Genomic DNA, 55,528 nt, shown 5'->3' on the forward strand with positions numbered 1-55,528 from the left:
TATTAATCGTAGTAAACACTGTGTTTGAAGTAACGTTTCTTGAAACAATAGGTGCATTGGGATCAGCAATAAATGTGTAAGAAGCAGTAGCGGAATTGGCAATAGGATTTTGAACAGGGGTAGAAGTAGCGGTAACTTGAAATGCTATAGATATTGAGCTGTTAGGAGCAATTGCTCCAATCGTTATACCTGTATTAGGATTCAATCCAATTTGCGTGATGCCATCTATTGTAACGCTATCAGTAATAAACGTTGTACCATCTGGTATAAGATCAGTGAAAGTAATATTCGTTGCATTTGTATTGCCGTTATTCGTTAAAATTGTCGTATAGGTAATGGTATCGCCTAGTGTTACAAGTGTTTGATCGACCGATTTTACCATCGTTATCATAGCATCTAATACTGGGTTTGTGACAATATTCGTTGAAGTAGAAGTAGTAGCAGGAGTTCCGTTTGGATCAACAGTATAAGAATATAAAATTGTATCGTTACCCATAATTGAACTTGAAGGAGGAACAGAAATAACATTTACTTGGAAGGTAACAGTTACTGTTTCACCAGGCGCGATATTTGGTATATTTACTCCGAGTGCTGGCTGTGCACCAAGCTGTTGGATGCCATTTATTGTGACGGAATCTGGTATAAAAGTAGTACTAGGAGGAATTGCACTTGTAAAAGTTATATTTGTAGCTGGTGTATTTCCTGTATTTGTAATAGTTGTTGTATACGTAAGTGTGTCCCCGACGGAAATAATAGATTTATCCACACTTTTTTGGGTTGTTAATATCGCACTGTTAATAGTTGTCGAAACCGTATTAGATACATTCGTTTGTGATACGGCAGGTTGGCTAGGGTCGACCACATGTGAAAATTGTACAGAACTAGAATTAGAAATTGGATTTATACTTGGAATGTTTGTAACAAGTACGTTGAGAGTAATCACGGCCGTTTCATTTGGATTTATATTTTCAATCTGAATCCCGTTAGCTGGATTTCCGATCTGCTGTGTACCAGAATCGTTTGTAAGAGTGCCAGATATGAATGTCGTTCCGTCAGGTAAAATATCTGTGAAAATTATATTTTGTGAAGTGACATTTCCAGGGTTACTTAATGTAATTGTATAAGAAATTGTATCGCCAATTGTTGCGAAAGTTTTATCTACAGATTTAACAAGTGTAATTTCTCCGGAATTTATTTGTGTCGAAACCGGATTGGAGGTCGTACTTCTTGAAACGAGTGGTAAATTAGGTCCTGTCATAAATTGATAATCAATGGAAGCGCCATTTACAACTGGTGAGTTTGGCCCCCCAGGTCCAATTGTGAAAATTGGATTTGGAATGCTAACTACTTGCACACGGAAGGTAATGTTTGTAAAATCTCCTGCAATAATATCCCCAATTGGTATCCCATTCGCTGGATTTACCCCAGGTAATAAAACCCCGCCTACTCGAACGCTATCCTCTATAAACACTGTATTATTTGGAATCGGATCTGTAAAAATGATATTCGTAGCAGTTGCGTTTCCTATATTCTCCAATAAAACAGTATACGTTAAAAATGAATTTCCAGGTGCTACGTCAGAAAATAGTCGATCCACACTTTTCGTTGCTTGAATAATTGCTTCGTTAATTTGAACTAAAGTTGGATTACTTGTAGCTGTTTCTGTCACCGGTGGCTGGGTAGGGTCAACAATGATCAAGTATGTCGTACTGGATTGGTTCAAAGTTGGATTTGTAGCTGGTATTGAGCCAACGATAGCTTGAAAGCTAATTGTTGTCGTTCCTCCAACTGGAATTGAGTCTAAAGAGATTCCGCTATCTGGTCTAAATCCAAGTTGTGGGATGGTATTAATTTGTACGCTATCAGGAACGAATGAAAGTTCAGGTGGTAATATATCGATAAAAACAGGTGTGTTTGCGGTAGTATTTCCGCTATTAGTGAGAGTAGTTGTATACGTAATTGTATCGCCAACAGCGGCAAATGCACTGCTCGCAGTTTTCGTTGCGATAACGGAAGCTGAATTTACTTGCGTAAAAGTTGTATTGGATTGAACTGTTCGTGAAACAGGCGGTTCATTTATATCAACAATAAAGCTATATTGAAGCGATGATTTGTTCGGAATTGGATTAGGGTTTGGAAGCGTTGTGATGTTTACTTGGAAACTGAGTGTAACCGATGCATTTGAATTCAAGTTACCAATATTGATACCGTTTTGTGGATTTATATTAGGAATGGTTGTTCCATTTATCGTAAAACTATTTGGAATAAACGTTGTACCATTTGGAATGACATCTGTAAAAATAACATTGCTTGCGGTAGTGTTACCGGAATTAGTAATGGTTGAGGTGAATGTAAGTGTATCCCCAATAGTAGCAAATGTTGAATTGACGGTTTTATTTATAGATAGAGTAGCATCAATAATTGGTGTAACTGTTGTATTTGTTACGGTGCTACCAACAGCAGGAGATTGGTTTGGATTCACGGTATATTCATAATTTACAAGGGCATTATTTGTTAATGTGCCACTAGGTGGTATTGCTAAAATTTGTGCTTCAAAGGTAATAAATACGCTATTTCCTGGCGAGATATCTGCCAAATAAATACCAAGTGATGGATCTAATCCTGGCTGTGGAACATCATTGATTGTTACGGAGTTTTGGATAAATGAAGCTCCTGCACCAAGTCCATCTATTAAAACAGTTGCACTAGCAGGGATATTACCTGTATTTGTTACTGCAATCGTATAAGTAACGATATCTCCAATTGCAGCTGTTGGCGTATTTACCGACTTCGTAGCGACAATCGTAGCGTTATTAATTTGAGTTGTTATTACGTTACTCAGCGCATTAGCGGATGCTGGAGGTAAGTTAGGATCTACGACGTACTGGTACGTTGTATTGCTTTGGTTCGGGATTGGATTTGGATTCGGGATAGAATTTACTTGTACTTGGAACGAGATGATCGTATTTGCATTCGGATTTATTGGATCAATGGCAATTCCACTTGCTGGATTTACATTAGGCAGTGTATTCCCGTTTACAGTAACACTATTAGGAATAAATGATGTCCCGTTTGGAATTACATCTGTAAATATTACATTTGATGCAAGTGTGTTCCCGTTATTCGTTAAAGTAGTCGTGTACGTAATAATATCATTTACGTTAGCAAACTGTTTATCTACCGATTTAGTAGCGGCAATTGAGGCGTTATTAATAGTTGTCTGTACAGTGTTAGAAGCAACCATCTGCATTACAGCTGGTTTGGATGGATCATACGTATATTGGAATGTTGTGCCTGATTGATTTGTAATTGGGTTTACAGCAGGGATAGTTGGTACAAAAACTTGGAATGCAACGGTGCGTGATGAATTCGCTCCTATCGTACCAATCGAAATGCCGGTAGCAGGATTTGCATTAGCTATAGGGACATTATTAATCGTTACAGTATTAGGAATGAAGAGGGTACCCGCTGGAATGATATCTGTAAATGTTACATTAGCAGCAGGGATATTCCCGTTATTCGTTAAAATAGTCGCATATAGTATGACATCACCAATATCAGCGAAGTTTGTACTCGTTAGTTTTGTAGCAACGATATTAGCAGTATTAATTTGTGTAGTTACTATATTGCTAGCGGCGTTTCTAACAAGAGCAGGTAAGTTTGGATCAGCGATAAAGCTATATTGAAGTGCAGCGCTGTTTTGAATTGGGTTTGGTGAAGGTAGCCCATTTGCACTTATTTGAAACACAATCGTTGTAAAACCACCCGAAGGAATGGAGCCCACTTGAAGACCGGCACTAGGGTCTGCACCTAGTTGTAAAGCACCACCTATAAAAATACTATTTGGAACGATAGTGGTGCCATTAGGGATTATATCGGTAACGATAACATTATTGGCTGTAGTATTGCCAAGATTAGCTAAAGAAATTGTATATGTGATTGGTTGCCCGACGTCGGCGATAGTTAAATCTACTTCTTTGACAATAACGACATTTGCTAAATTAATTTGTGTACTTACAGTATTACTTACAGATGTTTCTATCGCTGGTGGATCGCCTGGATTTAGAATAAAGCTATACTGTGTACTAGATGAATTTATTGTTGGGTTTTGTGTTGGGAAAGAGGTGACAGTTACTTGATAAGAAACGGTAAGTGAGCCGTTCGCAGGAATGGAAGGTAAGGGAACACCGATATTTGGATCTGCGTTATTTTGGAGTACACCATTAATAAGAAACGTGTTTGGAATAAAGGTAGTACCGTCTGGATTCGTATCTACGAAAGTAGGGCTATCAGCAGAAACACTTCCTGCATTCGTCAAAGTAACAGTATAAGTTAATACATCCCCTACGGTAGCGAACGCTCGATCCACTGTTTTGGCTGAAATGACATTCGCATCGTTTACTTGAGTAAATGTAGTGGTTGAAGTAGTGTTCTTACTTACAGGGGAAGCATTTGGATCCACGATAAAGTTATAGGAAATAGAAGCGCTATTTGAAATAGGGTTTGGATTTGGAATACTAGTTATTACTACTTGGAATGAAGCTGTAATTGTAGTATTCCCATTGATGCTACCAATATTGATGCTAGCTGGTGTAACGCCTGGCTGAGTAACACCGTTAACTATAACGCTGTTTGGGACAAAGGCGGTTCCATTCGCAATTGAATCAGATAGTACTGCATTGTTCGCTGTAACATTTCCATCGTTAGTAAGAGAAAAGGTGTAAGTTAATACATCACCAACTTCTGCAAACGTTTTATCTACAGATTTTATAACGGAAAGGTTTGCATTTCTAATTGCTGTTGCAACAGAATTAGAGTTTGCTGTTTTTGAAGTCGGTGGCAGACTTGGATTTACAGTATATAGATAAGAAGCAAAGGCATTATTAATGATAGGGTTTTGGGCGGTAATATTGATGACTGTTACTTGGAAAGAGAGGGTAAAAGTAGCCCCGCCAGGAATTGTGCCGATAGGTAATGCAACGAGAGAATCTACATTTTGCAAAACTCCGTTTAGTGTTACAGTACCAGGATTTAATATCGTTCCATTTGGAAGTGGATCTGTTAGTTGTACGTTATTAGCGGCTGTATTTCCGCTGTTTGTAATAAGGATTGTATAACTTATCGTTTCGCCAATTGTGGCAAATTGTTTGTTAGTTGATTTTGCTAATGTTACATTTGCATTGTTAATTTGAGTGGAAACGAGATTAGAAGAAATGTTTTTTGTAACGGGTGATTGGCTAGGGTTGACGGTATATTGATAAGAAGCACTTGATCCGTTAGATACGACATTTGACGCGGGTATTGTATTTACTACTACTTGAAATGCAACATTTTTTGTTGTGCCGCTTGGGATGGATCCAATATTCACGCCGTTAGCGGGATTTGCGCCCACTTGTGTCGTGCCATCTATTGTTAAACTGTTTAGAACGAAAGTTGTTCCAGTAGGGATGACATCTGTAAAAATAACATTGTTCGCATTTGTATTACCTGTACCTGTAAAGGAAACGGTGTACGTTAGTGTGTCACCAATATCTGCAAAATTTTTATCTACTGCTTTCGTCATTGTTACAGTAGCATTATTCACTTGAGTGGAGACAATATTTGTCGTATCAGTCCCACTTACTGCGGGTTGATTTGGCACAGGAATATATTGATAAGTTGTTGTACCACTATTTAATATTGGATTTGTTTGCGGGATAGAAGGAACGAGCACTTGGAATGAAACAGTAGTAGTGGAATTTGCTGCAATCGAACCAATTGGTATACCATTAGCGGGATTTGCTCCAGCTTGAGTAACTCCGTTAACAGTTACACTCCCTGGAATGAAAGTAGTTCCGCTAGGAATCGGATCCGTATATATAACGTTCGTTGCAGCGATATTTCCTATATTAGCTAAGGCAATACTGTAAGTTAATGTTTCACCAATATCGGTAAAAAGTTTGTTAACTGATTTTGTTCCATTAATATCTGCCAGATTAATTTGTGTTCCAGCAGAATTGCTTGTTGCAAGACCGTTAAAAGTAGTTCCTCCGGCAATTGGTGTATATTGAAATGTAATATTTGCGGTGTTAGAAATTGGATTTTGACTTGGAAGAGAAACGACAGTTGCTTGGAAAGTTACTGTACGATAAGCACCATTATTAATTGTTCCAAGAGATATACCAGCAGCTGGGTTTGCATTTGTTTGTGGTACGTTATCTACCGTTACAGTGCCAGGTATAAAGGAAGTGCCGTTAGGAAGACTGTCCATAAAAATAACGTTATTGGCGGGAAGCAGCCCGGTATTAGGGATCATAACGGTGTAAGTGAGAACATCTCCAATTGCCGCGACGCTTTTATTCACGCTTTTCGTTGCTTGTATATTTGGTGAGTTTATATTAATTTGTAACCCGACTGTATTTAACATATATGCATCTCCGTTAGTTGTTAAACGGATTGCAGCTGAGACTTGGGAATTTGTTAAATAAGGAGAAATATCAATAGAAGTAATGTCCCAGCCTTGTCTTCCTGCAGAGATGTTTGTACCTGTAGAAGCACTTTGATTTCGGGTTCCAAATGTCCCAGTTGTATCTAAGTTTCCAGCGGCATTATTAATTTGAGAACCGAAGAAATTATTTACAGCATTATTTGGCCCAGATAAAGCATTTAATGAACTGAAATTTGGTCCGAATAGAGCCTGATCCCCAATTAAATCAGCATCTCCTTCAGTAGAACTTAAAAATAATCTCCCGCTTACAGGCCCTCCTGAAGGTGTTAAAAATCCTGAAACAGCTACATCTGCACTACCAGTATCAGCAGAAACACGATTACCAGCTACATAAATGGTTAAGTTTCTTGCAGGTAATGTCCCGTTTTGATAAGCGACGATAAGCGTCCATCCAGAAGAATTGATAGCTCCGTTAGAAGCATCTAAAGGATCAACGAGTCCAGGGACGGAACCGGTTGTATAAGAGCCAGATCCAGCAGCTTGAACGAGGGAAGTTACATCTGCGGATCGTGTATAGAATCCAAATGTGACAGAACCAGAAACGAATGTTTGATTAGAAGCTGTAATTGCTGAAGGGGTAATTGAGTATGTTGACACAGGTGTTGTAAAAGAAACAGGGTTGCCTAATACACCCGTAATATTTTGATCACGAGATAAGTAGTTTCCGCCCCAAACGAGTTCTGCGTAAAGAATCGTACTACCAGCAGGGATATTTAAAATAGCAGTAGAACTATTTTGTGTATAGTTTAATGTTGTACCAGCAGGAAAAGAAGTTACTTGTAAAGCGGTATTTGTAGTTGTAAATGCACCAATTGCTCCAATTGTACCAGCGCGGTTTTGATTACTAATTTTACTTAAACCTAGTGTGTTCCCTGTAATCGCAAGTGCACCGTTAGTAGTTGTAGAAAATCGATTTGTAATGGGCATGTTTTCACCTCATATGCATATAGTTTTGGTCAAAATACGATATGCATATAAACAATCAAAAGGAACATGTATAATTGAACTATAAATTCCTTCCTTAATCTTTGGAAGGAATTTAATAGTAAAAAGGAAGATTTTTAAGCTGCTTAATATTAACAATAAAAAAATTCCAAGGAAACAAGCGTTGATTTATAAAATTGCATTTATTTCTCTATTTTGACTTTGGGATAGCACCACATGCTCATCAAATTAAGAGTGTAAACAAATTGAACTCTTGTTCAGTCGGGTTAAAATATTGTTAAAATAAAAATATATTCTTAAAAATGTACATACCAAATAAACCCTAACGGGTCTCACTTTTTTAATTATACAATTTTCTTTTGTTTCCTCAATTCACTATACTCATACACAACACCCATAATATCAAAGACAGTTTTCTTCTCATATTTGTGAGATTTCCGTCCGTTCTTCTGTAGAAGATCGAACAGGCGGATTAAATTTTTTTATTTCTCGGGTGTTTTGCTTTATAGCTTGATAAAGAATGTATAGATGGTCTTGAATCATTCCAGGGGTACCGCCAACATTTCGGAAAAAAACACGCTAAGCAGAAAAACAGCCTCCCACAAGAGAGGCTAGTTGACGTGAAATTCGTTATTGGAAGTTGTATGGATTGCTCTTCATTTACAGGCTTTGATACTATTTGTTAAAACAGGTAATCCTAATTTCTCGGTCTTGGAATTTGATGGGCGTACTTGAATCTGTACCCCTTTCATTTCTGCTGTAATAATATCAATTCTCCCCGCCCAAGTAGGACCATCTTCTTCTTCAGAAGGGTAGAGTTTGAGTCGCCAACTAATTTCTTCTGGAATGAAGGCAAAACCTTCGTATGTATCATAATTACCCAAAGTGCTTGGGTCAGGTAGGTGTACACCCAAAATACTTATGTTTGTTCGTGGAAAACTTGCTGTTAACTTTACCTTATAGACCAAGGCAACCCCTTTGGCATTCTTGTCTGCTTTGTTGAGTGGATTTAGTATAACACTACATGGTAGGGATGCTGACGCACCTGCATGTGCTTGATGTGGGCTTAAAACAATGGTCATGCACATTACTAATATCACGATAAATTGTCTCATAAGTTCCTCCAAAGGCTTTTTAGGTTAGTTTGCCTTTGCCGGATATTAATTATGAATGCAGCAAACATGACAAGTAGGCTGTATATCATATTCACGCTAGGTTAACATAACTTCCTATTATTAGTAGCAAAGAGAAAGACGTCCCCTTACTCTCACAAGGGATTTGTCTTTTTCTTTTTATATGACTCTATGCATCTTTATATACATTCCTATTCTGGGGCGCCTTTTGACTTCCCTATAGTTCCCGATGTCTCCCTATTTTTCGCGTAAATTCTTGCATACTCTTAGCGTGGGTTTTTTCCGAAATGCTGGCGGGACACCTTAAATAAAAAACAGTACTAATCGCTATAATGATGAAAAGAACGAGGTTTATCATATCTGACAATTTAATCACTCCTAATTTTAAATTAAATTCATAATATAACAATTTTTTAATTTTTAGTTAATTACCGGTGAGAATTAAGCAAAATTTAAACAAAAACACCTATATTAGGCTTTAGTTACAGGTTTCCCCCCTATAAAATCAACTATTTGCGCCACCAACTATGGGGTACGCGAATTACTTTGATATTATCTTTGAACGAACAAAATAACTCCTTTCGAAAAACAAATGAACTGATATTAATCAACTTCCAATAACGAATTTTATATAAATAAGCTGTCCATTTGGACAGCTTATTATATTTTTGCTTAACGTATATTTTCGTTAAAATGTTGGTGGTACGCCTAGTGGAGCAAAATTAATACAGATATTTTTATATTGATGAAATTCATTTTTATTTTGAGCTCAACCGGTATTGTTAGCTTAATAGGGTTACGTGAGTACTATAAATAATAAGCTTCGTTAAAGTGCAGGGAAAAAGGAAGTGAAAAATATGGCTAAATACACTGAAGAGCAATTTATATATTTTACAACAAAATCAATTTATTTAGAGTCAATTAAAGGGAACCAGGAAACATATTGGGTTGAAAAGAGGATGAAGAAAAGTTCTTAATTTATCCTTTAGAAGTATTCCTTTATATCATCATGATGAAAATGTATTTAATAAATAGGGTAAGGTAAGCATCCAGAGGGATGCTTGTTCTTTTGGCATAGAAATCCCCTTGGTGACTATATTTTAAATATAATTAATAAATACGGTACGTGAAATTTAATAATGTGTGTAGATGTGAGATTACATTTAACACAATTAGGGAAGAATGGCATATAAGATGATGGATTAAATACATATACTTTTATAAAAATGGAGGAGTGTTATGAACGCAGTTTGTAAAGAGTTTAAGCAGACCATAAACGCATTAAGTGCTGCCAACACATATTTAGATTGCTTAGTACAAACCAAAACATATCTGCACATTCTAATACTTATCATATTTTGTATTATTACTGTTTACATACCTTTTCCATCATTCATGCTTAATTATATAAATGAATTAGATATACTGATGCAATACATAATTAAATCTGTTTATTTTTCTTTTCCTATTTCATTAGTTTTCCTATTTATAATGAGGGATCAATGGTTTTTGTTTTCTAAAAAAATCACTTTCCAGCAACTAAAAATTTCTTTTTTCTTTGCTTTCATTATTTATGCTATTATGTTGTTATTTTTAGCCGTACTAATATCTTTTACAACATTCAGAGGAGCATCTAATCCCATTGAGAATGAAGTGATTACTAATATGCTTCACAAAACACCTGGGATTACAATTCAATTAATCGGAGAGAACATTATGTTTGTATCTATATTGTTCTTTTGGCATAAGATCATACGCTCCTTCATAATAAGCCCCATATCTTCAATTACAGCCTCTTTAATATTGTCTGGAAGCTCATTTGGGGTACGGAAACGATTCTCGGTATGAGGGGCCACTCTGGGATTTAATTACAAATCAAAAAAGAACTTTATTCAAGTTCTTTTAATCTACGATACAGAGCGGCCTGACTCACACCAGTAATTTGGCATATTTCTTTAACAGTTTTATTGGTATGCTTGCGCAATTCAATCGCATGATTCATACCTGGGTGCTTATCCGTATATTTCTTCAATCTTCCTCTATACACTCCTTTTTGTTTCGCTAACTTTATTCCCGTACGTTGCTTTTCTTTAATCATTTCTCGATCAAGTTCACTAAAGGCAGCCATGACAGTTAAAAAGAATTTTCCTGTTGGCGTTCTCGTATCTATTCCTAAATTTAAAATCGCAAAGTGAACATCCTTTTCCCGAAGTTGTTCTACTAATTGTAAAAGCTGAATGGTATTTCGACCTAAACGATCCATTCTAGTTACGACTAAAGTATCCTCAGTAGTTAGTTTTGAAAGTATAGAGTCTAACTCTGGCTTTTGTTTGGTTACTCCACTTATTTTTTCTTTAATAATTTCATCTACTCCATATTTCATGAGCTGTTCAATCTGTGTATCTAGATTTTGATCTTGTGCACTGACACGAGCGTACCCATAAACCATTTTTCTCCTCATTTCAATTGTATTTTTGATAAGTGTTATTGAGAGTCTCTGAGACTAATAATATCAAGGAAAGGATTTCTTCTCAATAGGGTACACTCTATTGAGAAGGTGAATATGCAATTATGCATATTTATATTTTTTTATTTTAATAGAAATTAAACCTAATATATAATTAAAAGGTTTTTTACGAATTGATAAGGAGATGCAAGTATGAAGAAAATCATAGGACGTATATTATCATTATTTTAATTATTTTCTACCTATGCACCAATGTTTACAGAGGAAGACGAAGTTTTAAATCAAATAGGCCGCGTCAAAGAGAAAGGAGATTGGTATTATTATGGATATTGTCAACATAATGCGAATTTTACACTAAGGGATTTTCAAATTGAAAAACTTGGTTTTACTGTATATTAAGAAGGTTCTATAAACGGACTACTACATTTAAAAAATGAAACATCTTATGAATTAATTATTGTTTAGACAGAATGACTTAGGTTGTCCTTATGCGAAATATCAGTATGAATAGAAATTTGATAATTATATAAAATGCCGTAAATGAAGGATAAAATAAGTGCTGATTTTGCAATTATATTTTTAACAATTGAATAGGAGCTATTATGAATACAATTAAGAAATTATTTTTAAGTTTTATGGTATGTATTTTGTTATTCAGTACAGTAGGAACAGCGTATGCAGAACAAAATGGTCAAGTGAATTCATCATCTTTTATTGATGTTCCTAAAACTCACTGGGCGTATAAAGAAATGATGTATATGGTGGAGAATAAGATTATAACAGGATACGGAAATGGGTATTTCGGTGCAGCCGATCCTATTACTCGCGAACATCTCGCTGCTTTCTTGTATCGATACTTAAAACCGCAAGATAGTACAAATAATCCATTTGTTGATATTGGCGACAGCAATTTCAAAAAGGAAATTTTGGCACTAACAGCACGTGGCATTTTCAGTGTAAATGCTGAAAAAAAATTCAATCCAAAAAATAATATGACACGTGCCGAAATGGCAACTGTGCTTGTCAAAACATTTGATTTAAAGCCGCAAGGAAATGTTGAATTTACGGATATGAAAGGTCACTGGGCCAACGAATATGTCAAAATATTAGCCGGTAACAACATAACAAGTGGTACAGGTGACGGCAATTTTAATCCAAATGGCATTGTTACTAGAGAGCAATTTTCTATGTTCTTATATAGGACGATTATGAAAGTAACAGATATGCAAAATGATGAATCAGTTGGCTGGGTGAAGGAAAAGGAGAATTGGTACTATTACAACAAAGATGGGAGTAAGCAAAGAGATAACATTACGTTAGATGGAATAGAGTACTCCTTTTTTAAAGATGGAAGGCTATTTCAAGGAAGAAAGCAGGTAGGGAAAGATACTTTATATTATAGTGAACCTGGTAAACTAAAGACTGGATGGAGTTTTTCTGCAACTTCATGGAGCTATTTAAAAGATGGGAAGTATGTGACAGGAACATTTACCTATCAAGGAAAACCATTTGAAATTAATAAGTACGGGGATATGGAAAAGGGATGGATTACTCTACGTTCTGCTGTTAAAAGAATCTATCCAAAGCCAGAAACAAAATTTCTATTTAAATCTAAGACTGTAAAGGATGGAGATGTTTTAGAGGTCATATCCAAGCAAGGTTTATGGTATCAGGTAAAATACCAAGGAGAAATTGGATATGTTCGAGTACTGGAGTCTGTTGTAATTGGTGAATCACCAGTTCGTTCATGGGATGTAGCAAAAGAAGCAACGAATTTGTCTCATTTTATGATAACGGAGTATCATAAAGATCCTGAAAAGTACTTTCCTCCTAATATTCACAAGAAATTTGATAAACAATTAGATAGTGATTTAACTCTTCTTGCGAATGGATTACAATGGATTGATCAATTAAAAGAAGCACTCTATTTAGATAATAAACAAGGATGGGTACAAGAAGAAGGAAAATGGACGTATTATAAAAAAGATGGGCAAAGAATAACAGGTTTTCAATCAATTGATGGAAAACGTTATTATTTTGGTACCGATGGTTTTATGCAAACTGGATGGGTACATACAAATGGATACGATTATTATTTGGGAACCGATGGCGTGGTACAAACTGGAATCCAACATATTGATGGAAAAATCTATTACTTTGGTCCGTTAGGTCCTGTACAATCAGGATTTACACATGTTGATGGGAAACCGTATTATTTTGATGCTTCTCATGAATCCAGAAATGGTTGGATGAAACAAGAGTTTAATTGGTATTTACTACAGCCTTCAGGTGCATTACAAACAGGAGATTTTACATATAAAGACAAGAAATTCTCTTTTAATCAAGACGGAGAAATGATTAAAGGGTGGGTTACATTAGAATCCCTTGTTAAAAAAGTATATCCTGAGCCAGACTTGAAAAAAGCATTACGTGCAAAAAGTGTGAATAAGGGTGAAGTGATAGAAGTAGTGGGGAAAGTCGGTTCTTGGTATGAGGTTAATTACCAAGGTGAAAAAGGATATGTGCGTATTCATGATGCTATTATCTTTGATCAGGAGGCTAAAAGTCCACTTACTTTGCTTGATGGAAAAATAAAAATATTTGAAGGTGTTTTAGATTATTTAAAAAGTGACGAACCATTCATAAATAACACGATTAAAATTTTAGAAGAAGAAGAACAGCGTTTGTTAGATGATGCAGAGACCTGGGAAAGTATTTCTAGTAACATAAACAATGCAAAGCAAGATGCACAGTATAAAATGCAATTGATGAAAGAATCACATGATAAAATGCAAGAATTAGTGAATGCAATGAAAGGTGACATTAAAAATTTAACGGTCACTCAAAGAAAAGAGCTATTTAAACTGCTTGGAAATACGAGAGATGATGTTCTAGCGTATGGAAAAGAGTGGATGGGATTTAGTGCTGATGTATATACTACTATACTCCAAAACTATGGAGAGCTTTATCAAGCCTATGCGGATTACTACAAAGCATTAGATGTAGTTTCTGGTAAATGGTCAGACTTTTTAAAAGATGTCGCTGATGCAACAGTTGAAATCGAAAAAAATCATCGTAAGTTAGCTGAAGGGCTTTCGGGTGTAGTTAAAGACTTAGGGCCAGTCGTAAATAGTTCCATTCGCTGGAAACATTCCATAGATGAGGCGAAACCTGGGATGGAGGAACTTGTACAAGTAACTAGAAAAAACGCTCCAGTCATTGCAAAAGACTTACAAGCATTAGATGCGAAAGTCCCAGGATTCTTCACTGATTTCAATATGGGAATAGATCTTGCAAATACATTTATGGACTCAGCTAATAAAATAGCAAGTCATAAAGTTGATGTATCTGCTGCAGCTAGAAATATTGGTAATATTGATTTAAGTAGTGCATTGTATGATTTGGGTGGAGATCCATCTCGTATTTATAATCGTGCGAATGATGGGGATTTATCATTCGTATTGGGTATTACACCAATAATTGGTACAGGAAAAGAAATTGGACAACTTATCAAAGGTGAAGACTTAGTAACAGGTCAAAAATACGGTCCAGATGATTATGCATGGGGTACATTGGCCGTCGTATCTGGTGGTACAACACGAGTTGTTGGTAAAGTTGTAGGGAAGATTGGCGATCTTGAAAAGAAAGGAAAAGCACTAGAAGCAGCTGCTAAAGGTGGTCGTTCTGGAGAGATTGTTCTGGATAAGGTTCAAACATATGAACAAGCAAGAAATAAAGCAATGAGTTTATTGGGAGATTTAGGGGCTGATTCACAACCATTTATAGGAACAATGGAAAAAAGCGCTGGTTATGGTAAAATTGTTGGTAGAAAAACAGCCGATAATAAAGCTAGATGGCGTTTAGACTATGATCCTAATAAAGGAATGCATATCAATGTAGAAGATTTTAGAAATGGAAAAAAAGAGCAAGCAATAAAATATGCAATTCCTTTTGAAGGAAATGAAGAAACTTTTAAAGCATTATTAAAACATTTAAATAATTAATCAGGTGATAAAATGGCAACATTATTAGAAGAATGTATAGAGGCATTAGGAGTAAATATTGAGATTTTAGAAGAAAAACAAGGAAGAACAATAATAAGAAAATTTGAAAATACATTTCCTATCACATTTTGGGGAAGAATTGATTGGGAAAATATTCAAAAATATGTTGAGTTATATAATGAGGATGAAATAAAAGCATATTTACAGAATTGTTTTGGAACATATTCTCATAGGGTATATCTTATTTGGGATGACGCGACATTACCAGTAATCAAGACAGAATTGCATCAAGTTTTGGAAGTAATATATGATGTTACAGCTGTTAGTTTTGATACATGGATATACTCACCAGATATAGGGTTTGTTATTGAGTATCATCATGATGGTGATATACGTATTGGAGACGTAAAAAATATTATTAAATAAATAGTTTTTTATAAACAAACGTAGGATTATTGATTCCTACGTTTGTTTAGTGTTAAGTAAGAATTTAATCACCTGAAAGTATTAGGAAATACGGGTAACTATGACAGATCCTAGATGGCCTAAGGAAGACGGATGGGTCAAAATGGCCCATAATGTAAATGGTGTGGAAATACATTATGTTAAAAATACAAAAACTGGTGAATTTAATGATTTTAAATTTAAAGATAAAAAATAAATAAGGGGCGTTTATTATGAAAGTAACTTGTTTGTACAACACTGGAGATTATCTAACAAAGGCAACAGAGGAAATATTCAATTTAGTTATTAAAAAGGAGTATATTGTTTATGGCATATGCAAGTTACAAAGTGGTGAGTTGACATATTTAATTTTAGGAGAACGTGAAAATATGCCATCATGGTATCCAGCAGAATTATTTAAAATATCCGATGCCCTACAACCTTTAGAATGGTACTGTGCAGATCACAGACATGTTAAAAATACATATATAGATTATATATGGGGATATAAAGAGTTAGCTTTGGATGATACACATGCTCTTGGATTAATAGAAAGAGAAAATAAAGATATGGAACTATTTTTAAAGCATAAAGCTGAAATTGATGAATTTGAGGAATTGTAATAGTAAATGAATGAATTCATTTACTTATAAAAAACTTAGGAATTAAATATTTCTACGTTTTTTTGTACGTAACATTTAAATAAACACCTTGTTTTATTGTTACCGAGAAATTGAAAAACGCATTATTATCTAGCGAATTGAAAGAATTTAAATTGTAAGAATGCTTAATTAGTCTTTCTGAGGAGTTTCTAGAATTATATCCCGATAAAGAATTGTCGAATTTCTGGAGGCTTATTCCTTTAGGTACAGTAAACCATGAAAATGGAAATTATAGCGAGTGGTCAGGGCATCAATTTTGTTTAACAACTAGAGGAGATTTTATTGTAACGGAAGAAGTACTTTCTTTTCTAAATTCATTTACTCTAAAATATTGTGATATTTCGTTGTTAAAAAATATTAATTAATACTAGATAGGGTTGTTGAAGATATTTCTTTCCAGAAGAAGCATCTTTATTGGGCTCTCAAATTAATATATCTAGTTTTGTTCAGGTTTAACTTGATTATTTAATACTTTTAATTTTAAAACCGTAGGAACAATTTATTCCTACGGTTTTTTATTATACCCTTTTTAAGGAAATACCATGTCTTTGGAAGATACAGAAAGATCAAACGGTAGTTTGTCAGGTTCACGATTTGAATCAATATGATACTTTCCAAAGCGATTTACGTGCGCTGTCGTGTAAGGACTTAAATAACAAATCAACTCTTTATTAAATCCCTCTTGTTGTTTCTCGTACTCGTGAAGTAGTTTAGACATGGAAAATACGTTATAAAAAATAAGGCAGTTAGCAACTAAGTGGTTATATTTAATAATTTTTTTCTGTTTCTCACGATCATTTTCAGAAATAATTCCTTCTCCCCCAAAAAAGAGCCACTTTGTAAATCCATTAAAGGCTTCAGATTTATTTGTTGCAGATTGAATGGTACGTCGTAATTCTTCATTAGACATGAATTGTAACAAAAACATCGTCCTAATAGCTCTGCCTAATTCACAAAATGCCTGATATAATTTATTTCTCTTACTATATGTGCCTAGTGTATTCAATATAGTAGATGGAGTAATTTTACCAGCTTTGATGGACATCGCAATCCTAAGCATATCTGGGTAGTGATTTTCAATCATACTCCAATTGATTTCCCCTGAAAATAGTTCATCAATATGTTCATAATTGTCTTGTGTATTGGGACGAAATAATTTTAATTGTTTCCAATTGCGAATGCGAGGCATTAACTGAATACCTAATAAAGTAGCTAAACCAAAGACCGTGGTGCTTTGTCCTTGGGTATCCGAATGTAGAATTTCCGGTTGAATATCTACCTTTTCATTCATCAAAATATCTAATATATGTATTCCTTCCCAAACGCCACAAGGAATAAAATTACTAAATAAAGCAATATATGTGTCGGAAACATGATAATATCCAATACCTCCATAACCTCCATATCTAATATGATTTTCAGATAAAAGATTTTGTTCATAGACATCCCATATCGTTCCGTCTGCTGATGCACTTTTTCCATCTCCCCAATATTTTGGAAGCTCAAAACGATTATAAGCATTAATAATATATCGAATTGCTTTGTCTAAATCTTCAACTGTTACATGTCTTTGATTAATCCAAGCAATTTGCTTTCGATCTATTTCTTGTATTGAACGAGCTGTTTGAGTAGGACCTAAGTTACATCCGTAGCAGAATGTATTTGTTACATAACGTTCAACATGATTTTCTAATTTGCCCTCATATCCTGAAATAGGTCCAAAGAAACGTGTCCAATTGAGCCAATATTCAGTGTCTGCTAACATATCTAGAACGTTAATCGGTTCTAAATTATACATAATATAATTTTCAAGCTCTTTTAATTCAGGAGGAACCCTCTTCTTTTTTAGTTTTCCAATTACTACTTCCCCTTTTTCAATTCGAATTTGTTGATTATGCGGGAAAGATTTGTTGGTATTATGACAAACTTGTTGAAGGTCATCATGTATCTTTTTTGTGAAATCTGAACCTAAACTAGGTAAGTTTAATTGATTACAAAATTCTTCAAGGTTCTCTTCATATTCTTCCCATGAAATCAGTTGTTTTCGATAATCTGCATATTTTTCACTTCCTTCAATATATAAGTCTCCAGATTTCAAACCCAACATAATTTGTGAAAATATACATACTTCAAAATGCCGACGATTCAGTTCCTCCGGAACAACTTCTCTTTTCTTTTTAGGGCTTAACCATCTCCACCAACCATCAGGTATCCAAGACAAGTTCAGAAGAGGTGTCACTTCTCTTTTCCACAGTCCAATCTTTTTTATATGAGCAACCGATATCCATTCTTTTCTAGTATGTTGATGAGATAATAGAAACTGAATGGCTTCTACTATAGATGAATCCTGATTTGTTGATCGTAAAGGAAATACCTCTAAAATTTTAAATAGTGTAGAGCGATGACTTTTAAAGAATTTATGTAAAAATAAATAGTAATTATCCCCACTAAGTGCTAGATGATCTTCGCAATCTTGTAATACTTGATCTTCTTTATCTCCAAGTACTTGTTGGATAGCTTGTAAACGTTCTTCAGGTATTCCTTCCGTTTGGTAGGCCATAAGTACATGCTGTAAAGTGGCTACTAAAGAATCCGTTCGTTTTTGTGTCTGTTTTTTATAATTCTGTAAAAATTCACGTCCTTTTTTATGGATACTCATCATACGTTTTATCAGCATTTCACCAATATTATCTAGTATTCTTGATGTTTGTACAGAAATCAAAGAGATGGCTAACGTATATCTTTTCTTCTTTTCTATTTCTGACATACGATAAGCATCTAATGTTTTAGCTTCAGTAGCCATTTGTTGTATTTTGGTTGAAGAAAAGCTTTCAAGAAGGTAAATAGGTATTTTTTGATGTATTAACCAATCGTAATGCAGGATTAACTCTTTTAAATGAAATAAGGAGGCACGTTTGGCGTCTTCTTTGAGACGATTCCAAGGGCTATAAAAGGTGTCAGGTTCTGTTTGGAATAAACAATCTATTTGTCGTATTTGTTGCTCATGTAAGGATTCATATACTTGCTCATAAATTAAACGATACGATTTGCGTCTTATTTCATTAGCCGCTTCTTTAAAAGTGTTATAAACAGGTAATTCATATCTTTGATGTATTAACTCTTCAATAGCTGCATTAATTAAATCGGCTGGATCATCTTTGCTTCCGGCTACATGTTTCATTGTATCAAGCATGATTTGACGAGCATTATGATCGAATTGTTGAATTTTTAGATATTGTCTTATAAAATGATAATGCCTTTTTATAGTACGTGTTTTACTGTATGCTTCCCATTCGGTTTCAATAGGGATAGGTAATTGAGCGGACTGAGCAATGTGTTTAATTATAATTGGTGGTATATCTGAAATACGTGTAAAAAAGCCAAGATTTTGTACAGTCTTTAGCAAAATTAGTAATGCTAGTTGCTGTAATGTTCCTTTTGTTTTCATACTTGTCCATTCTATTTCACTTCTGGTTGGTGTATATACACTCCTTAAATCTTCTGTACTTAGATTATGTTTGATTCTTGGATATATCGTATCTTGAATACTAGGCATAACTAATCCCCCTAGAATCTATATATGTTTCAATATTCAACCATCTTAATTGTAAAATAAAAACCTATCCGCAGATAGGTTTCTTGTTTATATTTATCATATCAATTTGAATATTTCTCCAGAGTGGCCCCTCATACCTTGAATCGTTTCCGTACCCCATTTGGGTTACTCCATCTCTCTACGTATAACTATAATTGGGTACAATGTTTAATTATCATTGGGATACCAGCTATCGCTCAAATGATTTTCTTTCTAATATTTAAAAATATTCATATGGGATACATGCTTCACTTCAATTATAATTTAATCATTATACTTTTTAGCTATATAACTTCTATTTAAAATAATTTACCAGTGAAAATAAAAGAAAAGGTACCCCTGCTGCAAGGTACCTTTTCTAAGGGGTATAACTCATTAGCTAAGCGGCCGTTGGTCAAGTATACCGCCTAGACTATTACATGAGTTATGTTTTTATTATACATTGATCATATCAAAAATATTATCATTAGTGAAATTAACTTTCATTATTTTTTAATTTTAAAGCTGCCACCATAATAATTATGTTTATCAATTTTCATAACATCTACAAATATTCCTGGCTTATAAACTGATGTAATAGGTGTTACAAAGCTCCCATAAATATGCGCAGTACCAGAATCATAATTTGTTTTTTAACTTTGTGAGATAGTTTTAGAGACAAAAATAATAGAAATGGAAAAAGAAAGAATAAATGCAATCTATATAAAACTTTATGTAAAATATATATTGCATTTATTTTATTTATAATTTAATATATAGAATATAAGATAAGAAATATAAGGATTTCCTTTACAAACGGGGTGTATTTAATGTCAGTAAGCAAAATAAAAATAGCAAGAACAGAAAAGGGGCTAACTCAACAAGAATTAGCTGGACTTGTAAATGTTACCCGACAAACCATTGGCCTTATTGAACTTAATAAATACAATCCATCTTTAAAGCTTTGTATTGATATAGCTAAATCACTGGATAAAACTTTAGATGAATTATTTTGGGAGGAAAAATAGAATGGAAAAATTTAAAAATTTGTTTTCACTCAGTACACATTCGGATGAAAGAATTCAACAAATCGAAATGAAAATTTGGGCTCAATCTGGAATTGTGGTTTTATTGCTAGCCTTCTTAGATTTAATAATAAGGGGCGTATACTTACAAAGACCGTTTCTAGAATGGGCTACAGCTCTTTGTATCATTATCTGTTATATGGTATTCTTCTTTATTAGATCCATTTTAGCTGGTGTTTACGAACCAGAAATCGATAACAAGGAAAAATTAAAACAAAAATTAAAAGCTAAATTATCTTATACTCTTATTTTATCTTTTTCTGGTGTAGCCTACACTACATATCATAATCAATTACCTCAAGATATTGTTGGATGGATCTTAGTATGTATAAAGTTTATTATACTTGTTACTATTTTGTTTGGTATTCAATATTTTATTACTCTATTAGCATGGAATAAATCCAATAAAATTTAATAAGTATAGACAAAAAAGCTTATCTTTTAGTACATAATGATAAGCTTTTTATTATTTTCTTCATCTCTTTTTCGTTTTAGGGGATATTTTGTTTTGTCAGCTTGATAGCGATGTGGCGTGCCCCTAAATGCTTTGAAAATCCGTATTGAATTAACACTAAAAAGAATCTATTTTGAAAAAAATTAATCAAAATAGATTCCAATTTTTAAATTCTGATTGTAGATTTTATGAAAAATTGATCAAAACACATGAATATATTAATTACAAAAGTTGACTTACTTGTACTAGAATTATTCTATTCTTCAAACCAAAACAGAGTCTCGATAGGCGTTTCTAAAACTTTTGCAATATCATAAGTAAGTTTGAATGAAGGGTTATATTTTCCGTTTTCGAGATTGCCAATTGTTTCTCTTCTAACCCCAACCTTATTAGCTAAATCTTCCTGAGACATATTTAACTTTACTCTATATTCTTTCATTCGAGTCTTAAGTAGCATCTTGCATTCCTTTCTTTTCCCTACGCTCAAATATTTCTAAGTTAATTAAGAAGGTACCTAATGGTGCAAAAACTGAAATAATAACAAGGAAACGAATTATATGTAGATTTTCAAAAATAAATATACTCAAAACTAGTATGATACCTAGCACCAATGCTACGAAAAAAGCTCTTGTAGCTGAGATGCGAACATGTAGTATAAAAAGCTCATCTGGTACCACTTTTGCATATGCAAAGAAGAAAAAGAAATTGAATAGGAGACCTGCCCACGTAATATCACCTAAAAATGAGAAAGGTGCCAAAAACCCTAAAAAACCGATAAATCCTAAATAAGCCATTTTATTTTTCATAAAATCCTCCTACGTGATATATTTCGCTCTATATGTTAAAAATATATCACATAGTTTTTGCAAATAGAAAGGACTTACAACATTACAAATTTGTTTTAAATTGACAGTAAAACCACAAAAAGATACATGAAATTACCGCTAACAGCACCTTTCAAAAGAATCGTTATAACAAAAAACACACATTATTGATACAATATACTTATTGATTGAAATACAGAGAAAATAAAATACAAATTTAGGAGGAGAAATACTTTGGAAATAGTCCAAATAAAGAATATCCTAAGAAAAAAAGCAACTCTCTTTCAAACAGGAGGAAAAAGACCTGATTTATCTATAAATGAAAGTTGGATTGGAAAGATTCCCTATTCGTTACCAAATGAAACTTACCCAATCGACCGCTATCAAGAAAAGATGTATGCGATCATGATGCTTAATTTAACTCAAATACCTTTTGTACCTGAAGCAGTAAAGGGCACGAAAGCCATCGCAGTGTTTCTTTCTCCAAACTTTGCAAAAGACTTATCCAACTTATCAGGAAATTTTTGTATTAGAGAATATGATTCTATAGAAGAACTAGTACCGAATGAAATGTCACTTACGTTTCCAGCTCTAAAACCTTTCCCCTTAATACCAAAGTTAGTAGTTAATGAATTTCCACAATGGGATACGGAAGATTTCCCCAACAACATACAGGATAAAATTTTAGAACTTGAAAATACAATTGAGATTGACTATTACGAGGATATTTTTGAAGAAAATCATTATATACATAAATTAGGTGGCTATGCTTGCTTTGCCCAATCCGGTATCCAATGGCCCGCGGATTATGAATTTATTTTTCAAATAACAGATGACCCAAAAGCACATTTAAAGATTATTCATGGTGGCGGAATTTATTTTGCTAAAAATAGTAAAACAAATGATTGGATCGCACATTGTGATTTCTTATAGGATATAGTATATAAAGTGACGTTTTCTCATATAAAATCTTGCTTGGCCATATATTCACGCTACAATATTTGCGGTATGCATATAACTATAAGTATTAATGGATTAAAAGGGAAAAGGGGAGTTACGATGAAGAAATATGCCAAATTACAGGTGTTAGGTAGACCATCCAGCCCCATTATTTAAAAGAACTCGAATAAAGTTCTTTTTTTATTTGTAATTTCAGTCCCATAGTGGTCCTTAATCCCCAGAATCGTTTCCGTACTACATAACCAGGTCTTTTTAGAACAATATAATCTTATTTTAAATCTATATTTATTTATCCTAAACTGAAAAATCACCTTTTAAAAGAACGTTAGTTCGTATATAATAAACTCAGAACAAACGTTCTCTTAAAGGAGATGTATTAATTATGTATGACTATTCCCTTTTACCGAATCGCAAAATTTGTTTCGTTGATCTCAAGAGTTTTTACGCATCAGTTAGTTGCGTTAAAAGAGGATTAGACCCTCGATATACAAAACTTGCTGTAGTGGGAGATGTAAATCGGAGTGGTTCAATTGTACTTGCGGCAACTCCTCCATTAAAAGCATTAGGGGTCAAAAAAATGGCAAGGAGCTGGGAGTTGCCTAAAAGGTCAGATATTATAGTTGTTAACCCTAATATGGAAACCTATATTAAATGTTCTAATTACATAACCAGTTTAGCGTTACAATATGTAGCACCTGAGGACTTTTTTCAATACAGCATCGATGAATTTGCAATAGAGCTCGATTCATCTCTACATTTATTTGCCTCAACGCCTTATGAATTTGCTGTTAACTTTCAAAAAGAAATATATAGTAAAACAAGACTAGAATCTACAATCGGTATAGGACCAAACATACTCATGAGTAAGCTAGCACTTGACCTGGAGTCGAAGAAAAATGAAAATGGCATTGCACAATGGGAGTACGAGGATATTCCAACTAAGCTATGGCCTATACGTCCTTTAAGTAAATTTTGGGGAATTTCACATAAAACAGAAGCTAAATTAAATCAAAAGGGGATATATACAATCGGTGATTTAGCAAACTATCCTCTTCATTATCTAAAAAAATCATTTGGCAAAATCGGGGAAGAGTATCATTTACATAGTAATGGCATAGATTTTAGTCGGATATCTGAGAAATATGTACCTGCAACGACTTCAGTTGGTAAAAGCCAAATCCTATTACGTAATTATAATATAGACGAATTCTTAATTATATTACTGGAACATATTGAAGAAGTTTGTTATCGTCTCCGCAGACAAAACAAACTTGCTCAAACAATACAGTTTTCAGTAGGATACAGCGCAGAATATGGAGGAGGCATACGAAAAAGGCATACAATGAATAGAGCAACTAATTTGACCATGGATATATATAACATCTGTAAATACTATTTACACGAAATGTATACTGGAGAGCCAATTCGATCAGTTAGTATTTCACTATCCAATTTACTAAATGAGGGAGAGGAGCAGATTTCATTATTTGATAACATTATACAACGTGAAAAAGAAGTTAAACTAACAAAAGCAATGGATGAAATTAGAGATCGCTTCGGAAAAAACAGTATACTAAGGGGAATATCATATACAAACTCGGCTACGGCTAGATATCGAAATTCACTACTGGGGGGCCATAAAGCATGATGAATTCAAAGATACCTAAAGGACGAACCATGATCAAGTGGCGGGCATTTGCGGCGTTACCTGAACAATTTATTGGAATTAACAAGCTTATAGAAGAACAAACAAAAATTAAACGTCCCACATTAACTCCGGAAGAACAGGAAATTATAGAGAAAAAAATCATAGACTCTTACACATCAGAATCAGAAATATTACTTACATACTTTGAAGATGGTCGGCTGCTTACATGCTATATGACAGTAGTTAATATGAACTCTTTAAAGCAATCTATAACATGTACAGATCCATATCGTAATAAAATTACAATTAATTTTAAGGACATCATACATATACAATAATGTTTACTTGAAGAATATAAATATTCAAGTAAGTTAAGCACTTTGAATTATGCGCTGAATATTATAACATGATAGCAGAGGAAAAAAACACCAGGATCAATTCACCAAATACAAGATAAAAAAAGAGCCTATGTATTAATAGGTTTTTTTCATTTTTATATGAATAGTAGCTGTGAATTAATATTTTATAATTTGTGGAAATATATAAGAATATTATAAAATATAGATAGATTATTATATTAGAAATCTAAAAATTATGGTACAGGAGGAGTAAACATGTATTTTGGAAAACCAATAAATCAAGTAACATTGGAAGACATACAGAATTTAGTGGCTGATGGTGTAATGGAGAATAGACTTTTAGACTATAAAAGGGATATTCCAACCAACTTAAGGGGAGATTACAAAAGAGAATTCTGTAAAGATATTGTAGCTTTTGCAAATACTGAGGGTGGTACATTAATATATGGAATAGAAGAAATTGAGGACAGCCAACCTAATATTGTGGGAGTTGAGATTCCTAATATTGATACATTTTTACAACAAGCAACTAGCGTAATCCGCACAAATATTGAACCTGCTTTATATGATTTTAAATTTAATCCAATTCCTATTGGTCAAGAAAATAAGTATGTTTTATGCATTGATATTCCTAAAAGCTGGGCAGGTCCTCATGCAGTAAAAGTTGGAGATTTTACATATCGATTTTTCACTAGGGTAAATACTAGTAATGTCGGTTTAGATATACCTGGTATACAAAATAGCTTTCTCTCTAATGAAGAAATAACAAATAAAATCCGTTCATTTCCTAAAGAGCGTAATCTACAAATACTAACTAAAGAGAATACACTCCCAATGGAAGGTCCTTTTTTGTCACTACATTTAATTCCAAGGCAGTCGTTTACTGCTACAACAAATATAGATTTACAAAGAGTTGAGGATTCAAGTGGGTTACTTTCTCCAATTTTTGCTCGCAAATATGATTATAGGTATAATTTGGATGGATATATGTACTATAGTGCCTCTGAAGGTACAAGTCCTACCTATAATCAAATTTTTAGGAACGGTATATTGGAAATAGTAACAAATAGATCCATTACTTTACATTCACACGATGTAGATAATATACGTGGCTCTGAAATAATACTGGAGTTAATTCAATCTATACCAAGGTTTATTGAGTTTTATAAAAGCGTTGGTATTAACACAGATATATATGGATTTTTATCATTTTACAATATAAAGTCTTATAAACTTCATACGGGAGTAGATATTTCTCCAGAAAAGATAACGCAACACTATATTAATTTACCTGAGTTTATAATTAAGAATGAATATATGGAGGATATACAGTCCCATCTAAATGACATATTACAATTCCCACTAGATGTGTTATGGAATGCTTTCGGTTTACAAAGATGTAGCAGGCTAGAAAATACCTTAGAATCCCTAAGACAACAAGAGGCTTAAAAAATTTCCAAGTCCGTACTTGCTAAGTAGCTATAGAATAGATAAAAATAACCCCATTCAAAATCTTGAGAGGGGTTATTTTACTTTAAATATGTGTTCAAAAGGCAAATTCATAATTTGAAACTTCATACAAACCACACATTAACTCCACTACATACACAAACTAAAATTGTATACTTTAACTAGTTAAATTAGTATAAAATATTCAAACATACTAATATTATGTAATACGGAAGTTACACTTAATTAGAGAAAACAAATAAGGGAGAGAAAAAACTATGACAAGATTTACGAACCATAATGTAGATAACACGATTTTAGAAGAGGATGTAGAGCTTTTAAAAGTTATGGCACACCCAATGCGTTTAAAACTGATCAGTGAGCTTTCTAAACATAAAACACTAAATGTAACCCAAATGACCGAAATTTTAAACATTCCACAATCAACAGTTTCACAACACCTATCTAAAATGAGAGGGAAGATTCTAAAAGGAAATCGTCAGGGGTTAGAAATTTACTATAGCATCCAAAATCCTAAAGCTGAAGAAATTATGGGATTATTAGGTCCAGTACAATAATTTCTCTTATTTTTTACACAATAAAACATTTACTGTAATTCTTTAAGACTAAAATACTTTTATTATAGGCGCTTTGTGTAGCGTCTTTTTATATTTTTAGTTACCATAGTATTAAAAGAAGAATATAACTGAAAATCAACTTCCTGAAAGCATTTCTAAACAATTTCCAATATCAAAAAGAAAGGAGACTATGAGGATGAATCAAGTGTATAATAATATTTTTCATTATTATAAAGGAAACAGTAAACAAAATGATCATGATTTACAATTTGAAAACAATGTTACAAAGGCTTTGATAAATGTCTTACAACATAGTTCGTCAACAGTAACAACAGGGTTTATAAAATTAGTAAATCCACTTTATGAAATCAATCCAATCAATCCTTATACATATAGCTTGCAAATTGGTAGTAAATTAAATAAAACATCTGAAATTGCAGTTGTACTAGGCATTGCTGAAGACAATTTTTTGTCCCCTGAAAAACAACCCAAAAGGAAAACGAGTATACCAGACGCTGCCATTATATCCGATGATATTGCAATACTAATTGAAACTAAAATTGGTTATGACTCTAAATTAAGTGAAAATCAACTTATGCACCATAATGATAAATTCAAATCAGAACAATTAAACTTACAACCGCCGATTATTCTTACGTGGAATAAAATTCGAAAGTATTTTAATGATGTTATTAAACAATATAATCCAGATTCTAAAACATATTTTCTGATTAAACAGTTTGATGAGTTTTGTGATATTAATGGAATAGGTGGCATAACACACCAACACCATTTTATGAAATTACCCTTATTATCAAGAGGGATTGCACAAGAGATTGACACCTATATATGGAATACCTTCCAAGATGTTTTTGAACCACCACAAACCAAGAGAGGGATTGCATATAAACGAAAAAAAAGTCGAGCTGGATTTGGTAAGTTATGTACAGATCGGCAATGTCTAATTTTACGTTTTGGACCAAAGGGAAGTAACAAGGGTTTAGAAATGCAAGAAGTTATAGACAAGATATTTGGAAAATCATTTGTGCGTAAAGGGAGAGATTTAACCGGTTATACGCACGAAACATATATAGATTATCAAGTTGTATCTCAGTTAGAATTACTTGTACCTTATATACATCAATCTTATAATGAAACACCATAGTTTATTAAAAAATATCAAATTCCATCTCATATCTCAATAACTAAGAATACTTTTCGTTTTGAGATATGAGTTTTTTTGATTTGATTACTAGTAGTGTACAATCTGGTCTGGAGCTAAGAGCAAACATGTGTGAAACCGGGTATAATCCGACCATGAGTACTTTATTAACTCATATAAAATGAAAAATCTAAACTCGATAAATATTTTTCATTTTATATCTCAATAACATAACATTACTTTTAATTTTGAGATGATATTTTTTCATTTTTAATGACTACCTATAATAAAGGTTATGTAAACTAAACAAAAATAAGTAAGTGTTTAAAGCTAATAAGTCTTGTGCATGATATTTACTATTTCGTTGAATAAATCCGACTTTTCTAGCTAATTGTCCCAAAGCATGTGGTGACATATGTTGCTGTAATTCTTTAGAAAACAATAGTAATTCATCAGAAATCGATAAATTCATACCGAAAACGCTATTCTTTCTGTATATTTCTACAAAAAGAATAGCTTATTTTTCATTTTAAGACCAGGTCTCCATATTTAATGGACTTTTCCTGTTGCTCAGGATCGTTGTCGACAATAATACCATCTCCACCAAAGTCTCCTGCACTTTCTCTCTTATGATGTTTCGAGCTTATTTTACGGAATCCGGTGCTTTCTCGTTTTGGCCGATACGGAAAAATGGGGTTCAGCCGAGATACATGTAATTTCGGGTCATAGTCTGTAATTTATTTCCATTATCGGATTTCAGTTTAACAAAAAGGTATTTTGCTAATAGGGGTCTCCGTATCAAAAAAGGAAAATTGTACGTTAAGGAATTGGTTTTTATTTTTGAAAGATATTTGAAGAAATATCAGGGACCTAATCCAAGATTGAAATAGCCCATGGCTACTTTCAATTGTGTTGCGTTAACGTCCATTTTCATTGGTATCTTTGTTCTAATGCAACAAAAATGATATTGTGTTGTATGGGAAGGCTAAACAAGAGTTCTTGTTTCTTTTAAACATATATAGATGTTATTTCATATAAAATGATAGCCTGTTTAAATATGAATATTAAAACGACTTTTATTTCGAAATATTCAGAAGGATTTCAGGCATGTAAGAAAAATGAAAGATAATTCAATATGAAAAGTATTGTAGTTTAGGTACACTCATTAACATAAACTACAAGAAAAGAGACATACTCATATGGGCATACTACAGGTCCGCGACTTAAATAAAATCTACGCAGGAAAAGTATCCTATAAAGCACTTTCAAATATTGATTTGACAATAAAAAAGGGGGAGTTTGTAGGAATTATGGGGCCATCTGGAAGTGGAAAAACTACTTTCCTCAATATGATTTCTACTATTGATACGCCAACATCGGGAGAAGTATTGATTAATGGCAAGAACCCTTATCGTTTGTCCACTCATGACTTGGCGCTTTTTCGACGTCGTGAATTAGGATTTATCTTTCAATCATTTAACCTTTTGAATACTTTAACAGTAAAAGAAAATATTCTTCTTCCACTTACATTAGACAATGTAAATCTGAAAGAAATGAACAAACGAGTAGAATTCATTTCCAATCAATTAGGTATTGGGAAAATTTTAAATAAACGAACATATGAAATTTCAGGTGGACAAGCTCAACGAACAGCGATTGCTCGTGCACTCATTCATTCTCCTCAATTAATTCTTGCAGATGAACCGACAGGGAACTTAGATTCAAAAGCTGCTGGTGATGTAATGGGACTATTAACAAGATTAAACAAGGAACAACAAGCAACCATAATGCTAGTAACACATGATCCAATGGCTGCGAGTTACTGCGATCGAGTGGTCTTTATTAAAGATGGTACATTATATAATGAAATTTATTGTAGTGATAATCGTTCTATGTTTTATCAAAACATTATAGATGTATTATCCTTACTAGGAGGAAATCAACATGAATTTTCGTCAATTCGCATGTAATAACGTCATTCGTAATAAACGATTATATATCGGTCATTTTTTAAGTAGTACATTTGCTGTTATGATCTTTTTCACTTTCGAGTTACTTGCATTTCACCCTTATTTCAGTGGGAAACTTGCATCAACAAGTGCAACCATGAGTGCTTTGGGCACACATGGATTTAAGATTGCTCAATATTTGATTATATTTTTTTCCTTTTTCTTCATTTTATATTCTGTCACTGCGTTTTTAAAAACAAGAAAGCGGGAATTTGGAATTTTAATGCTCCATGGTATGGCTAACTCTCAATTACACAAACTGATCTTTATTGAAAATATGTTCATTGGGTGTTGCTCTATTCTTGTTGGTATTGGACTTGGACTTGTCTTTGGAAAATTAGTTTTGTTACTGAGCGCTTCCCTTTTGGCATTAAAAGGTGGTCTTCCATTTTATTTTCCATCCAAAGCAATTCTAATAACAGGTCTCTCGTTCCTCATTCTATTCATAGTTGTTTCTTTGTACACTACGCGAATGATGAAATTATCTCAGCTTATCGAACTCATGAAATCAGAAGAAAAACCAAAACCAGAACCAAAGTCATCTAAATGGCTAGCTTTACTCTCTATTCTTTTTATTGGTATAGGATATGCATCAGCATTTTATTTATATACTGCGTTATGGAAAGGAGATAGTTTTGTATATGTTATGTTAGCTTGTGTCTTTTTCACTGTAGTAGGAACATACTTTTTATTTACCCAACTCAGCTTTTATCTCATCCAAACATTGAAGAAGCGTCAACATACGTTCTTTAAAAAGACCAACCTGTTAACTCTTTCAGAGTTAGCGTATCGAATGACAGATAATGCGAAAACCCTATTTCTAGTGTGTATTCTTTCTGCTGTTGCTTTTACTTCTATTGGTGTTTGTCTTGCAGTAGGAAGCAGTGCATTCGCACAATCTCAGACTCCTTACGCATTTAGTTATACATCCTATAAGGGAAATGTAGAGGAAGCATCACATATTGCTCAGATAAAAAAACAATTAAATGATGCTGACTTTTCCTATAAGTTAATCTCTCCTACTGTTTTTACAACAGAAAATACGGCAGATATTATGAGGCTTACTGATTATAATGCATCCGCTAAAATACTAGGGTATCCTGTTGAAACTTTGCAGAATGAACAAGACAGCCTCATTCTTCCATCAAAAAGTAGGCTTAGAGGAGAATCTCAAGATGAATTACAAAAAGAAGTTTCATCTTATACACTGCAGGAAGGGAATACACGTATCAATGTTTCAGGTGAAAAATTATTAATGGACAATATACTGAGTCCTTCCTTTGGTTATATTTCTGTTGTCTCAGACTCAGTTTACGAAAAAATTATCAATACGCCACCATTGCAAAAGCAGGAGCATAATCAATATACACAATATGGTTTTTTAATTAAAAATTGGACAGAAACGGAAGATATCTCTAAACAATTCATGAAGATGTTCCCTTATGATAGCGAAAAAATAAATCCACCTTATAAGTTTGAATCCTTATTTTTACAATGGTTAGAAGGAAAACAAACGAATGGACTTCTTTCTATTATTAGTGTATTAGTAGGAATTGTATTTTTTGTGTTTGCGATTAGTTTTTTGTACTTCCGTCTATTTACAGATCTAGATCGAGACAAACAACAGTATGAAATGCTTTCTAAAGTAGGATTAACCCAAAAAGAGTTAAAAAAAATTGTAACTCAACAAATTAGTATATTATTTTTTGTGCCAATTGTAATTGCTATTATTCATAGTAGCGTGGCCTTTGTAGCATTACAATATTTAGCTCAACGTAAGTATATAGATTTATCTGTTACAGGAAATTCCATTCTTATCTTTACAAGTTTTATATGTGTACAAATTATTTATTTCTTAATTATACGAAGAAATTATTTACGTCAGATACTTCAATTAATACGCTAATGTTATTCGAGAAAGTTACGCATTTTAATTTGTTTTGTAATATGATGCAAAAATTAGAAAAACGATCTTCTTTTTAAACGAATCTTTTAGAGAGAAGATCGTTTTTAAATTTATTAATATATCAATTTAATACAGACACATTATTAATTGGATTTGCAACAAAATGAAGTTTAGTATTAGTAAGGAATTAATTTTGATAGAAAATCGTCTTAGCGTGGGGGTTTTTCCGAAATGTGGCGGTACCCCACATCCATCAACTTAAGGATTTAGACTATTTTTGAAGTTAAAAGCACGTTACTATTTTCTTATGTTAATGAGAAAGGGTGACGTGTTTTTTATGAATATGAATCAAAAACAAGAATTATCTTTATTCGCTGAAGAGTTATATCGATATATGTCTCCCGCTACACTTAATCAATTAGCCATAGAAGCAGGCGGAATGAAACGAAAACGTAAGTGCCACGGGCACCATTTCTTATCTTTGTGTGTATGGCTAAATCAACAAGTCGCTACTACCTCTCTTACTCAACTATGTAGTCAATTAGAAACTTCAACAGGAGTTTTATTAAGTCCGGAAGGACTTAATCGGCGATTTAACTCTGCTTCTGTAGCCTTCTTTCGAACTGTATTTACTACACTTCTACAAGCTAAAATTGGAGGCGTATCTAAGATTTCTCAATCTCTTTCTTCCTACTTTGAGCGCATTCGCATCCTTGATTCTACAACCTTTCAGGTTCCAGATCGATTAGCATCTACCTATCCTGGTGCCGGAGGATGTAGTCATAAAGCTGGTGTGAAAATTCAACTAGAGTATGACTTGTTGAGTGGGGAATTTTCTGATGTGAAAATTGAACCAGGAAAACGAAGTGATCAGGCGTATGGTGCGACTCGAACAGGCATGATACAAAAGAATGAGCTGTATATTCGTGACTTAGGATATTTTCGTCTACAAGACTTTAAGTCTATTCAAGACAAGCAGGGGTATTATTTATCTCGTCTTAAGTTACCAACTAAAATATATAGAAAAGAGTTCGAAACAGTGGTATTTAAAACAAAACCCTCTCAATTGAAACCAGTATATATACAAATTTATTTGGAAGACATTATGAAACAACTACAACCTGGCCAAGTGTATGAATTACACGATGTATATGTAGGGAGTAAGGACAAATTGCCTACTCGTATTGTAGTTTATAGGTGTACCGAGGAGCAAAAACAGAAACGCCTACGTGACCGAGCTATTCGTGAAAAGAAAAAAGGAATTACATATACAGAGCGTACAAAGCTTTTACAAGGTATTACGGTATATATGACAAACATTCCTACGGAATGGGTACCAAAAGAGAAAATCTATGATTTATATTCATTACGTTGGCAAATTGAGCTTTTATTTAAAATATGGAAATCTTGGTTTCAAATTCATCGTTGTAAATCTATTAAACAAGAGCGATTAGAATGTCATCTTTATGGGCAACTCATTAGTATTCTATTATGTTCTTCTACTATGTTTAAAATGCGAGAACTTCTATTACGTAAGAAACAGAAAGAGCTAAGTGAATATAAAGCGATGTACATAATTAAGGATTATTTTTCACTTTTTTACCAAGCATTACACAAAAACACCCAAGAATTATCAAAGGTTCTCCTTCGTCTGTTTAACCTCCTACAGCACAACGGACGAAAATCTCATCGATACGAGAAAAAGACAGTCTTTGATATTTTGGGTGTTGTCTATGAGTATACCACTTCTACTCATCAGGTAGCATAGTAAAAAATTGAAACCCGTCAGGGTTTATTTGATATGCCTGCTTTTATAAAATCTACAAAAGATAATAAAAAACTATATGGAAAGACCGCATTTTGTTTGAAAATATACCTTAAGTTGATGGATGTGTGGCGGTACCCCATCGCTATCAAGCTAAGCTTATGCAAAATCAATTTTAGACGAGATTGTTTCTTTTTTCTAAAGGGCAAGTGTAGGTGATTGAAAGATTTGCATACGAAATAAACCCTAACGGGTTTCACTTTTTTGAATTAAGCGGCTTGATTATCAGACAGGGTACAATTGTAAACGACACCTAATATATCAAAGACCGTTTTTTTCTCATATCGATGAGATTTCCGCCCGTTTTGCTGTAGGAGGTTGAACAGGCGAAGTAACACCCTTGATAGCTCTTGGGTGTTTTTTTGTATAGTTTGGAATAGAAGAAGAAAATAGTCTTTAATCATATATATGGCTTTATACTCACTAAGCTCTCGTTTTTTCTTCATGAGGAGCAATTGGCGCATTTGAAACATGATAGAAGAACAGAGTAGAATGGCAATCAATTGACCATATAAATGGCACTCCAATCGTTCTGATTTTATCTTTTTACAATGATGAATTTGAAAGAATGACTTCCACGTTTTAAATAAAATTTCGATTTGCCAACGCAAAGAATACCAGTCATGTACCTGTCCCATCGGGACAATATCTGTAGGGGTGTTTGTCATATATGCATTGATACCACTGAGTCGTTTACTACGAGGAGAATACTTCATTCCTTTCTTTTTTTCTCTTACAGTTTGATCTTGTAATCGTTTTTTTTGTTGTTCTTTTGTTAGTCGATGAACAATCACACGAGTTGGGACTTTATCAGTCATTCCTACATAAGCGTTGGATATTTCACATGTTTGTCCTGGTTGAAGAGAGTTCATTAAAACCTCCATATCTATCTGGATATACTCTGTACTTTTCTTGATTCTGCCATCTTGAAAATAATCAGGGTTAGGGTTCTTTTGATACATACGTGTATTCGATTTGATACGTGAGATATAATAAGCCTTTTTATCTTGTATATGTTGAAGATCTTTCAAATGAAAATAACCTAAATCTCGGATACATAAATCATTCGCTGACACATTTGGGACACACAGAGAACCGTAGGTTCGATCATGTTGTTTACCTGGGCCTGTATGAATATGTAGGAACTGTCCACTTAATAAATCATACTCAAGCTGAATCTTCACCCCAGCTGTATGGCTGCATCCTCCTGCACCTGGATAAACCGATGAAAATACATCAGGGAGTTGAAATGCAGTTGAATCTAAAATACGAATACGCTTGAAAACAGAAGTGTATGGATAAGAAATCGGCATAGATGCGGCCAATTTTTTGGTTAGTAGTTCGGCCAGTAGGTGTTGTAAAAGTTGGACGGCCGCCTTATTAAATCGTTGATTCAGTCCCTCAGGACTGATAAGTACTGCTGTTGATGCTTCTAAACAGCTAGATAACTGAGCTAAAGAAGTCATAGCTATATTTTGGCTCACCCATACACATAAAGCTACTAAATCTTTTGCTTGATACTTACTGCTTCGTTGTACAAAACCAACATCTCTAGCAAGATCTCGCAAGGTATTTGGAGATAACAAACTTTGAATCTCTTGAGCAAATAGTTGTAATTCGTCAGACACAGAAACAGACATAAAAAACGCCATCCTTTCCTATGATTCTACAGAAAGAATAGCGCATTTTTTCATTTTAGGGTGGCATTTCTTTTTATTAGTTTGATAGCGAGGTGACGATACCCCTTTATTATTTTTCAGACTTCGCTTGTTCTAAAATGTATGCTTCTTCTTGTTCCGGTGTCGCTAATTTGTATGCTTTACCAGTGCTGTTATTGTCCCATTCCCATAATAAATTATGCTCCTCAACCGATTGAGAGAAATCGCCTTCATACCAACGAACCAACATCTTAAGGTACTGTTCTTTATGTTGTAAGGTTCCACTATTACTTTCATCAATCGCTCGACGTACTTTTCCGATATTTTCTGGAGTCATTTTGATAAATCCTTGCTTTTCGTGAGATAATACTTTTTGATGAGTCATTTTGTGCATTGCATTGATTATATGACGATCAGAGTTGAGGTCAAGTATTACCTCTTCCCCTTTAATTCTCTCAGTCTGCTTTTCCTTAACGTCTGAACCTGCATACGTACCGACTTTGTAACCAGTAAAAATACCAACTGCTATAGCAATAACTAAGGTTGATGTGATTTTAATCCACTTTTTCAAACCTCTTCCCCCCTTTTATTGAAGTGTACCATAAAAGAAGAACTGTATACCCATATCTATCTGTGAGGTCTACATAACGCATCATTATCAGTAGTCAATGATGCATGAAATTGTCGTTCTGGGGGTAATTAAAAATCTTAGCTTGATAGCGATGTGGCGGTACCCCATGCCCGTCAAGCTAAGCTTTTGAGACACCCCCATAACGAAATTTTTAACTTCTACAGTTATTTATGAGAATTCAGCTCATTTTTTTGTTTTGGGAAACAATCAATTTCTTAAGTTGATGAGCATGGGGTCACCACATCAAAAAAATTGTACGTTAAGAAACTGGTTTGTAGTTTAGTTTGGGTTATATATTAACGATTTAGACTATAGAGCATTTGAGCACGAACGCGATCTATTGGTATATTTACAGGTATCTCTAAGAAATATTCTAACTGCCATATCTGAGTCTTTTGAGCCTGACGGCTCGTTGGCTTGTCCCAAGGTGGATAAACGCGTATTGCTCGTTTACCACCTTTACCTTTATTGGATACTATATCCTGATCAAATAGAACAGTTTTTGGAAATACAAATTGCCCAAAGTTATTCCCTTCGCGAGTACTAATAACAAACAAATCGACTGGATCTGATATGTCATATGGCTGAATCGGTCCATCCCCAATTCTCTCCCACAAAGTCACAAATTGTCCCACCTTTGTAGGAGTAATTTTAGCGACACGAAATCTAATGGAGAGAACATTCAAATTAAATACATAAGCCCCATACTCAGCGTTTTGTGCTTCTATTCGTGGTTGAGAACACTCGAGCCTGCATGGTCCATAGACAAGATCCTTAGTAGAAAGAAGGTCCCTATGAATTGTGACAGAGGGATCCCAGGAATTTTGACCGCTGAGATCAGCGTCTGAAAAGCCTCGATTTTTCTCATCCATTTGTTCGAATCCTCCATTTTAGTTAGTAAACTTACTATTCATTATTCAACCGACAGAAATATCCTTATACCACCATTTTTAGAGTGAAATTGAAAATCAGTTTTATATGCTCTTTTTATATCACTTTTCCAGATATCCACCCAAGCATTAAAAACACCTTGTGGATCAGTATGATCTACTTCTATAACATGATAATTGCCTGATGGAATGATGACACTACTTTCATCAATACATTTCTCTTCAGTACCAATATGCAAATCATAATCACCTGTAAAATCACTTTGATAATTATTATAAACAGCATATACATCACCTTTTAAATTTAAACGAAGAATCTCTTCCCATAGACTAAGTAGTGCATCTGTATTTTGATTATTTGTTCTTATTCTTTTGCCATAAATATGTTTTTCAGTAATTGCTACTTTCATTGTTAATTCCTCCTACTAGTTGATATAGAAAGTGTAGCATTCATACTATGACAACAGTCTGTCAGCTTTTATAAATAAATTTAATTTCATTCATATATTCATTTTTAAGCCATAGTGGGGATAGTATCTTTACATGCCTACCAAACATCAATAAAAATGGGAGTAAATTTTTATTAATATCATAATTAAAGGTTACTTTTAAACTCCCATCTTCCAGTACAGATATTTCATCCTCGGTAAAAAAATCGTATAGTTTCCCAAGTTCACTTTTCGAAAACAGTAATATAATTTCTTCCACTTTAGCTGACTTATTAGTCAAATACTCATTTTCTTCTGTATAGACAGTTCTAGTATTGTCATGTATTACTTCCATATTTCTTATTCTAGTCAATTTAAATAATCTTAAGGCCATTCTGGATTCACAAAAGGCTTCTAAATACCAACTACCATTCATAAAATTTAATTTTAAAGGTTGAATAATTCGACTAGATACATTCGCTGTTTGTGAAACATAAGAAATACAAATTTTATTTCCCTCATCAATTATAGAGAGCATTTTTTTTATCTTCACTTTTGTTTCATCTTCTATAATTTCTCTGTGCAGGGTAGATGACGTTATCGTGATATTAGAATGATGGTCTTCTTTATTTTCTTTCAATAGTTCTATTTTTCTTTGTAAAATTGACAGTTGATTCATATCGAATAATTCATTTTTTAATGTTAAACCTTCTAATAAAAATTTCTTTTCCTCTTCATTAAATGTAAATTTATCTAGTTGATAGTTATCAATTAAAGTAAATCCACCATTCTTTCCTAAATATGAAATAATAGGGATACCGATTGAAGACAAAGCATCCATATCTCTATAAATCGTTCTTGTACTTACTTCAAATTCATTGGCTAATTCTTCAGCAGACACTATGTTTTTCTTCAATAAGTAGATAAGTATTGAAAACATTCTCGCGGTTTTCATGGATTGTTTATCCTCCTATAGGTGTGTGAATAATTAATAGATTGAATCGCTACATCTGAAGATCACCCAGATTTAACGGAATCCCTTTTATATTCCAAGAGCGTTGCTACAAATAAAAAAAGAACTGGATATTGGGCAGCTCAATTCAATTTACTTTCATATTCTTTCATTAATTTATAAAACGTGTTTTTCCTTAGCTCTAACATTTCCATAAACATAACAGCAGTTATTTCTCCACTTTTCCATTTTGAATAAGTTTCTTCTATTATATTCATTTGTTGTTTACTTAAGGTCGAAAGGTTCACCTGAGGACGGCCTAAATGTTTTCCTTGAGACTTAGCTACTGCAATTCCTTCAGCTTGTCGCTGGCGAATTTTTTTGCGCTCTTGATCTGCAACGTAGGATAGCAAAGATAAAAATTGATCTTCCATTAATCGGCCCATATCACCCATCTCACGAAATTTCCGACTATCAAACAAGGTTTCGTTTTCTAAAACTACGATATTCGCTTGTAATTCTCTTGTTATATACTTCCATTCTGAAATTACCTCATCATAATTGCGGCCCATACGATCTAAGGCATCTATATAGACAATATCACCTTGACTCAATATTTTTCTTAGCAATTGATATTGTGGGCGATCAAAATTTCGTCCACTTGCTTTATCGACAAAAATGCGCCGAGCTTCCACTCCTCTTACCATCATCTTATGTAACTGACGTTGTTCATTTTGATCTTTTGTACTTACACGTATATATCCATAAATATTTGCCACGTTTTGTACTCTCCTCACATTTGTTACCACAATTATACCATTTTGTTTATAAAGGTGTTTATTAAAAATAAACGTTTATAAATCTATTCGAATCACCTTTATAAACTTGATATTCCAACGTTTCATAGATAGGGCTCGATAGTTTGTAAAGGTATACCTTTACAAACAGGTGTTTACTTTCTCTATTGTTGAATCGGGATCTTCTTTTTTGATAGGGTGAGGCTCTCTACATTGGGAACACATCAATTTCTTAGGGGAATATAATTTTGAGGGATTACATGTAACCAATTTATAATCCTTACGTCCTTTGTATATAAAAGAGTGGACTTATTCTTAACAGGGTAAAATCTGGCTGTTTCTTGTATAAATTCGCTTAGCATGTTTTTTCGAAATGCTGGGGTAATCCTAGTATGGCAAAAGCTTAATTTATCCAAAATTAAGAATAGTTAGTATATAATCTATCAATTTACTATATATAACATTTATGTAAGTATTGTTATAAGGACATTTTTTAAAACTTTCCCCTAATAAAGTTTTGAAAGAGTTGTCTCAGTATTTTCTATGTTGTAAATATGCCAAGAAAAGAGAATCCATTTGGTATTATCCCCTATAGGTAGACAGTAAAAAAAGAGTCCATCTGATATGATGGACTCAATACTGTTTTATCTGGAGGGGATTTTTTTATGGCAAGAAAAGGACAATCATTTCAAAAATATACAGAAGAACTAAAGCGAGAAGCAGTTCGTCTTCGATTAGAAGAGAGAAAATCATTGCGAGAAATTCGTGAACAACTCGGTGTGAAGAGCGATGCCCAGATTATTGAGTGGGTAAAACGTGCGCAACAAGGGGAGTCCTTTGATGATCAACGTGGTGTCTGGAATCGAAAGAATTTTAATAGTCTAGAAGAAGAAAATGCTTATTTGAAGGCACAGGTTGAGTATTTAAAAAAGCGCAATCCAAATCTACACGGGAAGGAATGGTCCTAAAGAAAGAACGATTTTCTCTTATCGATTCATTACGCCAAGCCTATCCACTCCGATGGTTGCTTCAAATCGCGGAAGTTTCTAAGGCTGGCTACTATAAATGGCGGAAATATCATAACGTGCAGCGTTTACGTCAGAAAAGGGATATGTGGCATAAAGAACATATTTTATCTATTCATCGTCAGCACCCTTACTATGGGTATAAACGTATGACTCGTGCTTTGGCTAGAGAAGGAATGGTAATGAATCATAAACGTGTTCGTCGTCTTATGAGAGAGCTGGGTATTCAATCTATCATTCGAAAAAAACGTCCGTTTTATGGAAGAAAAACATCTGTGGTATTTAAAAATCATTTGAATCGAGAGTTTCAAGCTGAAAAGCAAAATCAAAAATTCGTAACAGATATTACTTATGTACGAATCGGAGAACAATTTGCCTATTTGTCAGCTGTGTTAGATTTATACAACAATGAAATTGTTGCCTGGAAGCTATCTTCAAGAAATGATTTAGATTTGGTTTTAACTACATTACGTCAATTAGAAGGGAAGTCATTAACTACTAAGCCCCTTTTCCATTCAGATCAAGGGTTTCAATATACATCTAAATCCTACGCAAAACAGTTAGAGAAATTAGGATTTGTCGGTAGTCATTCTAGACGTGGAAACTGTTTTGATAATGCGTGTATCGAATCATTCTTCTCACATTTAAAAACAGAGAAGTTGTATTTAGTGTGCCCAAAAACATATGAAATGGCCTACCGAGCAATTCAAGAATATATTCAATTTTATAATACAGAAAGATTCCAAGAAAAACTTCACGGCCTTTCCCCGATAGAATATCGGGAAAAGGCCGTGGCATAATACTCTTTTTATTACTGTCTACTTGACAGGGAGATGACCAATTTGGGTTCTCTTTTCTCTTGAATTTCTCTATAATTCTATGCATTTTTTATACATTTCTATTTTGACGCGCCTTTTGGCCTCTCAAAAGTTCCCTATGTCTCCCCATTTTTTGCATAAAACCTTGCATACTCTTAGCGTGTTTTTTATCGAAATGCTTGTGGTACGCCTGTTAATATAATTTATCTAAATTATCTACTTTTCGTTATTTTAAAACCATATATACTATAAAAGATTAATTTCAATCTATGGAAATGAAGAGATTTATCATGTCTTCTTACGTCCACTGTTGCAAACATTCTAATTCCTTCATACTCTCAATCACTTTTTCGTCACTCACTTTATAATAAATTTCATTTCCTTTTCGCTCATAGGAAACCATTTTAAACTGTTTTAACTTTATTAATTGTTGTGACAATGTAGATTGTGGAACACGTAGTAACTTCTGTAACTCGGATACATTTAATGGACCTTTCAAAATTAATTCTCGAACTATCATCAAACGCATAGGATGTCCAAGCATCCGCAATATATCTGCAGGTCTCTCGTAATCACCAATCTTCATATAAAAAGCTTCTGACATAATCACTTCTCCTTTTTTAGTTAGCATTTTGTACATTCTAAAATCATCTATTTGTTTTGCCAATGTTTTAGATACATAAGGGATACCTTCAAGCAGTTATGTTTTTATAACTATATTATTTCCGAAGAAACTCCCTATATCTTCCTTGTTTTCTATTTTCTGGTACACTTAATTTCCGTCCAAACGTTTTCCTCCAAGCAATTTTTACTACTTTAATGTGCTACGCAGAGATCTGAGTTTGAAGTTTTACTTCTTTCAGGCCTAATGACAAGGGAGTTTTAAGCTATTAAGGATTTCTTTTTTGTATCTAAAGTCCAAAATAAAAAGATAAGATCAGGGAACACGATCTTATCTTTAGCACAAGGAGTAAACAAACGGATAACCATCATATTTATATTATAATTTCTTTTTTGTTAACTTTGAATATTAGAGTCGTAATTTAGTAGTATTCTATATTGAGAAATTTAGTAAAAGAATTTTCATCCGAAAATCCACTTTATTCATAGGTATATAAAATTTACAGAATAAAAATGAAATTTTAATAAAGTGGATAATTTATCCCCGTACATCTTCTCATATTATAAATATTGATTTTTATCCGAAATGTTTGTAATCAATTTTCCCACAACTTCTCTTCTTATTATATAGATAAAGAAAGATAAGGGGGTTTCATTTACATATATTTAAAAGTTATATTATGTATACTAGTTTTTCAATTGAATTAGTAATATGGACAAACTTTATTTTAATTTCTCTTTTATTTTTTCTGGTACATCTTCACTTTTAACTTCTTCATACCCATTAATTAATGAAATTTTATCTGGTGTTTTTTTATTAGCGCCTTTATCTTCATCGGCCGTAATTCTTAAATATGTTCCTTCTTTAATTTGTTTATTACTATTTGTAATAAATTGAATTGTTTTCTCTTCTCCATTTTCTTTAAATCCTTTTAAAGTGTATTGGAATGCATCTCTTTCTTTGGTTCCTTGACCTTCAATTTTTACATAATAAGTTTCTGTGAAAAACTTCCCAACGTAGCTACAACCTGTTAACAAACTCATAAATATAATTCCAGTTATACTCATAAAAACAATACGCGTCAACATGTAAATACTCCTTCATAAATATTTGAACTAATATTTATATTAATATATCATGCTGTATGAGTAATGGGGGTAAAGTCTGATTTTAGCCTCAGTCTTTTTTCTTGTACGAAGGTTTTATATGTAAAGTTTATATGCACTTATAGAAACTGACCAACTGGAAGATCAAGATTGATAGTAGTATTGCGTAACACTGATTCATTTTCCATGGATTTTTCTGAGAAAAGACGCATTAAAACAACAACTCTTATGTGTTCACTAGATAAGGCCTTTTCATCCTTACTACCGATAAGGGTTATATCTGGTACAACAGACCAAGCACCAGCACGTTTATAAAAATCAGCTAAAGATGGTTCACAAGTGAATATACCAAAATCTATATCACTTTGCTCCCTAATCCATTGAGTAGCTGTAGCAACTGTTTGTAAGCCAATTCCTTGGCCACGATAGTCCCGATCAGTTGTCACACAACTAAGCCCAGCTATATTAAATATTTGGCCATTATGAGTGATGGTTTTACGTATTACACCTGTATAACTGATCAGCTTTTCATCTATACAGATGTAAAATGAGCGTACATTCAGCTCTTTTTCATGAGCTTCTGGAATTTCTTCTTTATTAGGCATTGGACAGATAGTTGGCCACGTCCTATGTAGGATTATAGCAATTTTATGTCTTAAATCATCCGTTGTTTGATTGTACTCCATAGATTTTACAATATGAGTCATCATAATTTTTTTCTCACTTTCAGCCCTATTTTTTAAAAGAGTGTATGTTCAATTATTTTTGGATATATCCTTATAATTATATGTTTTATAAATGATGTCAATCCGCACTAGCTGTACTAAAAATAATTCGTAACATTACTAGTAAAACACCTTTTTGTTATACTGAAATCTGGTAATGGGAATAAAATACAGATTATGACCTATTTTTACACGTACCTTGGATGAATCCTATTATTAGGAAATATTGCTGCGGACCAGAACAGCTAACCCATCACTAGGCCTAAAAAAAAACGAAGTCATGGATTAGACTTCGTTTTTTCAGCTATACTTAACCTCGCCTTTTATCTCTTAACAAAAATTTGAAACCGAACACTATATTCCCTATTAATATAGTTAATCCAATCGAGCAAGCCGAAAAAACTTTTGAAGTATACATACTCATTTTCTAATTACATTAATATAAAAGGAATAAAAACGCTATAATATTTTTCAGTTTGGAAGAGCGTAGAATTTCACTTTAAATGTACCGTTAGAAGTATATCCGCTAGGAGGACCTGCGATATACAAATTCTTTCTATCATCTCCTGAAGGGATTGTTAGAATAGAACCATCTCTAACATTTGACCAAATTACAGGGTCTGTACCTGATTTATCTCTTGCAATTTTAAATGACAAAGAGGTAGCACCTTCTCCTTCTAAAACAACTCGTACTTTAGTACCTGCGGCAAGATGTTCAAGTGAAAAATTATTACTTGATCTACTGCTTTGACCAGGCTGTGCCTTATAGAGTGACTCCACTTCTCTTGTTAAATTTCCTGTTACATTGGAAAATCTAAACTTTTGATTATTACTACCATGGTAATTATATACTAAAACATTCGTTCCATTTGCAGTACCATTACCACTTACATCTAACACTTTGTTTGGATCTTTCTTATTCCTTACATAATAGTATCCATTCCCAGCTTCTGTTAGTAACCAGTATTGCTCTTCCTTATTTTGATTAGATGTAGCAACTACATTATTTGAACCATTAAGATCATTCCAAGCTAATACTAAATTTTCATTTGTTACGCTTTTAAATTGATATTCATTTTTATTTGAGTCGTATACTAGTTTCCATTTTTGATTATTACCGTTGTTATTTTGCCATAAGATAATCTTATTATCTGCTTGATTCATATCTATCACACTACGATCATTTAATGCGGAAACTATTTGATAAGTATCACCATTTTCCAGTTCCACTGCATAAGGGTCAAAACTAATGGGTGGCTTTGCACTAGCAAGAGATTTTTCAAAATTTCCATCTTTGATTTCAAGTGTTGCAGATCCAAAGTTCGTAGTCATTAGTTTTTCTCTAATAGCTTGGCTTGGATAGCCAGCCCAACCAACCATTGGTAGTTGGAGCCACTGATGATAATGGTTTTCTGGTGGCTCATCATTGCTATTAGCCAAGCGAAAAGCATGTGTCAAGCCGCCGTCCTTATGGTATACAATTTTCGGGTGGTTTCCATTGAATCTAACATCTGAGCTAAGTTTAGTGTACCAATTACCATGTGCTGAATAAGTTACATATTGAACCTGACCATCTTTAACCCAAACTATTGTGTGTTCCCAGTCATGTCGATGTCCAGACGATCCAGGGCCTAAAGCAGCTTGATCTTTCTCAAAGTAACTCGCATACATAATTGCAGTCCAACCATTATTTGATTTGGCCCGAGAATAGGTGTTTGAATTTTCCAGTTGGCGAAGATCTCTACAGTGACCGTTCACGTCACCGCCCAATGGTAGGCCAGGGTTAGTCGTGCCATCTGGAGAAATTGCTGCAGTCGCATAACATCCATCTGTGTCGTAGTCATATACAGGAGCATATTCTAACTCTATAGTTGACGCGTTTTGTGGTAGTGCCTGGATTACATCCCCATATACTTTTGAGGTAGAAAGAAGCCCCTTATCAAATTGTCCACCTAAGTTGAATGCAAATGTACTTAATACAGTCAACATAGCTATCACTATTTTTGATAATAATCTCATATTAATCCTCCTAATTGATAATATTTGGTGCAATCTAAATATATATTAAACTAGAAAACGTTACATATACTGTTAATATTTTTCAAAAATATATGTAATATTCTGTAATTAAAAGTTGGTTTTAATAGATTATTATAGATATACACACGAAGGAGTTCTTAATAATGCCCAACAATATAAAGAAAAGGAATGGAGATTCGATCACATATAAAACATAATGATTGTGGAAATGAATTTATTGTCATGACCTCTAACTTTTTAAAGGGAAGAGGCTGTCCAAATTGCAAAGGGAAGAGAATTAGTATGGTTAAAATAAAAATATATAATGAATTTGTAAAAAGAGTATACCAACTAGTAGGGAACGAATACAAAGTCATTGGCTCTTATGAAAAAGCAAGAAAGAAGATACTTATGTAACACACGATTTGTGGTCATACATATGAAGTAACTCCTTCATATTGTGTTCCAGGAACTAGATGTCCCTATTGTAATGAAAGTAAAGGGAAAACGTATTATTAAAAGCTACCTTAAAACACATAATATTCGTTTTAAAAGAAAATTCACATTCCCAGATCGTAAAAATATTAAGTTATTAAAATTTGATTTTGTTATTTTTAATAAAAATAACTATTTAGTAGCTTTAATTGAATTTGATAGTGAACAGCATTTCAAAGCAGTTCCATACTTTGGTGGAAAAAAGAAATATAAGCAGACAAATAAAAGAGATCTGATAAAAAATGATTACTGTCAAAGTAGTGATTTAAAATTAATAAGAGTACCATATTAGGGGTCACCATACATGCCCATCAACTTAAGGGGGAAATAAGCTGAACCTTCATTCAGCCAGGTTAAAACATTCTTAAAATAGAAGTATATTCTTAAAAATGCGTATACCAAATAAACCCTAACGGGTTTCGCTTTTTTTATTATGCAATTTTCTTTTTTTTTTCTCAATCCAGTATACTCATAGACAACACCTAGAATATCAAAGACAGTTTTCTTCTCATATCTGTGAGATTTTCGTCCATTCTTCTGTAAAAGATGGAACAAGCGGAGTAAAATCCTTGTTATTTCTCGGGTGTTTTGCTGTATAGCTTGATAAATAATGTATAGATGATCTTGTATCATTCCAATGGCTTTATATTCGCTTAATTCTCTTTTCTTCTTTTTTAAAATTAATTGTCGCATCTTAAACATAGTAGAAGAACATAGAAAAATAGCGATGAGTTTTCCATAAATGTGGCATTCTAATCGCTCTCGTTTGATATTTTGCCAGTCATGAATTTGAAATAAGGATTTCCAAGTTTTAAAGATAATTTCAATCTGCCAGCGAAGAGAATAAAAATCATGTATTTGTTCCATCGGAACCCATTCCAAAGGTGTATTGGTAACATAAATGTTCATACCAGCTAATCGTTTGCTTTTCTCTGAGTACGTAATACCCTTTTTACTTTCCGTATACACTTGTTTTTTCTTACGTTCTCGAAGCTGTTTTTCAGTTAATCGATATATAATAACTCGTGTAAATAGCTTTTTATTCTTTCCAATATAAGCTTCTGTTATTTCATAGACCTGTCCTGGTTTTAAGGTATTCATAATGTGTTCTAAATCAACTTTGATGTACTGGGACTGTTTTTTTACTGTGCCATTTCGAAAATATTCAGGAGACTTATTTTTGATATACACCATATTATTTAGTTTAAGCCTCGATATATAATACACTCCACGCTGATCCATTTGATCTAAATCCTCCAGTGAATAATAGCCTAAATCCCGAATACATAAATCGCCAGGCTGTAATGTCGCTAAACATTCTGTTCCAAAGGTCTTATCATTATTCTTCCCCGGTTCAACTTGAAAATTTAAAAACTGTCCGCTATGTAAATCATATTCTAATTGAATCTTTATACCCGCTGTTTGTGCACAACCACCTGACCCAGGATACACACTTGCTAAATGTTTTGGCACTTGAAAAATCGTTGCATCTAAAATACGAATCCGTTGAAAATAGGTAATTGAAGAGCTTGGAATCAATGATGTGTCACAAATTTTATTTTTTAATAATGTGGAGAAAATATGCTTTAAAAAGCAAACCGCTTTCTTATTAAAACGTTTATTGAGTCCTTCTGGACTCATAAGAGTTCCCGTAACAGCATGAAGTTGACTACACAATCGTACTAAAGAATCACTAGCTACCTGCTGACTAATCCAAACACAGATAGTAGCTAAATCCTGCCCTGAAAACTTACGTTTCCGTTGTACCACCCCTAGTTCTTTAGCGAGATTTTCTAGAAATGAAGGAGTAAGATGTTTAAATAATTCTTCAGCAAATAATTGTAGTTCATTTTGAATCGAAAGATTCATAAAAAACGTACCCCTTTCTAATAGTTGTTTCTTTAAAATAAAGTTTGATCAAAAACTTCTTATACATCCAAATTCTATGGTAAATAAAAAGAATCCATTTTGATCAATCTTGTTCAAAATGGATTCTTTCTTTATAATTGGGTGTTCAATTTTTATAAAAAATTTTAATCTTGTTTTCACTATTTATTTAAAAGTACATTAAGAAAGAACAGGTTAAACAGAAAATTAAGTTTTCATATTTACTTGATGATTATATTTAATAAAGAGGCGGCTTTAGGCCATCCAACGTAAAAGGCCATATGTGTTATCAGAGCAATAATTTCCTTTTCGCTAATTCCGTTCTTTTCAGCTAATTGTAGATGAAATGGTAATTGTTCAGTATTCCCTATACTAATTAGGGCGGATAAGGTACATAAACTTCTTTCTCTGGATGTTAAAGTAGGATCTCTCCATATTCTTTCAAATAATATGTTTTCACTATAATCAACAAAATCGGGAGCCATTTCTCTCATTTTCTGTGGTATATTGGATTCGACACGATCATTCACTATTCTTTCCCTCCCTCATATTAACCAATTGTGCTACTCCTTGACCAAATGACCAGTTTTCAGCTGATGTCTCGTTTAATATAATAAAGATATCAGTTGTAGAGATGTTTAAATGATTAGAAATAGCTCTTGATATGGATTGATACAACCTCTTTTTCTGGTTTATTGTTCTTCCTGGCCCACATGTAATAGAAACATGCAGAATGTTTTCTGTTCTCTTTTTTTCTTCTTCTAACAGGTAATACGGATCATAAAAAAATTGATTAGGAGGATAGGGAACAAACATTTGAAAATAATCTTTTTCAGGTATTTCGAAATGTTCAATTAACGATTTATGAATACTATTGCTCACCTTTTTTAATTCTTCTTTATTCGATAAACCTTCAGGGTAGTAAACGCTAACAAAAGGCATATATTCTCATTCCTTTTTTGGTTGTATCGTTTTTGAGATTAAATTCTATTCTGAAATATGTAAAACCTCATATAATGTAAGATGGTCTTGTAATTCAATTTCTGGTTTTTCTTGATAAAAACTAAATTGGCTATAACCCCATTTATCAGGATTATAAACTAATAGGTTCCCTAAACTGTTTTCCGCATTTTTCACATATTTATTAATAGTATTAAATGGAATTTGGCTTAACGACTTACTTTGAGGAATATTTCCTGTATATTCAACAACATATTTACTTTTATTAAAGTCTTTGTCTAAGTTAATAGATAAAGGGACACCAATATTAATTTGTTGCCATCAAAAGGATTCTAGAATATTGTCATAAAAACCATCAAAGATAAATTTGTTCATTCCTTCATGGTTATTCCAAATATATAACGGGGCATAAGAATTATATAAATTTTTATTTTCTCCAGCCTCAGTAATTAAATACGCCTTAAAATTTAATCCTTGAAAACCATCTGTTTTATACCCATTCTGTTTTACCCTTTTTCTAATAATCTCTATATCATAATCTTTTGGTAAAATAATCTTATATTGCATCCCAATCATGTTTATCACTCACTTTCAATATTATATATATTATAATAGTTTGCTATTAAGCTAGTGTAAAATAGGTATAAATTATGCTTGCTATCATTTATAATGATACCCAATAAAGGGTTAAAATGAAGGAGCTTATCGTATTTAAAACTTTGGTAAGTGAAGGATTAATTAGTAATGCTACAAAAGGGTAGGGTATGTTTAAACATATGTAACTGAACGAATTAATTAAAAGTTTAGAACAAAAGTTAGAAATGACGCTACTACATAGATATAACAAAGGCATTTCACTATTACCATCAGTTGCTCTTTTGTTAAATTATGCCTATGGATTATTAAATCTAGTAGAAGAAGCAAAAAATGTAAATAAAATGTGTGACGCTCTTTATCGAATAGCAATGTTATTTCTCCTATACAAGACTATTGTTTAGGAGAAATAACGTTTTTTTTACAATTGGAGATATTTAACATTCTTAAGTTGATGGGCATGATACTTATCCCCTATAAAAGAAAAAAATCCATTCTAATAAGTCTTTTATCAAGATCTTAATCAAAATGGATTTCTAACTTTATAGAGACTGGTTTTTAACTATACATCTCTTGCAGTTTCACTAAGTTTTTTTTATGATTTGATAATCCAATAGTAAAACTATTTGGATTCATAACGATATCCCCTTTGTTATCTTTTAATGTAACAATAACTTTAGACTTTATTAGCCCTCTTTTTACTTTAATACCCTCTACATCTTCAATATCAATTATTATCTTATTACCATTAAGCTTACCAGTTAACGGATTCAATTCAAGCATCATTATCCTCTTATTAGTAAAGCAAATCACTTGATGTTGATTTTCTAAAAATGCACCAGGACCAAATTTAATATATTCTGATGTTGCCGCCATTTTCATAGTGTAAAAATAATAAAAATACGATTCATCTTCATATGCTACCTCATTAAATAGTTCATCTAATACATTATTGTTTAACATTTTTATTCCCCCGATATGCTAATAATCCATTACCATTTACCCTATTTCTTCCTATCCGCATTTTAATTTTACCATAAATTAGAATTAAGTTAGAATTTAGTTAAGGTTAATAATCAATCAAAAAATTCCCACATATTTATTTCAATAGCTAATTTAACCATTGGGGTGAAGAATAATGATAAGTTATAAAAATTGGAGCGAGGTCCCCTTAGAACTTGCAAGCAAAACTAAACTCAACAAAGAAGGTTTAAAGCCTTTAGAAGCTCCTGTAGCTAAGGTATTCCAGAGAGTAAATAATAGATATATAGAGCTATATGAACGCTCAAAATCAGAAAAAAAACGGCAATTATCTGATAAGCAAAAACTAGCGCTATCAAATGGTAGAAAATTAGGTATAGAGCAACGGACTTGTAAACAGTGTGGCCATTTTGTTCAAAGTAAAGCTAAACTACGTTTAAGTCTCTGCCCTAGCTGCTACGAACACCAAGTAATTATGAATCAATTAAAAGAAACAAAATTAAAAATCAAAACGTTTATCAACAAAACTTTTATAAATGAAGATCAGTTTGTTATTTTAGATACCGAAACAACTGGACTTACTCCAAGAGATCAAATTATTGAGATAAGCGTAATTAATTTAGCAGGAAACATCCTATTAAACACTTTAGTTAAGCCATCTATAAATATTCCAGCTGAAGCAACCTCCATTCACGGTATTACAAATGAAATGGTTCAAGATGCACCATCGTGGACAGCAATATATAAAGAGTTACGTGAAGTTACCGTAGGAAAAACTTTACTTATCTATAACGCTGAATTTGATTTAGGTATGATAGAAAACACCTGTATTGCTAACAATGTAGAATTTAAGGATTTTAAATCCACATGTGTTATGAAAATGTACGCCGACTATGTAGACTCAAAAAAATGGATTTCATTAAGTGATGCAACGGAATTAACAATTAAACACCGGGCAGCTGCTGACTGTTTTGCTGTCCTGGAATTATTACAACAACTCAAAGATAGTCCAATAGATTAGAATACTGTAAATAAGACTAATTTACTAACATAAAAATAAGCACATCCTGTAAAAAGAGATGTGCTTATTTTTTTATTTTTATGCGTTTTTACGTTTTAAGAAAATTACTCCACCAACAATTAACAGCAATGCACCTGCAGCCATAGAGATCCAACTTTCAAGGTCAGCACCTGTTTGCGGTAACCATCCAATTTTAGATTGAACTTCTTTTTTAGGTTGTGGTTGTTCTGTAGTTGGAGTATTTTTATCTTGATGCGGATGTTCTGGTTTTGGTTGCTCTGGTTTTACTTCTTTAAATTTCACCGTTTGACCCTTATCTTCGATGTCAACATGAATAGCTACCAAGATGTTATCTTGATACAATTCTTCAAACACTAACACTTCTTTACCTTGTAATGCAGAAGCGTTGAATGTGAAATCAAGTGTGATAGAGGCATTTTTTCCTTTTACAGCAAACTTAGATTCTACTGTTACTTCTTTACCATCAACTAATAATGTTTTTTTGTTACTTTATCCATTAGTTTGCCTTTTACTATATACTCTTTACCCACGATTAAGTCTTTGTATTCCACTTTATCTTGTATTTTTTGTATAACCTAGCTTAATTTCACATCATGTTTTTCTCCATTATTCCTATTTTCAAAACCTGAGATTGTATTGATCATATTCTTTTCTAATAACTTTTTTAATTTCGTGCTAGTTATTTTCTTTTTCAACATGATGTTATTTTTCTTTTATTTTGGGTAAACACATATTAGAGGTAGAAAAACGGAAAACTTCTCTTATTCTAAAATAATTCCCTCGATACAAAGATACTGTCTCGTACCAGTATTCAACTTAACAAATATGTTTTAGGAAGGTTAGAAAAATGGATATTTTATTAGCAATTTTACCAGCCTTATTTTGGGGAAGTATTGTACTGTTCAACGTTAAGCTAGGAGGCGGTCCTTACAGTCAAGTACTTGGAACTACCCTTGGCGCTCTAGTTTTTTCTATCGGTGTTTATATTTTTATAAAACCCGTTTTGACGCCTATGGTGATAATTATCGGGATTATATCAGGCCTATTTTGGGCATTAGGACAAGCCAATCAATTGAAAAGTATTGATTTAATTGGGGTTTCTAAAACAATGCCTATTTCAACAGGAATGCAATTAGTTTCGACTACTTTATTTGGGGTCATTGTATTTCATGAATGGTCAACAACAACATCTGTTGTATTAGGTGTTCTGGCACTTCTTTGTATCATAATTGGAATCGTTCTCACATCTCTCCAAAGCAAAGAAGAGAAAAACAATGAACAAACAGGAAATTTCAAAAAAGGGATTGTGATTTTATTAATTTCAACTCTTGGTTACTTAGTATATGTGGTAATTATCCGCCTATTCGGTATAGACGGATGGTCAGCGTTATTACCACAAGCCATTGGTATGGTATTAGGTGGAATCCTATTAACCTTTAAGCATCAACCATTTAATAAATATGCAGTTCGCAATATTATTCCTGGTTTAATTTGGGCAGCCGGAAATATGTTTTTATTTATTTCCCAGCCACGTGTAGGGGTGGCAACAAGTTTTTCCCTTTCCCAAATGGGGATCGTGATCTCAACTTTAGGTGGAATTTTTATATTAGGTGAAAAGAAAACAAAACGACAATTTATTGCAATTGTCATTGGAATTATCTTCATTATTGCAGCTGGCATTATGTTAGGAATTGCAAAAGGATAAAAAGGAGGAAAAAATTATGTATACAGATTTAAAAGGGAAAGTTGTTGTTATTACAGGTGCATCCACAGGATTAGGAAGAGCGATGGCAATTCGTTTTGGAGAAGAACAAGCCAAAGTTGTAATTAATTATTATTCAAACGAATCAGAGGCAAATGAAGTAGTACAAGTAGTTAAGCAAGTAGGTGGAGAAGCAATTGCGGTAAAAGGGGATGTAACAGTTGAATCAGATGTTATCAATCTCATTCAATCTGCTGTGAAAGAATTTGGTACACTGGATGTAATGATTAATAATGCGGGTATCGAAAATTTAGTACCTTCACATGAAATGCCATTAAGTGATTGGAATAGGGTAATTGCTACGAATTTAACAGGGGCTTTCTTAGGGAGCCGGGAAGCAATTAAATATTTTGTTGAGCATGATATTAAAGGTAGTGTTATTAATATGTCAAGCGTTCACGAGCAAATTCCATGGCCATTATTTGTACACTATGCAGCAAGTAAAGGTGGCGTTAAGCTAATGACAGAAACATTAGCACTAGAATATGCACCAAAAGGAATCCGTGTAAATAATATTGGTCCTGGTGCTATGAATACGCCGATCAATGCTGAAAAATTTGCGGATCCAGAAAAACGTGCCGATGTTGAAAGTATGGTTCCTATGGGATATATCGGAGAACCGAAAGAAATTGCAGCGGTAGCAGCATGGCTTGCTTCTTCACAAGCGAGCTATGTAACAGGTATTACACTGTTTGCTGATGGTGGTATGTCGCTATATCCATCTTTCCAAGCTGGACGTGGTTGATTGATATATAACTAAATTAGTTAAATTCAATAAGTTTAAAAGCGGCAGTTAGCTTTTTTATTGAATAAATTTTTAATCATTCGTGACATCACATGCATTTTGCGAAAAATAAGCACATCCTGTAAAAACAGATGTGCTTATTTTTTAATTTTTTATGCGTTTTTACGTTTTAAGAAAATAACTCCACCAACAATTAACAGTAATGCGCCTGCAGCCATAGAAATCCAACTTGTAAGGTCAGCACCTGTTTGTGGTAACCATCCAATTTTAGATTGAACTTCTTTTTTAGGTTGTGGTTGTTCTTTTACTTGCTCTTTTGGTTGCTCTGGTGTTGGCGTATTTTTATCTGGATTTGGCTGTTCTGGTTTTGGTTGTTCCGGTTTTGGTTGTTCCGGCTTTACCTCTTTAAATTTCACTGTTTGTCCTTTATCTTCAATTTCAGCGTGAATAGCTACTAATATATTATCTTGATACAGTTCTTCAAATACTACTACTTCTTTACCTTGTAATGCAGAAGCATTAAATGTGAAATCTAGTGTGATAGAACCATTCTTCTCTTTAGCAGTAAACTTAGATTCTACTGTTACTTCTTTACCATCAACTAATAATGGCTTGTTTGTTGCTTTATCCATTAGTTTACCTTTTACAACGTACTCTTTACCCACGATTAAGTCTTTGTATTCCACTTTATCTTGGATTGTTACAGATTTAGAAGCATCTAACTCTTTAGAACCATCAGCTTTATTTGTAGCTGTCGTTTTAATAGAAGGCTCTACAAATCGAACTGTTTGACCTACATCGTTAATATCAGCGTGAGTAGCAATTACTTGACCTTCATGTAATAAGTCTTCAAACACGACTACTTCTCTTCCTTGCTGTTCAGCACCAACAAAAGTAAAGTCTAATGTTACAAAACCATTCTTTTCTTTTGCAATAAACTTAGTTTCAGCTGTTACTTCTTTACCATCAATTAATAATGGTTCGTTAATAGCTTTGTTCATTAATTTTCCTTTTACAGTGTACTCTTTACCCACAACTAAGTTAGTGTACTCCACTTTGTCTTGAATAGTGATAGAATCCTTTGAATGAATCTCTTTTCCACCATCAGCTTTGTTTGTAGCAGTTGTTTTTACTGACGGCTTAACGAACTTAACTGTTTGACCTTTATCATTGATATCAGCATGTGTCGTAACAACTTTTCCGTCTTTCAGTAACTCTTCGAATACTACTACTTCTTTTTCTTCTAAACCAGTTGCATCAAAAGTGAAATCTAGTGTAACAGAACCAGCTGCTTCTTTTGGTGTAAACTTCGTTTCAGCAGTTACTTCTTTACCATTTACAACGAATGGTTTATTAGTCTTTTTATCCATTAATTTACCTTTTAAAGTGTACTCTTTACCTACTTGTAGGTCTTTG

Annotated in this window: 42 protein-coding genes and 7 pseudogenes (1 of these 49 only partly in view); 23 read left to right on the forward strand and 26 right to left on the reverse strand. The window is 33.3% G+C overall.

The annotated features are described in order from the left end of the window. The 3 genes and pseudogenes from MKY38_RS27630 to MKY38_RS27640 all read right to left on the reverse strand — a co-directional run. Positions 1-7,414, reverse strand: partial view of a DUF11 domain-containing protein gene (locus MKY38_RS27630; RefSeq protein WP_341050715.1) — the beginning only. Its footprint begins 7,619 nt before the window's first position; the window shows 7,414 of its 15,033 coding nt (coding positions 1-7,414); it begins with the start codon at positions 7,412-7,414; its stop codon lies beyond the left edge, outside the window. Between the two features lie 362 nt (positions 7,415-7,776). Next, positions 7,777-7,978, reverse strand: a pseudogene (locus tag MKY38_RS27635) (IS4 family transposase); the annotation flags it as partial. Positions 7,979-8,088: 110 nt separating this feature from the next. Continuing rightward, positions 8,089-8,547 carry a hypothetical protein gene (locus MKY38_RS27640; RefSeq protein WP_098272901.1) on the reverse strand — a complete coding sequence of 153 codons (459 nt, stop codon included), beginning with the start codon at positions 8,545-8,547 and terminating at the stop codon, positions 8,089-8,091. A 1,257-nt stretch (positions 8,548-9,804) separates the two neighbouring features. Between MKY38_RS27640 and MKY38_RS27645 the strand changes: the two genes are divergently transcribed. Continuing rightward, entirely contained in the window at positions 9,805-10,413 is a 609-nt protein-coding gene (locus tag MKY38_RS27645) for a hypothetical protein (protein WP_445286089.1), read from the forward strand. A gap of 40 nt (positions 10,414-10,453) precedes the next feature. Here MKY38_RS27645 and MKY38_RS27650 read toward each other — a convergent pair whose 3' ends face one another. Next, positions 10,454-11,014, reverse strand: a complete 561-nt coding sequence (locus tag MKY38_RS27650) for a recombinase family protein (RefSeq protein WP_047956802.1) — start codon at positions 11,012-11,014, stop codon at positions 10,454-10,456. A 270-nt stretch (positions 11,015-11,284) separates the two neighbouring features. Between MKY38_RS27650 and MKY38_RS27655 the strand changes: the two genes are divergently transcribed. The 5 genes from MKY38_RS27655 to MKY38_RS27675 all read left to right on the forward strand — a co-directional run bounded on the left by MKY38_RS27655 (position 11,285) and on the right by MKY38_RS27675 (position 16,103). Further along, positions 11,285-11,431 carry a hypothetical protein gene (locus tag MKY38_RS27655; protein WP_341050720.1) on the forward strand — a complete coding sequence of 49 codons (147 nt, stop codon included), beginning with the start codon at positions 11,285-11,287 and terminating at the stop codon, positions 11,429-11,431. Between the two features lie 203 nt (positions 11,432-11,634). Further along, entirely contained in the window at positions 11,635-15,036 is a 3,402-nt protein-coding gene (locus tag MKY38_RS27660; protein ID WP_047956801.1) for an S-layer homology domain-containing protein, read from the forward strand. 12 nt (positions 15,037-15,048) lie between these two features. Beyond that, positions 15,049-15,462, forward strand: a complete 414-nt coding sequence (locus MKY38_RS27665; RefSeq protein WP_047956800.1) for a CDI toxin immunity protein — start codon at positions 15,049-15,051, stop codon at positions 15,460-15,462. Between the two features lie 100 nt (positions 15,463-15,562). Continuing rightward, complete coding sequence (locus tag MKY38_RS27670; RefSeq protein ID WP_047956799.1) at positions 15,563-15,697, forward strand: hypothetical protein; 135 nt, start codon at positions 15,563-15,565, stop codon at positions 15,695-15,697. 16 nt (positions 15,698-15,713) lie between these two features. Then, positions 15,714-16,103, forward strand: a complete 390-nt coding sequence (locus MKY38_RS27675) for a hypothetical protein (protein ID WP_047956798.1) — start codon at positions 15,714-15,716, stop codon at positions 16,101-16,103. 568 nt (positions 16,104-16,671) lie between these two features. Here MKY38_RS27675 and MKY38_RS27680 read toward each other — a convergent pair. Next, positions 16,672-19,698: a Tn3 family transposase gene (locus tag MKY38_RS27680; RefSeq protein ID WP_262937043.1), complete on the reverse strand. Its 3,027-nt coding sequence runs from the start codon at positions 19,696-19,698 to the stop codon at positions 16,672-16,674. Positions 19,699-19,857: 159 nt separating this feature from the next. Between MKY38_RS27680 and MKY38_RS27685 the strand changes: the two are divergent. Beyond that, positions 19,858-20,040 (forward strand): annotated as a pseudogene (locus tag MKY38_RS27685) (hypothetical protein); the annotation flags it as partial. 182 nt (positions 20,041-20,222) lie between these two features. Here MKY38_RS27685 and MKY38_RS27690 read toward each other — a convergent pair. Next, a pseudogene (locus MKY38_RS27690) lies at positions 20,223-20,357 on the reverse strand (DUF5065 family protein); the annotation flags it as partial. Positions 20,358-20,546: 189 nt separating this feature from the next. Between MKY38_RS27690 and MKY38_RS27695 the strand changes: the two are divergent. Together MKY38_RS27695 and MKY38_RS27700 are read left to right on the forward strand one after the other, a co-directional pair. Further along, on the forward strand, positions 20,547-20,744 hold the full coding sequence (locus MKY38_RS27695; RefSeq protein ID WP_000116560.1) for a helix-turn-helix transcriptional regulator: 198 nt from the start codon (positions 20,547-20,549) through the stop codon (positions 20,742-20,744). A gap of 1 nt (position 20,745) precedes the next feature. Beyond that, the gene (locus tag MKY38_RS27700) at positions 20,746-21,216 is read left to right on the forward strand and encodes a DUF6773 family protein (protein ID WP_341050731.1); all 471 of its coding nucleotides are present in this window, start codon (positions 20,746-20,748) and stop codon (positions 21,214-21,216) included. A 295-nt stretch (positions 21,217-21,511) separates the two neighbouring features. Here the strand turns inward: MKY38_RS27700 and MKY38_RS27705 are convergent, their stop codons facing one another. Together MKY38_RS27705 and MKY38_RS27710 are read right to left on the reverse strand one after the other, a co-directional pair. Continuing rightward, a complete protein-coding gene (locus MKY38_RS27705; RefSeq protein ID WP_341050733.1) occupies positions 21,512-21,712 on the reverse strand; it encodes a helix-turn-helix transcriptional regulator in 201 nt (66 codons plus the stop codon). Next, on the reverse strand, positions 21,702-22,061 hold the full coding sequence (locus MKY38_RS27710) for a DUF3796 domain-containing protein (protein ID WP_000791799.1): 360 nt from the start codon (positions 22,059-22,061) through the stop codon (positions 21,702-21,704). The genes MKY38_RS27705 and MKY38_RS27710 overlap by 11 nt, the downstream gene beginning before the upstream one ends. A gap of 252 nt (positions 22,062-22,313) precedes the next feature. Between MKY38_RS27710 and MKY38_RS27715 the strand changes: the two genes are divergently transcribed. The 6 genes from MKY38_RS27715 to MKY38_RS27740 all read left to right on the forward strand — a co-directional run bounded on the left by MKY38_RS27715 (position 22,314) and on the right by MKY38_RS27740 (position 28,238). Next, positions 22,314-23,012, forward strand: coding sequence for a DUF1963 domain-containing protein (locus MKY38_RS27715; RefSeq protein WP_065212463.1), 699 nt, complete (start codon positions 22,314-22,316; stop codon positions 23,010-23,012). A gap of 409 nt (positions 23,013-23,421) precedes the next feature. Further along, complete coding sequence (locus MKY38_RS27720; RefSeq protein ID WP_262937040.1) at positions 23,422-24,687, forward strand: Y-family DNA polymerase; 1,266 nt, start codon at positions 23,422-23,424, stop codon at positions 24,685-24,687. Further along, positions 24,684-25,025: a YolD-like family protein gene (locus MKY38_RS27725; RefSeq protein ID WP_142327312.1), complete on the forward strand. Its 342-nt coding sequence runs from the start codon at positions 24,684-24,686 to the stop codon at positions 25,023-25,025. Before MKY38_RS27720 ends, MKY38_RS27725 begins: the two co-directional genes overlap by 4 nt. 276 nt (positions 25,026-25,301) lie before the next feature. After that, complete coding sequence (locus MKY38_RS27730; RefSeq protein ID WP_262937039.1) at positions 25,302-26,495, forward strand: AlbA family DNA-binding domain-containing protein; 1,194 nt, start codon at positions 25,302-25,304, stop codon at positions 26,493-26,495. A gap of 278 nt (positions 26,496-26,773) precedes the next feature. Beyond that, a complete protein-coding gene (locus tag MKY38_RS27735) occupies positions 26,774-27,073 on the forward strand; it encodes an ArsR/SmtB family transcription factor (RefSeq protein WP_053446200.1) in 300 nt (99 codons plus the stop codon). 196 nt (positions 27,074-27,269) lie between these two features. Continuing rightward, positions 27,270-28,238, forward strand: a complete 969-nt coding sequence (locus MKY38_RS27740) for a hypothetical protein (protein ID WP_341050747.1) — start codon at positions 27,270-27,272, stop codon at positions 28,236-28,238. A 310-nt stretch (positions 28,239-28,548) separates the two neighbouring features. Here the strand turns inward: MKY38_RS27740 and MKY38_RS27745 are convergent. Beyond that, positions 28,549-28,707: pseudogene (locus MKY38_RS27745) on the reverse strand (IS4 family transposase); the annotation flags it as partial. 727 nt (positions 28,708-29,434) lie between these two features. On the opposite strand from MKY38_RS27745, the gene MKY38_RS27750 reads away from it, so the two are divergent. The 3 genes from MKY38_RS27750 (at position 29,435) to MKY38_RS27760 (ending at position 33,918) form a co-directional block, all read left to right on the forward strand. Next, on the forward strand, positions 29,435-30,205 hold the full coding sequence (locus MKY38_RS27750; RefSeq protein WP_341050750.1) for an ABC transporter ATP-binding protein: 771 nt from the start codon (positions 29,435-29,437) through the stop codon (positions 30,203-30,205). Further along, positions 30,180-32,150, forward strand: a complete 1,971-nt coding sequence (locus tag MKY38_RS27755; RefSeq protein ID WP_341050753.1) for an ABC transporter permease — start codon at positions 30,180-30,182, stop codon at positions 32,148-32,150. Before MKY38_RS27750 ends, MKY38_RS27755 begins: the two co-directional genes overlap by 26 nt. Positions 32,151-32,487: 337 nt before the next feature. After that, positions 32,488-33,918 (forward strand): IS4 family transposase, encoded by a 1,431-nt coding sequence (locus MKY38_RS27760; protein ID WP_262937035.1) that lies wholly within the window; start codon positions 32,488-32,490, stop codon positions 33,916-33,918. 266 nt (positions 33,919-34,184) lie between these two features. Here MKY38_RS27760 and MKY38_RS27765 read toward each other — a convergent pair whose 3' ends face one another. From MKY38_RS27765 to MKY38_RS27790, 6 genes are all read right to left on the reverse strand, one after another. After that, entirely contained in the window at positions 34,185-35,615 is a 1,431-nt protein-coding gene (locus MKY38_RS27765) for an IS4 family transposase (RefSeq protein WP_341050756.1), read from the reverse strand. A 109-nt stretch (positions 35,616-35,724) separates the two neighbouring features. Then, positions 35,725-36,204: a PRK06770 family protein gene (locus tag MKY38_RS27770; RefSeq protein WP_048565371.1), complete on the reverse strand. Its 480-nt coding sequence runs from the start codon at positions 36,202-36,204 to the stop codon at positions 35,725-35,727. A 356-nt stretch (positions 36,205-36,560) separates the two neighbouring features. Further along, on the reverse strand, positions 36,561-37,136 hold the full coding sequence (locus tag MKY38_RS27775; RefSeq protein ID WP_262937034.1) for a MepB family protein: 576 nt from the start codon (positions 37,134-37,136) through the stop codon (positions 36,561-36,563). Positions 37,137-37,177: 41 nt separating this feature from the next. Continuing rightward, complete coding sequence (locus MKY38_RS27780; RefSeq protein ID WP_262937033.1) at positions 37,178-37,564, reverse strand: GyrI-like domain-containing protein; 387 nt, start codon at positions 37,562-37,564, stop codon at positions 37,178-37,180. Between the two features lie 61 nt (positions 37,565-37,625). After that, positions 37,626-38,537 (reverse strand): helix-turn-helix transcriptional regulator, encoded by a 912-nt coding sequence (locus MKY38_RS27785; RefSeq protein ID WP_262937032.1) that lies wholly within the window; start codon positions 38,535-38,537, stop codon positions 37,626-37,628. Positions 38,538-38,677: 140 nt separating this feature from the next. Beyond that, the gene (locus MKY38_RS27790; RefSeq protein ID WP_341050762.1) at positions 38,678-39,313 is read right to left on the reverse strand and encodes a recombinase family protein; all 636 of its coding nucleotides are present in this window, start codon (positions 39,311-39,313) and stop codon (positions 38,678-38,680) included. A 683-nt stretch (positions 39,314-39,996) separates the two neighbouring features. Here MKY38_RS27790 and MKY38_RS27795 point away from each other — a divergent pair. Continuing rightward, positions 39,997-41,156, forward strand: a protein-coding gene (locus tag MKY38_RS27795; RefSeq protein WP_087874946.1) for an IS3-like element ISBth8 family transposase whose coding sequence is annotated in 2 segments (ribosomal slippage) — positions 39,997-40,255 and positions 40,255-41,156 — 1,161 coding nt in all. Because the reading frame shifts where the segments join, the coding sequence is not laid out codon by codon here. 316 nt (positions 41,157-41,472) lie between these two features. Here the strand turns inward: MKY38_RS27795 and MKY38_RS27800 are convergent. From MKY38_RS27800 to MKY38_RS27815, 4 genes are all read right to left on the reverse strand, one after another. After that, positions 41,473-41,778, reverse strand: coding sequence for an ArsR/SmtB family transcription factor (locus MKY38_RS27800; RefSeq protein ID WP_262937031.1), 306 nt, complete (start codon positions 41,776-41,778; stop codon positions 41,473-41,475). A 740-nt stretch (positions 41,779-42,518) separates the two neighbouring features. Next, positions 42,519-42,884, reverse strand: a complete 366-nt coding sequence (locus MKY38_RS27805) for a YxeA family protein (protein WP_262937030.1) — start codon at positions 42,882-42,884, stop codon at positions 42,519-42,521. Positions 42,885-43,021: 137 nt separating this feature from the next. Then, positions 43,022-43,612 carry a GNAT family N-acetyltransferase gene (locus tag MKY38_RS27810; RefSeq protein WP_262937029.1) on the reverse strand — a complete coding sequence of 197 codons (591 nt, stop codon included), beginning with the start codon at positions 43,610-43,612 and terminating at the stop codon, positions 43,022-43,024. Between the two features lie 486 nt (positions 43,613-44,098). Next, positions 44,099-45,646, reverse strand: coding sequence for an NPP1 family protein (locus MKY38_RS27815; RefSeq protein ID WP_341050766.1), 1,548 nt, complete (start codon positions 45,644-45,646; stop codon positions 44,099-44,101). A gap of 490 nt (positions 45,647-46,136) precedes the next feature. On the opposite strand from MKY38_RS27815, the gene MKY38_RS27820 reads away from it, so the two are divergent. Then, on the forward strand, positions 46,137-46,433 hold the full coding sequence (locus MKY38_RS27820; protein WP_262937027.1) for a DUF2726 domain-containing protein: 297 nt from the start codon (positions 46,137-46,139) through the stop codon (positions 46,431-46,433). Positions 46,434-46,582: 149 nt separating this feature from the next. Here the strand turns inward: MKY38_RS27820 and MKY38_RS27825 are convergent. The 5 genes and pseudogenes from MKY38_RS27825 to MKY38_RS27845 all read right to left on the reverse strand — a co-directional run. Further along, positions 46,583-48,010 (reverse strand): annotated as a pseudogene (locus MKY38_RS27825) (IS4 family transposase); the annotation flags it as partial. Between the two features lie 239 nt (positions 48,011-48,249). After that, on the reverse strand, positions 48,250-48,558 hold the full coding sequence (locus tag MKY38_RS27830; protein ID WP_050822565.1) for a carboxymuconolactone decarboxylase family protein: 309 nt from the start codon (positions 48,556-48,558) through the stop codon (positions 48,250-48,252). Continuing rightward, complete coding sequence (locus MKY38_RS27835; protein WP_153600923.1) at positions 48,551-48,970, reverse strand: tautomerase family protein; 420 nt, start codon at positions 48,968-48,970, stop codon at positions 48,551-48,553. Before MKY38_RS27835 ends, MKY38_RS27830 begins: the two co-directional genes overlap by 8 nt. Before the next feature lie 45 nt (positions 48,971-49,015). Continuing rightward, positions 49,016-49,564: pseudogene (locus MKY38_RS27840) on the reverse strand (DUF4865 family protein). 576 nt (positions 49,565-50,140) lie between these two features. After that, positions 50,141-50,545 carry a PH domain-containing protein gene (locus tag MKY38_RS27845; protein WP_088093262.1) on the reverse strand — a complete coding sequence of 135 codons (405 nt, stop codon included), beginning with the start codon at positions 50,543-50,545 and terminating at the stop codon, positions 50,141-50,143. Positions 50,546-50,720: 175 nt separating this feature from the next. Here MKY38_RS27845 and MKY38_RS27850 point away from each other — a divergent pair, with 175 nt between their 5' ends. After that, positions 50,721-51,584: a 3'-5' exonuclease gene (locus MKY38_RS27850; protein WP_098939075.1), complete on the forward strand. Its 864-nt coding sequence runs from the start codon at positions 50,721-50,723 to the stop codon at positions 51,582-51,584. 78 nt (positions 51,585-51,662) lie between these two features. On the opposite strand, the pseudogene MKY38_RS27855 reads toward MKY38_RS27850, so the two are convergent. Beyond that, positions 51,663-52,168: pseudogene (locus MKY38_RS27855) on the reverse strand (VaFE repeat-containing surface-anchored protein); the annotation flags it as partial. Positions 52,169-52,452: 284 nt separating this feature from the next. Here MKY38_RS27855 and MKY38_RS27860 point away from each other — a divergent pair. Both MKY38_RS27860 and gdh read left to right on the forward strand, forming a co-directional pair. Beyond that, positions 52,453-53,310, forward strand: coding sequence for a RhaT/GlcU family sugar-proton symporter (locus tag MKY38_RS27860; protein WP_341050775.1), 858 nt, complete (start codon positions 52,453-52,455; stop codon positions 53,308-53,310). 16 nt (positions 53,311-53,326) lie between these two features. Then, positions 53,327-54,112 carry a glucose 1-dehydrogenase gene (gene gdh, locus MKY38_RS27865; protein WP_341050778.1) on the forward strand — a complete coding sequence of 262 codons (786 nt, stop codon included), beginning with the start codon at positions 53,327-53,329 and terminating at the stop codon, positions 54,110-54,112. 152 nt (positions 54,113-54,264) lie between these two features. Here gdh and MKY38_RS27870 read toward each other — a convergent pair. Next, the coding region (locus MKY38_RS27870) for a VaFE repeat-containing surface-anchored protein (protein WP_341050781.1) at positions 54,265-55,528 on the reverse strand (1,264 nt) is incomplete at its 5' end.

Origin of the sequence: Bacillus sp. FSL R5-0585 (assembly GCF_038004545.1) — a bacterium.
Lineage (GTDB): Bacteria > Bacillota > Bacilli > Bacillales > Bacillaceae_G > Bacillus_A > Bacillus_A cereus.

Bases quoted from the DNA above. Each gene is read 5' to 3' on its own strand.
- MKY38_RS27775 (WP_262937034.1), bottom strand. From the start codon at position 37,136: ATGGATGAGAAAAATCGAGGCTTTTCAGACGCTGATCTCAGCGGTCAA.
- MKY38_RS27695 (WP_000116560.1), top strand. From the start codon at position 20,547: ATGTCAGTAAGCAAAATAAAAATAGCAAGAACAGAAAAGGGGCTAACT.
- gdh (WP_341050778.1), top strand. From the start codon at position 53,327: ATGTATACAGATTTAAAAGGGAAAGTTGTTGTTATTACAGGTGCATCC.
- MKY38_RS27810 (WP_262937029.1), bottom strand. From the start codon at position 43,612: ATGATGACTCATATTGTAAAATCTATGGAGTACAATCAAACAACGGAT.
- MKY38_RS27805 (WP_262937030.1), bottom strand. From the start codon at position 42,884: ATGTTGACGCGTATTGTTTTTATGAGTATAACTGGAATTATATTTATG.
- MKY38_RS27845 (WP_088093262.1), bottom strand. From the start codon at position 50,545: ATGTTAAACAATAATGTATTAGATGAACTATTTAATGAGGTAGCATAT.
- MKY38_RS27665 (WP_047956800.1), top strand. From the start codon at position 15,049: ATGGCAACATTATTAGAAGAATGTATAGAGGCATTAGGAGTAAATATT.
- MKY38_RS27765 (WP_341050756.1), bottom strand. From the start codon at position 35,615: ATGTCTGTTTCTGTGTCTGACGAATTACAACTATTTGCTCAAGAGATT.
- MKY38_RS27720 (WP_262937040.1), top strand. From the start codon at position 23,422: ATGTATGACTATTCCCTTTTACCGAATCGCAAAATTTGTTTCGTTGAT.
- MKY38_RS27650 (WP_047956802.1), bottom strand. From the start codon at position 11,014: ATGGTTTATGGGTACGCTCGTGTCAGTGCACAAGATCAAAATCTAGAT.
- MKY38_RS27785 (WP_262937032.1), bottom strand. From the start codon at position 38,537: ATGAAAACCGCGAGAATGTTTTCAATACTTATCTACTTATTGAAGAAA.
- MKY38_RS27730 (WP_262937039.1), top strand. From the start codon at position 25,302: ATGTATTTTGGAAAACCAATAAATCAAGTAACATTGGAAGACATACAG.
- MKY38_RS27655 (WP_341050720.1), top strand. From the start codon at position 11,285: ATGTTTACAGAGGAAGACGAAGTTTTAAATCAAATAGGCCGCGTCAAA.
- MKY38_RS27700 (WP_341050731.1), top strand. From the start codon at position 20,746: ATGGAAAAATTTAAAAATTTGTTTTCACTCAGTACACATTCGGATGAA.
- MKY38_RS27680 (WP_262937043.1), bottom strand. From the start codon at position 19,698: ATGCCTAGTATTCAAGATACGATATATCCAAGAATCAAACATAATCTA.
- MKY38_RS27755 (WP_341050753.1), top strand. From the start codon at position 30,180: ATGAATTTTCGTCAATTCGCATGTAATAACGTCATTCGTAATAAACGA.
- MKY38_RS27740 (WP_341050747.1), top strand. From the start codon at position 27,270: ATGAATCAAGTGTATAATAATATTTTTCATTATTATAAAGGAAACAGT.
- MKY38_RS27860 (WP_341050775.1), top strand. From the start codon at position 52,453: ATGGATATTTTATTAGCAATTTTACCAGCCTTATTTTGGGGAAGTATT.
- MKY38_RS27670 (WP_047956799.1), top strand. From the start codon at position 15,563: ATGACAGATCCTAGATGGCCTAAGGAAGACGGATGGGTCAAAATGGCC.
- MKY38_RS27820 (WP_262937027.1), top strand. From the start codon at position 46,137: ATGAAAGTAAAGGGAAAACGTATTATTAAAAGCTACCTTAAAACACAT.
- MKY38_RS27850 (WP_098939075.1), top strand. From the start codon at position 50,721: ATGATAAGTTATAAAAATTGGAGCGAGGTCCCCTTAGAACTTGCAAGC.
- MKY38_RS27780 (WP_262937033.1), bottom strand. From the start codon at position 37,564: ATGAAAGTAGCAATTACTGAAAAACATATTTATGGCAAAAGAATAAGA.
- MKY38_RS27660 (WP_047956801.1), top strand. From the start codon at position 11,635: ATGAATACAATTAAGAAATTATTTTTAAGTTTTATGGTATGTATTTTG.
- MKY38_RS27645 (WP_445286089.1), top strand. From the start codon at position 9,805: ATGAACGCAGTTTGTAAAGAGTTTAAGCAGACCATAAACGCATTAAGT.
- MKY38_RS27725 (WP_142327312.1), top strand. From the start codon at position 24,684: ATGATGAATTCAAAGATACCTAAAGGACGAACCATGATCAAGTGGCGG.
- MKY38_RS27675 (WP_047956798.1), top strand. From the start codon at position 15,714: ATGAAAGTAACTTGTTTGTACAACACTGGAGATTATCTAACAAAGGCA.
- MKY38_RS27750 (WP_341050750.1), top strand. From the start codon at position 29,435: ATGGGCATACTACAGGTCCGCGACTTAAATAAAATCTACGCAGGAAAA.
- MKY38_RS27800 (WP_262937031.1), bottom strand. From the start codon at position 41,778: ATGTCAGAAGCTTTTTATATGAAGATTGGTGATTACGAGAGACCTGCA.
- MKY38_RS27760 (WP_262937035.1), top strand. From the start codon at position 32,488: ATGAATATGAATCAAAAACAAGAATTATCTTTATTCGCTGAAGAGTTA.
- MKY38_RS27705 (WP_341050733.1), bottom strand. From the start codon at position 21,712: ATGCTACTTAAGACTCGAATGAAAGAATATAGAGTAAAGTTAAATATG.
- MKY38_RS27835 (WP_153600923.1), bottom strand. From the start codon at position 48,970: ATGCCTTTTGTTAGCGTTTACTACCCTGAAGGTTTATCGAATAAAGAA.
- MKY38_RS27640 (WP_098272901.1), bottom strand. From the start codon at position 8,547: ATGAGACAATTTATCGTGATATTAGTAATGTGCATGACCATTGTTTTA.
- MKY38_RS27710 (WP_000791799.1), bottom strand. From the start codon at position 22,061: ATGAAAAATAAAATGGCTTATTTAGGATTTATCGGTTTTTTAGGGTTT.
- MKY38_RS27815 (WP_341050766.1), bottom strand. From the start codon at position 45,646: ATGAGATTATTATCAAAAATAGTGATAGCTATGTTGACTGTATTAAGT.
- MKY38_RS27735 (WP_053446200.1), top strand. From the start codon at position 26,774: ATGACAAGATTTACGAACCATAATGTAGATAACACGATTTTAGAAGAG.